This is a genomic window from uncultured Microbacterium sp. (assembly GCF_947632095.1).
In the GTDB taxonomy this organism is placed as follows: domain Bacteria; phylum Actinomycetota; class Actinomycetes; order Actinomycetales; family Microbacteriaceae; genus Microbacterium.
Genome location: NZ_CANROA010000001.1, coordinates 1 through 57,671, shown reverse-complemented (window position 1 = coordinate 57,671; position 57,671 = coordinate 1). Strand labels below are relative to the sequence as shown.

Here is a 57,671-nt window from a genome sequence, read left to right as displayed (position 1 = left end):
CGTTCCCGGACAACCGCGGTCTCGACTGGGAGAAGTTCGGCCGAGAGGCCGATTTCCTGTACATCTCCCACCGTCACCGCGACCACTTCGACACGAAGCTGCTCGAGCGCTATATCCGCAAGGACATCGAGGTCCTGCTGCCGGAGTACCCGACGGATGAGCTCGAGCAGGACATCCGTGCGCTCGGCTACACGAACATCACCTATGCCCCCGCGGGCGAGGTGATCATGCGCGGCGACACGAAGATCATGATCACGCCGCTGCGCGCGCCCAGCGACGGGCCGATCGGCGATTCGTCGCTCAGCGTCGACGACGGCACCGCCTCGGTTCTGAACCAGAACGACTCGCACCCGCTCGACCTCGAGGCGCTGCTGGGCTTCGGCAAGCCCGACGCCTACTTCACGCAGGTCTCCGGTGCGATCTGGTGGCCGATGGTCTACGACCTGCCGCAGGACGCGAAGCAGAACTTCGCCCGGCTCAAGCGCGAGGCCCAGAACAAGCGCGCCATGTTCTACATCGAGAAGGTCGACGCGCCGCACGTGTTCCCGATGGCGGGTCCGCCCATGTTCCTGCGCGACGAGCTTTTCCGCTACAACGGACTCGGCCAGGAGAACGACTCGATCTTCACGGATCAGAAGCAGTTCCTCGCCCACATGAAGGAGCTCGCCCCGCAGTACGACGGACAGCTCTTCATTCCAGGCACCGTCGTGACGCTCGCCGACAAGGACGTCGTCTCGATCGAGCAGACGCTGTACACGCAGGCCGAGATCGATCACATCTTCGATGAGAAGTGGGACTACCTCGAGTCGCAGCGCGCCAGCCGCCAGCAGGAGATCCGCGACGAGGAGGCCTCGCGCGCCGAGATCCTCCCGCCTGCGGAGATGCTCGCCGCCATCAAGGCATGGTGGGAGCCGCTGATGAAGAAGTCCCGGACGATCCGTCTCGGCGTCGGCGGATGCGTGCGCTTCCGCATCGGCGAGCTCGACATGGTCGTGGACTTCCCGAAGGCGAAGGTGCGCGAGTACGCGGGGGAGGAGTGCATCTACTGGTACACGATCCCCGCCGACCTCGTCTCGACCAATATCCGCGACCACGAAATCGACTGGTCGAACTCGATCTTCCTGTCGATGGAGTTCTCCGTCGGCCGCAGCGGCAAGTTCAACGAATTCCTGACGACGTTCCTCAAGTGCCTCTCGGTCGACCGCATCGAGTACGTCGAGAACTGGTACTCGGAGCAGACCGACCAGACCGAGGACGCCCAGATCGGCGACTGGGTCGTCCAGCGCCGCTGCCCGCACCTGCGCGCAGACCTCACGAAGACCGGCAAGGTCGACGAGGACGGCATCCTCACTTGCAGCATGCACGACTGGAAGTGGGATCTGAAGACCGGCAAGTGCCTGAGCACGTCCGGTCATGAGATCCGCGCCGAGCGCTGCCCCGTCACGGATGAGGCGCTGAAGCTCGGGTGACCCGGCGAGGCGCACGGGGACGCCGTGCGCCTGAGACGATAGAGTAGACGCATCAGCAACCTTTAACACCGTCCGAGAGGCGGAGAAGGGAGCGGCGGATGAGCACACGAACAGTGCTGCAGCAAGCCGACATTTCACGGGCGTTGACCCGTATCGCCCATGAGATCCTCGAATCGAACAAGGGCGCGGAGGGTCTGGTCCTCCTCGGCATTCCGACCCGCGGCGTCGCTCTCGCGCAACGACTGGCATCGCTGATCTCTGCGATCGCGCAGGTCCCCGTGTCCGTGGGATCGCTCGATGTCACGCTCTTCCGCGATGACCTCGCGCAGCATCCGACGCGTTCGCCGCAACCCACCGACATTCCCGCCGAGGGCATCGAGGGCAAGACCGTCGTCCTCGTCGACGACGTCCTGTTCTCCGGGCGTAGCATCCGCGCCGCGCTCGATGCGATCCAGTCCATCGGACGCCCCGCCGTCGTGCGCCTGGCGATCCTCGTCGACCGCGGACATCGGGAGCTCCCCATCCGTCCTGACTTCGTCGGCAAGAACATCCCCTCCGCCCGCTCCGAGCGCGTCAACGTCCGTCTCGTGGAGAACGACGGCGCCGATGAGGTGACGATCGAAGTATGAGGAATCTGCTCGACACGCAGACGCTGGATCGTGAGACCGCCCTGCGCATCCTCGACGTCGCAGAAGACATGTCCGACACCCAGTCGCGCGAGGTCAAGAAGCTGCCGACGCTTCGCGGCAAGACCGTCGTCAACCTCTTCTTCGAGGACTCCACCCGCACACGCATATCGTTCGAGGCCGCCGCGAAGCGGCTCTCGGCCGATGTGATCAACTTCGCGGCGAAGGGGTCGAGCGTCTCCAAGGGCGAGAGTCTGAAGGACACCGCGCAGACTCTGCAGGCGATGGGCGCGGATGCCGTCGTGATCCGGCACCCGGCCTCCGGCGCACCTCGCACCCTTGCGACGAGCGGTTGGATCTCCGCCGGCGTCGTCAACGCCGGCGACGGCACGCACGAGCACCCCACGCAGGCGCTGCTGGATGCCTTCACGATCCGCAAACGTCGCTTCGGCGCCGATAGCCGCGGCCGCGATCTCTCGGATGTGCATGTCGTGATCGTCGGAGACGTGCTCCATTCCCGCGTCGCCCGTTCGAACGTCTGGCTGCTGAACACGCTCGGCGCACAGGTCACGCTCGTGTCTCCGCCGACGCTCGTTCCGCAGAACGTCTCGACCTGGCCGGTGCGCGTGCTCTACGACCTCGATGAGGCTCTCTCACAGCGGCCCGACGCGGTCATGATGCTGCGGATTCAGCTGGAACGCATGAACGCCGCGTATTTCCCGAGTGAGCGGGAGTATTCCCGGCGCTGGGGACTGGACGCGGTACGCGCAGGGTCCCTTCCGAGCGGTAGCATTGTCTTGCACCCCGGACCGATGAACCGTGGCCTGGAAATCTCTTCCGAAGCCGCCGACTCTCCGCGCTCCACCGTATTGGAGCAGGTCACCAACGGGGTGTCCGTGCGCATGGCTGTGCTCTACCTGCTGCTCGCAGGTGAAAGAAACGACGAACGAGGGGAAGACCAGTGACCGAAACCCTCGTGATCACCGGTGCTGCGATGCTCGGAGCGGAACGCGCCGACATCGTGGTGGAGAACGGAATCATCGCTGAGATCGGCGACGGCCTCAGCCGCGCCGGAGCCCGCGTCATCGACGCCGACGGCCTCGTCGCACTGCCGGGTCTGGTCGACCTGCACACGCACCTGCGCGAGCCCGGATACGAAGCCTCCGAAACCATCCTCACCGGCACTCGTGCCGCAGCCGCCGGCGGCTTCACCGCTGTCTTCGCGATGCCCAACACGTCGCCGGTCGCCGATTCGGCCGGTGTGGTCGAGCAGGAGCTCGCCCTCGGCGAAGCCGCCGGCTACGCCACCGTGCAGCCGATCGGCGCCGTCACGGTCGGCCAGAAGGGTGAGCGCCTCGCAGAGCTCGGTGCGATGGCGACCTCCCGCGCCAAGGTGCGGGTCTTCAGCGATGACGGCTTCTGCGTCTTCGATCCGCTGATCATGCGCCGAGCGCTCGAATACGTGAAGTCCTTCGGCGGAGTCATCGCGCAGCACGCGCAGGATCCCCGACTCACGGAGGGCGCCCAGATGAACGAGGGCGTCGTCTCCGCCGAGCTCGGCCTCGCCGGATGGCCCGCGGTCGCTGAAGAGTCGATCATCGCCCGCGATGTGCTGCTGGCCGAGCACGTCGGCTCGCGTCTGCACGTGTGCCACCTGTCGACAGCTGGCTCGGTCGACATCATCCGCTGGGCGAAGAAGCGGGGGATCAACGTCACCGCCGAAGTCACCCCGCACCACCTGCTCCTCACGGATGAGCTCGTGCGCGGCTATGACGCCCGTTACAAGGTCAACCCCCCGCTGCGCCGCGAAGAAGACGTGCTGGCCGTTCGTGAAGGCCTCGCCGATGGGACCATCGACATCGTCGCCACCGACCACGCCCCGCACCCCAGCGAGGCGAAGGCCTGCGAGTGGCAGGCCGCCGCCAATGGCATGGTCGGCCTCGAGAGTGCTCTGCGCGTCGTGCACCAGTCGATGGTGCAGACCGGCCTGCTCGAGTGGCAGGACGTGGCACGCGTCATGAGCGCCGCGCCCGCGCGCATCGGCATGCTCGATGGTCACGGCACGCCGCTCGAGGCTGGCATGCCCGCACAGATCACTCTCTACGACCCGAACGTCGCCGGCACCTTCACGACGGCCGACCTGCGCGGACGCAGCGAGAACTCGCCCTATCTGGGTCGCGACCTCCCCGGACGCGTCGAATGGACGATCCACCACGGCCGCGTCACCCTCGCAGCCGGCACCGTCGTAGAGGAGCTGAACGCGTGAGCACGCGCGAAATCGCCATTGCCATCACCATCGCAGTAGCCGTCGTGATCCTCATCACGATGCTCCTGTCCTGGCGACGACGACTCCGACGCGACGGGGTGCACACGGCACCCCTCGGCGTGCCGGAGCATGCCGAGGTGCTCTCCCGTCACGAGGTGCTGTACGTCTCGACCACGCGTCACGGCGAGCCGCTCGAGCGCCTGGCCATCCGCCCCTTGGCCTACCGGGCACGGGGCGAGCTGGCGGTCACCGATCGCGGAGCGGCTCTCGCCCTCGATGGATCGCCGACCGTTTTCATCGCCACGGCGAAGATCACCGAGGTCGCGCAGGCGACGGTCACGATCGACCGCGTGGTCGAGCCGGGAGGCCTCGTCCGCCTCTCCTGGAACATCGACGACGACACGATCGTCGATTCCTACCTGCGCGCCGCATCCGGCACGCCCCTCGAACTCATCTCAGATTTGCAGCGGCTCACCCCCGCGAAAGACACAGGAGCACAGTCATGACCACTACGACAGGCTCGACGAACGCCTCCGCCGTTCTCGTCCTCGAGGACGGCACCCGCTACCCCGGCCGCGCATACGGCGCTGAGGGCACCACGCTCGGCGAGGTCGTCTTCACCACCGGTATGAGCGGGTACCAGGAGACGATCACGGATCCCTCCTACGCCGGACAGATCGTCCTGCAGACCGCACCCCACATCGGCAACACCGGTGTCAACGATGAAGACACCGAGTCGGACCGCATCTGGGTCGCCGGCTACATCGTGCGCGACCCTTCGCGCGTCGTGTCGAACTGGCGCGCGCAGTCCTCGCTCGACGAGGTCCTCGTCAGCGACGGCATCGTCGGCATCAGCGGGATCGATACCCGTGCCGTGACCCGCCGGATCCGCTCCGAGGGCTCCATGCGCGGGGGCATCTTCTCCGGCGCGGCGGCCGGCCTCGATGCCGAAGAGCAGCTCCGCCTCGTGCAGGAGGCTCCGCAGATGAGCGGACAGAACCTGTCCGCAGCCGTCTCGGCCGACGTCGCCACCGTGATCACCGCGATCGGCGAACGCCTCGGCAACCTCGCCGTGCTCGACCTCGGCGTCAAGCAGGCGACGCTCGACAACCTCGCCGCACGCGGCTTCGAGGTGCACGTGCTGCCGCAGTCCTCGACGATCGACGACATCCGTGCGATCGACCCTGTCGCGGTCTTCTACTCGAACGGCCCCGGCGACCCCGCGGCGTCCGGCGATCATGTCGCTCTGCTGCGCGAGGTGCTCGACGACGGCCTGCCGTTCTTCGGGATCTGCTTCGGCAACCAGCTGCTCGGCCGTGCTCTCGGATTGGGCACCTACAAGCTGCCCTTCGGCCACCGCGGCATCAACCAGCCGGTTCTCGACAAATCCACGGGCAAGGTCGAGATCACCGCGCACAACCACGGCTTCGCCGTCGAGGCGCCCCTGGAGGGAACCTTCGACAGCCCCAACGGCTACGGCAAGGTCGAGGTCAGCCACATCGGGCTCAACGACAACGTGGTCGAGGGCCTTCGCGCCCTCGACATCCCGGCGTTCTCCGTGCAGTACCACCCCGAGGCCGCTGCCGGCCCGCACGACGCCAACTACCTCTTCGACCGCTTCCGCGATCTCGTCATCGCCACCCAGGGAGACAAGAACTGATGCCCAAGCGCGACGACATCAAGTCCGTCCTCGTCATCGGCTCCGGCCCGATCGTCATCGGTCAGGCCTGCGAGTTCGACTACTCCGGAACGCAGGCGTGCCGCGTTCTGCGCGAGGAGGGCGTGCGCGTCATCCTCGTCAACTCGAACCCGGCGACGATCATGACCGACCCGGACTTCGCCGATGCGACCTACATCGAGCCGATCACCCCCGAGGTCATCGAGACGATCATCGCCAAGGAGAAGCCGGATGCCATCCTGCCGACCCTCGGCGGACAGACCGCTCTCAACGCCGCGATGGCGCTGGACGAGCAGGGCATCCTCGCCAAGTACGACGTGGAGCTCATCGGCGCCAAGGTCGACGCCATCAAGAAGGGCGAGGACCGCCAGATCTTCAAGGAGCTGGTCATCGAGGCCGGCGCCGACGTCGCGGCATCCGTCATCTGCCACTCGATGGACGACCTGATCGCCGGTGCCGAGAAGCTCGGCTACCCGCTCGTCGTGCGTCCCTCGTTCACGATGGGCGGCCTGGGCTCGGGCTTCGCGTACAACGAGCAGGACCTCCGCCGAATCGGCGGCGCAGGACTCCACGACTCGCCCACCAACGAGGTGCTCCTGGAGGAGTCCATCCTCGGTTGGAAGGAGTACGAGCTCGAGCTGATGCGCGACACCGCCGACAACACGGTCGTCGTCTGCTCGATCGAGAACGTCGACCCCGTCGGCGTGCACACCGGCGACTCGATCACGGTCGCACCGGCTCTGACGCTGACCGACCGCGAGTACCAGAAGATGCGCGACATCGGCATCGACATCATCCGCGCCGTGGGCGTGGACACCGGTGGATGCAACATCCAGTTCGCCGTCGACCCGAGCAACGGCCGCATCATCGTCATCGAGATGAACCCGCGCGTCTCGCGCTCGAGCGCCCTGGCTTCGAAGGCCACCGGCTTCCCGATCGCCAAGCTCGCGGCCAAGCTCGCCCTCGGCTACCGCCTCGACGAGATCCCCAACGACATCACGGGTGTGACGCCCGCGAGCTTCGAACCGACGCTCGACTACGTCGTCGTCAAGGTGCCCCGCTTCGCCTTCGAGAAGTTCCCGGCCGCCGACGCCACGCTGACCACGACCATGAAGTCAGTGGGCGAGGCCATGGCCATCGGCCGCAACTACGCCACCGCGCTGCAGAAGGCCCTCCGCTCGCTCGAGAAGCGCGGTTCCAGCTTCCACTGGGGAGAGGAGACGCGTTCGGTCGAGGAGCTGCTCGAGATCTCGAAGACTCCGACCGACGGTCGCATCGTCACCCTGCAGCAGGCGCTGCGCAAGGGCGCGACGGTCGAGCAGGCTTTCGAGGCCACGGCGATGGACCCCTGGTTCCTCGACCAGATCGTGCTGATCAACGAGGTCGCAGAGACCGTCCGCACCGCGGCCGAGCTCGATGCCGACACGATCCGTCACGCCAAGGAGCACGGCTTCTCAGACGCGCAGATCGCCCAGCTCCGCGGCATCACCGAGCCCGAGGTGCGCGGCATCCGTCACGGTCTGGGCCTGCGCCCCGTCTACAAGACCGTCGACACCTGCGCCGGCGAGTTCCCCGCTCTGACGCCGTACCACTACTCGAGCTACGATTTCGAGAGCGAGGTCGCCCCCTCCGACCGCACGAAGGTGGTCATCATCGGATCCGGTCCGAACCGCATCGGTCAAGGTGTCGAGTTCGACTACTCCTGCGTGCACGCGTCGTTCGCGCTGTCGGATGCCGGGTACGAGACCGTCATGGTCAACTGCAACCCGGAGACGGTCTCGACCGACTACGACACCAGCGACCGCCTGTACTTCGAGCCGCTGACGCTCGAGGACGTCCTCGAGGTCCTCGACGCGGAAGCCGCGAGCGGCACGATCCTCGGTGTCGTCTGCCAGCTGGGCGGCCAGACGCCGCTGGGCCTGGCCAAGGGCATCCAGGCTGCCGGTTACACGGTGCTCGGCACGAGCCCCGAGGCGATCGACATCGCCGAGGAGCGAGAGCTCTTCTCGCAGCTGCTCAACAAGGCGGGCCTCGTGGCCCCGCGCCACGGCACCGCGATCGACGCGGATGGCGCGGTCGCGATCGCCGAAGACATCGGGTACCCGGTTCTCGTGCGCCCGAGCTTCGTCCTCGGCGGACGCGGCATGGAGATCGTGTACGACACCCCGAGCCTGCGCGACTACTTCGTGCGCACGGCGGGCGAGGTTATCGTCGGCGAGGGCACCCCGCTGCTCGTCGACCGCTTCCTCGATGACGCGATCGAACTGGACGTCGACGCGCTGTACGACGGCGAGGAGCTCTATATCGGCGGCGTGATGGAGCACCTCGAGGAGGCCGGCATCCACTCCGGCGACTCGAGCTGCACCCTGCCTCCGGTCTCCCTCGGCCGCAGCGACGTCGACCGCGTCCGCGAGGCGACGCTGGCGATCGCCGAGGGCGTGGGCGTTCGGGGTCTGCTGAACGTGCAGTTCGCGGTCAGCGCGGGCGTCCTCTACGTCATCGAGGCAAACCCGCGCGCGAGCCGCACGGTTCCGTTCGTCTCCAAGGCCCTCGGCATTCCGATGGCCAAGGCCGCCAGCCGCATCATGGCCGGCAGCACGATCGCCGAGCTCAAGGCCGAGGGCATGCTTCCGGCATCCGATGGCTCCCGCGTTCCTCTGAACGCGCCCGTCGCCGTCAAGGAGGCCGTGCTCCCGTTCAAGCGCTTCCGCACCGCGGATGGCAAGACCGTCGACTCCGTGCTCGGCCCGGAGATGCGCTCGACCGGTGAGGTCATGGGCATCGACAAGGACTTCCCGACGGCGTTCGCGAAGAGCCAGGCCGCAGCCTATGGCGGGATGCCCACGTCGGGGACCGTGTTCATCTCGGTCGCCGATGCCGACAAGCGCGCTGTGATCCTGCCCGCGCACCGTCTGCAGCAGCACGGATTCGCACTCGTGGCCACTGAGGGCACGGCGGAGATCCTTTCGCGCAACGGCATCGCCGTGACGACAGTCGCGAAGTTCAGCGAGACGCAGGACAGCAACGAGCGCAACATCGTCGACCTCATCAACGCGGGAGAGATCGACATCATCGTCAACACTCCCTCCGGTGGCGCTGCGCGTGCCGATGGCTATGAGATCCGCGCGGCGGCCGTGGCCGCCGACAAGGCCCTGTTCACGACGATCGCCGTTCTCGGCGCTGCCGTGAGCGGTATGGATGCCGCGGATCAGGGCTTCTCGGTCAAGAGCCTGCAGGAGTATGCCCTCGACCGTCAGTCGGCCCTGTGACGGTTCGTTTCGGCGAGCGGGTTCGGTCGGCGCTCGGCGCACAGGGTCCCCTGTGCGTCGGCGTCGACCCGCATGGCGCGCTGCTGGATGCGTGGAATCTTCCGCGCAGCGCGGCGGGTGTTCGGGAGTTCGGTCTGCGGACCGTGGATGCGGCCGCGGGCCGCGTCGGCGTCATCAAGCCGCAGGTGTCGTTCTTCGAGTGCTTCGGCTCGGCCGGCATGGCATCTCTGGAAGACGTGATGCGCGCCGGGCGCGAGGCCGGTCTCATCGTCATCGCGGATGCCAAGCGCGGCGACATCGGCACGACGATGGACGCTTATGCCGAGGCCTGGCTCGCCCCAGGTTCGCCGTTCGAGGCTGATGCTCTGACGGTGAACCCGTATCTCGGCGTCGGTGCTCTCACCGGAGCCTTCGCAGCGGCCGAGGCTCACGGCAAGGGAGTCTTCGTGCTCGCGGCGACGAGCAACCCCGAGGCGCCGACGCTGCAGACGGCGAAGACCGCCACCGGTGAGACCGTCTCGGCATCCGTCATGACGACGGTGTCCGCGTTCAACGCTTCGCACACGCCCGCAGGGGAGTGGGGCAGCCTCGGTTTCGTGATCGGTGCGACGGTCGATGCGGATGCTGCGGGCATCACGTCCGCGAATCCGCCGGCGCCGATCCTCGCTCCCGGCTTCGGCGCGCAGGGTGCCGGACCCGCAGATCTCGTCGCCCGCTTCGGTGCGACCGCACCCACCGTCATCGCTTCGGAGAGCCGCAGCATCCTGTCCGCCGGTCCCGACGGCCTCGCCGTCGCGATCGACACCCGAATCCGTACCTACCGGGAGATCCTCGATGCCTGACCGCAGTGTTCCCGACGTCGACCGCGCCGCGGCCGCTCGTCGTGCCGTCGAACGGCGGCGCGCCCGCGCGTCGCTGAAGCGCGACTTGACGATGCGCGTCGTGTCACCGCAGTCCGTAGCGGAGAAGGCCTTCGCGGATGCGGATTCAGTGGCCGGTTCCATGCGGATCACCGATTTCCTCCTCGCGCTTCCGGCCATCGGCATCGGCAAGCGCGACCGGATCCTGCAGGAGCTGGACATCTCCCCGGTCAAGCGGCTCGGCGGGCTCGGCGTGCGGCAGCGTGCGAGCCTCAGCCAGTGGCTGGATGCCCGCTTCCCGCTCAACGAAGCCCGCGCCGGCCGCAGCCGCCTGCTCGTCCTCGCCGGCCCCACGGCCGTCGGCAAGGGCACCGTGGCGGCGCACATCCGCGCGACCCACCCCGAGATCCACCTCTCGGTGTCGGCGACGACCCGCGCGGCTCGCCCGGGCGAGATCGATGGTGTGCACTACTACTTCGTCGACGATGCGGAATTCGATCGGCTCATCGCCGACGGCGAGCTGCTGGAGTACGCGGTCGTCCACAACCGGGCGCGCTACGGCACACCGAGAGCACCCATCGATGCCGCTCTCGCAGAGGGCAAGACGGTGCTGCTGGAGATCGACCTGCAGGGTTCCCGCCAGGTCCGCGCCTCCGAGCCGTCCGCCACGCTCATCTTCCTGCTTCCGCCGTCCTGGGATGAGTTGGTCGATCGGCTGGTGGGCCGGGGCACGGAGGATGCCGAGGAACGCGCCCGTCGTCTGCGCACCGCGAAGGTCGAACTCGCCGCGCAGAACGAGTTCGATTTCCATATTGTCAACGAGGACGTCGCCGCAGCTGCGCGCGAGGTCGTAGAATTGTCTGAGGCCACTGCGCGCTGAACGCTTTCGCGCGCGTGCCGCATCGACTTAGCGACGAACCCGTCGCCAGATCTGGAGGTCCCATCATGGCCGGTCACCACAACAAGGGCATCATCGATCCCCCCATCGACAACCTGCTCGACCGTGTCGAGTCGAAGTATGAACTGGTCATCTACGCGTCCAAGCGTGCCCGCCAGATCAACGACTACTACGCCGACCTGCACGAGGGCAACCTCTTCGACAACGTCGGACCGCTGGTCGACTCGTCCGTCGAGGACAAGCCGCTGACCATCGCGCTCCACGAGATCAACGAGGACAAGCTCCGCCTTCGTCACGCCGAGTGAGGGCTGAGTCCTCGATGAGCGCACTGCGCCTTTTCACCTCTGAGTCCGTCACCGAGGGGCACCCCGACAAGATCTGCGACCAGATCTCGGACAGCATCCTCGACGGTCTGATCGCCAAGGACCCGGCTTCGCGGGTCGCGGTCGAGACCCTCGTGACGACGGGGCTCGTCCATGTCGCCGGAGAGATCCGCACCGAGGCGTACGTCGACATCCCGACGATCGTCCGCGATGTCGTGAACTCGATCGGCTACACCTCCAGCGAGACGGGCTTCGACGGCTCGTCCTGCGGCGTGAGCGTCTCGGTGGGCGAGCAGTCCAGCGACATCGCCCACGGCGTCGATCTCGCCCAGGAGCACCGCGACGGTAGCTCCAGCGATGCGCTCGACGGCCTCGGCGCGGGCGACCAGGGCATCATGTTCGGTTTCGCGACCGTCGAGACCCCCGAGCTCATGCCGATGGCCGGCCACACGGCCCACCGCATCGCCGAGCGTCTGACCGAGGTGCGCCGCTCCGGTGAGCTGGCGTTCCTGCGCCCCGACGGCAAGACCCAGGTCACCCTCGGTTATGAGGGCTTCATCCCGAAGACCATCGATGCGGTCGTCCTCTCCACCCAGCACCACCCCGACATCTCCCAGGAGGAGATCCGTCACGAGGTGCGCCGTCTGGTGATCGACCCGGTGCTCGAGCAGACCGGACTCGAGATGCCCTCTGACGAGCGCTATTTCATCAACCCCGCAGGTCCGTTCGTCACGGGCGGCCCGAAGGGCGATGCGGGTCTGACCGGTCGCAAGATCATCATCGACACCTACGGCGGCGCCGCCCGCCATGGCGGTGGCGCTTTCAGCGGCAAGGACCCCTCCAAGGTCGACCGCTCCGGCGCGTACGCCATGCGCTGGGTCGCGAAGAACGCCGTCGCCGCAGGTCTCGCCGACCGGCTCGAGGTGCAGGTTGCGTATGCCATCGGCGTCGCACGTCCCGTGGGGCTCTACGTCGAGACGTTCGGCACCGGCAAGGTCTCCGATGAGATCATCACCGATGCGATCCGTCAGGTCTTCGACCTGCGACCGCAGGCTATCATCGAGGAGCTCGAGCTGCTGCGTCCGATCTACCGCCAGACCGCTGCCTACGGGCACTTCGGCCGCGAACTGCCCGACTTCACGTGGGAGCGCACGGACCGCGCCGACGAACTGCGCCGCGCCGCAGGGCTGTGACGCGCGGGCGCGGGGCGCGGCGATGAGCCGGCGCATCGCGCGAGTGCTTCTGGAGTCCCCGCTCCCGCAGCTCGATCGCCTCTTCGATTACGCGCTCCCCGAGGAACTCGGTGAAGTTCCTCGGGGAGTGCGCGTGCGTGTTCCGCTGCGCACCGCCGGCCGTCTCGTCGACGCGTACGTCGTCGAGATCGCCGAGGAGGATGACGCCGAGCGCCCACTATCTTCGGTCGAGACGGTCGTCTCGACGGTCCCGGTGCTGCCCGACGCGCTGTACAGACTCGCCCGCCGGGCAGCGGAGCGGGCGGCAGGCTCCGCCTCCGACATCCTTCGGCTCGTCATCCCCAAGCGGCAGGTGCGCGTCGAGAAGGCCTGGAAGGCGGATGCCGCGACCCCGGTGCCGACGCCGGAGATGCTCACGCGCTCCGAACGTGTGCTGGGGGAGTACACCCGGTTGAACGAGATTCTCGACGGCTCCGGACGCGCTGCTGTGGAGGCCATTCCGGGCATGAGCGAGGGCCGAGTGCGCTGGAGCGATGTGCTCGCCGCGTCAGCAGCACAGGTGCTGCATTCCGGGGCGTCCGGAATCCTGGTGGTCCCCGACCATCGGGATCTCGACCGTCTGCTCGCAACCCTGGCCGAGTTCGTCCCCGATGAAGCGATCGTCCGCTTCGACTCGCGCCAGACAAACCCCGATCGCTATCGGGCTTTCCTGCGCAGTCTCGAAGACGCACCGTGCATCGTCGTCGGCAATCGTTCGGCTGTTTATGCCCCCGTCCGCGCCGGTCTCATCGCGATCTGGGATGACGGCGATCCTCTTCTCGGCGAGCCCCTCGCCCCCTACGTGCATGCGCGCGATGCGGCGCTGCTTCGCCAGGAGCAGGAGGATTCCGCCCTGCTGCTGGTGGGGCACACCCGCACGACGGATGCGGAGCGCCTCGTCGCGCACGGCTGGTTGGACGATGTACGCGCCGCCCGGCGCGTGCTTCCAAAAGTACTCTTGAGCACCCAGCAGGAGCTGGAGCAGCCGACGCAGCGCGTGCACTCGAGTGCCTTCGCCGCTGCACGGCGTGCTGTGGAAGAGGGGCCGGTGCTCGTCCAAGTCGCCCGCCCCGGGTTCTCGCCGACGCTGGTGTGCGCGGATTGTCGCGCCCCCGCGCGGTGCCTCCCCTGCGGGGGGCCTCTCGGTGCCCGGCATCGCGGGGCGGTGCCGATCTGCGGATGGTGCGGCCGCTCGGCTCGTGCATGGCACTGCCCCTCCTGCTCATCGGCACAACTGCGCCTGGCGGCATCGGGCAGCGAGCGCACCGCGGATGAGCTCGGACGAGCTTTTCCGGGCGTGCGCGTGATCATCGCCGATGGCACGCATCCGGTGGAGTCCGTCTCCGACAAGCCCGCCCTCGTCATCGCGACGCGGGGCGCTGAGCCGCTCGCGGAGAACGGATACAGCGCCGTGATCCTGCTCGATGGCTCGCGCATGCTGCAGGCACCCGATCTGCGGATCGGGGAGTCGTGCCTGCGCTGGTGGTCGAACGCCGCGGCCCTCGCGGCGCCCGGCGCACCGATCCACCTCGTGGGCGTCGAGGGTCGAGTGGGACGCGCGCTCGCGACGTGGAACCATTCCGGGTTCGCGCGCGATGAGTTGTCCGACCGCGCACCTCTGCATTTGCCGCCCGTCAATCGGGTGGCCCTCCTCGAAGGGCTCCCCGCCTCCGTCGAGCGCGGGCTGGCCTCACTGCGCGAGATTCCGCTGCCCCCCGATGCGGTTCTCGGACCGGTGCCGATCGACGGCGATGACGAGCGGGTGCGTGCGCTCGTGCGCTTCGAATACGGAGCGGGTTCCGTCGTCGCCACCACTCTGCGCGCAGCGGTCGTCGCTGAAGCCGTCAAGCGACGTCGCGGCCGCGGCCAGGTGCGCATCCCGTTGTCCGTTCGACTCGATATCCTCGATCCAGAGCTGTAACCCTTCCTTCCGGAGTACCTTCATGAGAATCGTCTTCGCCGGCACGCCGGCGGCAGCCATCCCCACCCTGCGTCTGCTCGCCGCCGAGCATGAGATCGTCGGCGTCGTCACCCGGCCGGATGCCCCGCTCGGGCGTAAGCGCGTCCTGACGCCGTCCGCCGTCGCGCAGGCCGCCGAAGAGCTCGGTCTGCCCGTGATCAAGGCTGCGCGGCTCGATGAGGAGGCGACGGGGAAGATCGCGGCGTTGCGACCCCAGCTGGGCGTCATCGTCGCCTACGGCGGTCTCGTCCGGGAGCCGCTGCTGTCCACTCCCGATGCGGGGTGGATCAACCTCCACTTCTCCACTCTTCCGGCGTGGCGCGGCGCGGCCCCGGTTCAGCGCGCGCTGATCGCGGGGGAGACGAGCCTCGGCGCGAGCGTCTTCCAGCTCGTTGCAGCGCTGGACGCCGGAGACGTCTACGCGACGCGCACGGTCGATATTCCGGCGGATGCCACGGCCGATGCCGCCCTGGAGATCCTCGCCGAGGACGGCGCCGGCCTGACGTTGCAGGTCGTCACGGAGATCGCTGCCGGCACGGCCGTCGGCGTCCCGCAGCAGGGCGAGGTCACGCTCGCTCCGAAACTCGCCCTCGACGACGGCGCTCTCGACTGGACGGAGCCGGCGGTAAGCATCATCGCCCGCTACCGGGGCGTGACGCCGGAGCCCGGAGCCCACACGATGTTCGGCGATCTGCGGGTCAAGGTCCTCGCGCTCTCCGAGGCCACCGACGCCGACCCGCTCGAGCCGGGTGAGGTCGCCGCGACCCGCACCGCGCTTCACATCGGCACGGGCAGCCGTCCTCTCGCCATCACGCGCGTGCAGCCTGCGGGCAAGGGCGCGATGAACGCCGTCGACTGGTGGCGCGGCCGCCGCGATGACGACACGAAGCAGGCCGGCGCATGACCGGCGAGCAGCGACGCGACCGCTCCGGCGGACGAGGGCGCTCTTCCGAACGGACTCGACGTCCGGTCCGCGCGCAGGTCGGGCGAGGCCCGCAGCCCCGCACCGTGCAGCCCGCCCGCCGCGTGGCCTATGACGTGATCCGCGCGGTGGGGGAGTCCGACGCCTATGCGAATCTTCTGCTCCCGTCCGCGATCGCCCAGGCGCAGCTCAGCACGCAGGACGCCGCTCTCGCGACCGAGCTCACCTATGGCACGCTCCGCCGGTGCGGCACGTACGACGCGATCATCTCGTCGGCCGCCGGCCGTGCGGCCGAAGACATCGACCCGCCCGTCCTCGATGCGCTCCGACTCGCGACCCACCAGATCCTCTCGACCCGCGTCGCCTCGCACGCCGCGGTGAACGAGGCCGTCAACATCGTCGCCACAGAGGCCGGGCGCGGTGCGGCCAGCTTCACGAACGCCGTGCTGCGCCGCATCTCGCGCGATACGCCAGGGCAATGGCAGGAGCGCATCGAGGCCGAGGCGCGATCGGATGACGAGCGTCTCGGGCTGCGCACTGCGCATCCTGTCTGGATCATCCGCGCGCTACGGAGGGCTCTGGCCGCCGAGGGCCGCGTCGATGAGCTGGAAGAGCTTCTCGAAGCCGACAACATCTCGCCCGAAGTGACGCTCGTCGCCCTGCCGGGGCTCGCAGATCCCGGCCAGCCCGCACGCCCCTACGCGCCAACCGCGTTCGGATCTCCGGGCGGTAACCCGCAGGCCGTGATCGAAGCGGCCGGCGGAACGATCCGTGTTCAGGACGAGGGCTCGCAGCTGGTCGCCCTGGCCCTGTCCGCAGCGCGTCCGATCGCCGCCGGCGAGCGATGGCTCGATCTGTGCGCCGGTCCCGGCGGCAAGACGGCGCTGCTCGCGGCCATCGCACACCAGCACGACATCGCCCTCGAGGCCAACGAGGTCGTCCCCGCCCGTGCGGGCCTCGTTCGCAAGGCCCTCGAGGCGGTCCCCGGCGACGTCACGGTGCACGAGTCGGATGGGCGGGCGCTCACCTCCGCACATCCCGACCGCTTCGACCGGATCCTCGTAGATGCGCCGTGCACGGGTCTCGGCGCCCTGCGCCGTCGTCCCGAAGCGCGCTGGCGCAAGTCGCCCGCTGATGTCGCGGATCTCACGCCGTTGCAGACCGAGTTGCTCGGCGGCGCGATCGATGCACTCGTGCCGGGCGGCATCGTCGCCTACGTGACGTGCTCGCCGCACCTGGCGGAGACATCGGGCGTGGTCGCCGAGGTGCTGCGCACTCGCGACGATGTGGTCGAGCTGGATGCCGCGGCCGTCCTCTCCTCGGTCACGAACTCGCCGATCGATCTGGGCGACGATGGTTCCGGGCACGTGCAGCTATGGCCCCATCGGCACGGCACGGATGCGATGTTCCTCGCGCTGCTGCAGCGCACGAGCCCTGAAACCGGAGAATGATCCCATGAGCCTGCCCGCGGCGCCGCGCATCAATCCCAGCATCCTGTCGGCCGACTTCGTCAACATGCAGGCCGATCTCGCCCGGATCGCGACCGCAGACTTCGCCCATGTCGACGTCATGGACAACCACTTCGTCCCGAATCTGACCTTCGGACCGCAGATGGTCGAGCGCATTCAGCAGACGAGCCCCGTCCCGCTCGATGTGCATCTGATGATCGAGGATCCCGATCGCTGGGCACCGGGGTATGCCGAGATCGGCGCTGCGAGCGTGACCTTCCACCTGGAAGCAGCCGCAGATCCTGTTGCGCTCGCGCGCAGACTGCGCGGCATCGGCGCTCGCGCCGGCGTCGCGATCAAACCGGGAACACCGGGGGAGAGCCTGTACGACATCCTCGACGAGTTCGATCAGATCCTCGTCATGACCGTCGAGCCGGGCTTCGGCGGGCAGGGCTTCATGCCGGCGACCATGCCGAAGCTCCGATCTCTCGTCCGCGAGGCCCGTCGTCGCGGGTCCACCGTGTGGTTCCAGGTCGACGGCGGCGTCTCCGATGCCACGATCGCGCAGGCCGCCGAGGCGGGCGCCGATACGTTCGTCGCCGGTTCCGCCGTCTACGGCTCCGATAACGTCGAAGCGGCGATCCGTGGACTTCGGGAGCGTGCTCGAGCCGGTAGCCTGGACTCGTGAAGACTTTCGACGAGCTGTTCGCTGAGCTCCGTGCCAAGGCCGAGACCCGCCCCGCGGGTTCCGGCACCGTCGCCGAGCTCGACGCCGGCGTGCACACGATCGGGAAGAAGATCGTCGAGGAGGCCGCCGAAGTGTGGATGGCCGCCGAGTACGAATCGGATGCCGAGGCCGCTGAGGAGATCTCCCAGCTGCTCTACCACCTGCAGGTCATGATGATCGCGAAGGGGCTCAGCCTCGAGGACGTGTACCGACATCTCTGATGCGCTCCGCCCTTTCTCTCTGATCTGAAGGTTCCCCATGCTGCGCATTGCTGTTCCCAACAAGGGCTCGCTCGCCGAGACCGCCGCTGAGATGCTCGCGGAGGCCGGTTACACCGGTCGCCGCGATTCCAAGACGCTCCACGTCATCGACGCTCAGAACGATGTCGAGTTCTTCTTCCTCCGTCCTCGTGACATCGCCACCTACGTCGCCTCCGGTGCTCTGGATGTCGGCATCACGGGACGCGACCTGCTGCGCGACGTGCCTCAGCCGGCTCGCGAGATCCAGGCTCTCGGTTTCGCCCGTTCGACGTTCCGGTTCGCCGGCCCTGTCGGCAAGTTCTCATCGCTGGATGACCTCTCGGGGCTGCGTGTGGCCTCCGCCTACCCGGGGCTCGTCGATGCGTTCCTGCGCGAGCACGGCATCGAGGCGACTCTCGTGCCTCTGGATGGCGCCGTGGAATCGGCCGTCCAGCTGGGCGTCGCCGATGCGATCGCCGACGTCGTCGAGACCGGCACGACGCTTCGTCAGGCGGGCCTGGAGATCTTCGGTCCCGTCATCATCGAGTCCGAAGCGGTCCTCATCAGCCGCCCGGGTGATGCCGAGGGCACCGAGAAGCTGCTGCGCCGTCTGCGGGGCGTGATCGTCGCCCGTCAGTACGTGCTGCTCGATTACGACCTGCCCGCGGCGAAGATCGAGGCGGCGGCGGCGATCGCCTCCGGACGCGAGTCGCCGACCATCTCCCCGCTGCAGGACCCGGAGTGGGTCGCCGTCCGTGTGATGCTGCCCCGCAAGGGCATCAACAAGGTGATGGACGACCTCTACGCCCTGGGCGCACGTGCGCTCCTGGTCACCGCGATCGAAGCCGCGCGCCTGTAATGGCCGTCACGAGTCGCGTCATCCCGTGCCTCGATGTGGCCGCAGGCCGCGTCGTCAAGGGTGTGAACTTCGAGAACCTGCGCGATATGGGCGATCCGGTCGAGCTCGCCGCGCATTACGCCGCTCAGGGAGCCGATGAGATCACTTTCCTCGATGTGACCGCCACGGTCGATGAGCGCGCCACGACGTACGACGTCGTCCAGCGCACAGCCGAACAGGTCTTCGTGCCTCTGACGGTCGGCGGCGGCATTCGCAGCGTCGAGGACGTCGCCCGGCTCCAGGGAGTCGGCGCCGACAAGATCGGCGTGAACTCGGCAGCGATCGCCCGTCCCGATCTGATCGGCGAGATCGCGGATCGCTTCGGTGCTCAGGTGCTCGTCCTCTCGCTCGACGTCAAGCGCGCTCCTGGCACGTCTTCCGGTTTCGTCGTCACGACCCACGGCGGTCGGACGGAGACGACTCTCGATGCGCTCGTCTGGGCGCGCGAGGCGATCGAGCGCGGCGCCGGTGAGCTGCTCGTCAACTCGATCGATGCGGATGGCACCCGTGACGGCTTCGACCTTGAGCTCGTCGGCCTGATGCGCGAGGTCTCCTCGGTTCCCGTCATCGCCTCCGGCGGTGCCGGCGCGGCGTCCCACTTCGCACCGGCCATCCACGCGGGTGCGGATGCTGTGCTAGCGGCCAGTGTCTTCCACTCGGGGCTGCTCAGCATCAGCGACGTCAAGGATGCGATGCGCGCCGAAGGAGTGCTGGTTCGATGACCGATGATATCGAGGCCCGCATCGCCCGCGTCGCCTTCAACGACGTGGGGCTCGTTCCCGCCATCGTTCAGCAGTGGGATACCCACGAGGTGCTGATGCTCGCGTGGCTCGACGCCGAGGCGCTGCGCCGAACCCTCACCAGCGGTCGAGTCACATACTGGTCGCGCTCCCGCTCGGAGTACTGGCGCAAGGGCGACACATCCGGCCACATCCAGCAGGTCCGCGAAGCGCGCCTCGACTGCGATGGCGACGCGATCCTCCTCCTCGTCGAACAGACCGGTGCCGCGTGCCACACGGGGACCCGTTCCTGCTTCGACACCGAGGATCTGCATGCGGTGGACGCTCTGGCACCCGCTGAGACGAAGGCCGGCGACGGGGCGTGAGCATCCTTCGACGCGCACGCAGCATCACCGTCGCGGGGTTCCTCCTCGCCGGCGGCATCGGGATCATCTCCTCCACCCAGACCTGGCTGACCGTTGTCCGTGCAGACGCGGGCGAGGCGATCCTCGTGCCCGGAGCGGATGCGATCGTACTCCTGGCGCCGCTGAGCCTCGCCGTCCTCGCGCTCGGCGCCGCGATGTCGCTCGTGGGGACCGTGCTCCGTTTGATCTTCGCGGCCCTCGCCCTGGCAACCGGCGGACTCCTGGGCGTGTGGACGGTCCAGTTACTCATTGACGTCCCGTTGAGCGCGGTGGCCTCCGTCGTCACCGAGACCACGGGGCTCGCCGGAACCACGGCCCTCGAGATGATGATCGCCGAGATCACCGCATCCGCGTGGCCGATGATCGCTCTCGCCGGCTGGATCGTGCTCATCATCGCCGCGTTGTTCGCTCTCATCACGGGGGCGCACTGGAAGCGGGGAGGACGCCGATTCCGCACGGATGCCGCGCCCCCCGCGACCACCACCGGCCCGGTCGACGCCGTCGACTCCTGGGACGACCTGACCCGAGGAACCGACCCCACTCGGTGACCCGGATAGACTGAACACAACACCCCACGACCGCTCCGGAGGAGAACATGACCAACCCGATCGCTGACCCCGGCCACGGACACTCGCCTGCGGCATGGACCGCTGTCGTGATCATGCTCCTCGGCTTCACCGCAGGAACCGTCTTCTTCTGCGCAGGCATGCCGACCCTCGTCTGGGCTTCCGTGGGCGTCATGGCCGTGGGCCTGATCATCGGCTGGATCATGGCCAAGGCCGGCTACGGCGTCAACGGACCCAAGTACTCGCCGAAGGGCCACTAATGGTCCTCGCCGACCTGACGGCCGGCGCAGTCGAGGACGCCGAGCGCCGCGCGCTCACGCGTCCCCTCGCCGAGGTCGAACGGGCCGCTCTGGCTCGCCCCGCTGCTCGCGACGCGCGTGCGGCGCTGGCTCCGGCGGACCGGGTCAAGATCATCGCCGAGGTCAAGCGCGCAAGTCCTTCGCGCGGTGCCCTCGCCGAGATCCCCGACCCGGCTCACCAGGCATCCCTCTATGAGACGGGCGGCGCCTCTGCGATCAGCGTGCTGACCGAGGAGCGCCGATTCGGCGGGAGCCTGGCCGATCTCGAAGCCGTGACCTCCACGGTCTCGCTGCCCGTGCTCCGCAAGGATTTCATCGCGACGCCCTATCAGGTGTTCGAGGCTCGCGCCGCAGGCGCCGACCTCGCACTGTTGATCGTGGCCGGACTCGAGATCCCGGTGCTCCACGAGCTGCATGCGCTCATCCTGGAGCTGGGCATGATGCCGCTCGTCGAGACGCATTCCGCTGAGGAGCTCGAGGTCGCGATCGACCTCGGAGCGCACCTCATCGGCGTCAACGCCCGCAACCTCAAGACCCTCGAACTCGATAAGAACCTCTTCAGCACGTTGGCCGACCGCATCCCCGCGGATGCGGTCAAGATCGCCGAGTCGGCGGTGCTCGCGCCCGAGGACGTCGCGCGCTACCGCTCGGCCGGTGCCGATGTCGTGCTGATCGGCGAAGCCCTCGTTACCGGCGACCCGGTCTCGACGCTGCAGAGCTTCCTCGCGGCAGGAGACGCCGCCGACCGTGAAGGAGCTCGTTGATGAGCCTGCGCGAGCAGCCCGGACCGTTCTTCGGAGAATTCGGCGGACGCTACATGCCCGAGTCGCTCATCGCGGCGATCGACGAGCTGACCGACGCCTATCACGACGCGATCGCCGACCCGGAGTTCCGCGCCGAGCTCGCGTCATTGCTCAGCTCCTACGCGGGCCGCCCCTCGGCACTGACCGAGGCCGCCCGCTTCGCCGAAAACGCCGGGGGAGCACGGATCTTCCTCAAGCGCGAAGATCTCAACCACACCGGCAGCCACAAGATCAACAACGTGCTCGGGCAGGCGCTGCTGACCAAGCGCCTGGGCAAGACACGGGTCATCGCCGAAACGGGCGCCGGCCAGCACGGGGTCGCGACCGCGACGGCGGCAGCCCTGTTCGGTCTGGATTGCACGATCTACATGGGTGAGGTCGATACCGAGCGGCAGGCGCTCAACGTCGCCCGCATGCGTCTCCTGGGTGCGGAGGTCGTCCCCGTGACGACCGGCTCGCGCACGCTGAAAGACGCGATCAACGATGCCTACCGCGACTGGGTGGCCACGGTCGAGACGACCAACTACATCTTCGGAACGGCCGCGGGTCCTCACCCGTTCCCGGCGATGGTCCGCGACTTCCAGAAGATCATCAGCGAAGAGGCGCGCCAGCAGCTTCTCGACGAGGTAGGACGCCTGCCCGATGCCGTCGTGGCCTGCGTCGGCGGCGGTTCCAACGCGATCGGCATGTTCGACGCGTTCCTCGATGATGCGGACGTGAAGCTCTACGGCGTCGAGGCGGCCGGTGATGGCGTCGACACCGAGCGGCACGCCGCATCGATCGAACGCGGTCGCCCGGGAGTGCTGCACGGCGCCCGCACCTATCTTCTGCAGGACGACGACGGGCAGACGATCGAGTCGCACTCGATCTCGGCGGGTCTCGACTATCCGGGCGTCGGCCCCGAGCACTCCTGGCTCGCCGACATCGGCCGCGCGGAGTACATCCCCGCGACCGACGACGAGGCCATGCAGGCGCTGCGCCTGCTCAGCCGCACCGAGGGCATCATCCCGGCGATCGAGTCGGCGCACGCGCTGGCCGGTGCGCTCCGCCTGGGCAACGAGATGGGACCGGATGCCGTGATCGCCGTGTGCCTGTCCGGCCGCGGAGACAAGGACATGGACACAGCCGCGCGCTACTTCGACCTGTACGATGCCGACGCAGACGAGGAGGGCGCGCGATGAGCCGCGTCGAAGCCGCCATCAAGAAGGCCGAGGACGCTGGTCGCGGCGCCCTCATCGGCTACCTGCCGGTTGGATTCCCCGACCTTCAGACGAGCATCCAGGCAGCGATCACGCTCGCCGAGAACGGCGCCGACATCATCGAGCTGGGTCCGCCCTACAGCGATCCGGTGATGGACGGACTGGTCATCCAGGAGGCGACCCAGGCGGCGCTGGCCGCCGGCTTCAAGATGCGCGACCTGTTCACGGCCGTGCGCGCGATCACCGAAGCGACCGATGTACCGGTCGTCGTGATGACCTACTGGAACCCCGTCGTGCAGTACGGCGTCGACCGCTTCGCCGATGACCTGCTCGCGGCCGGCGGTGCGGGGCTCATCACCCCTGACATCACGCCCGAGTCCGCGGAGGAGTGGATCGCCGCGAGCGAGCGGACGGGGCTCGATCGTATCTTCCTCGCGGCCCCCACCTCCAGCGACGAGCGCCTCGACCGCATCATCGCGGCGTCCACCGGATTCATCTACACCGTATCGACCATGGGCATCACGGGGGAGCGGACCGAGCTCGACAAGGCCGCACGCACCCTCGTCACCCGTCTGCGGGAGCGCGGCGCCGACCGCGCCTGCGTCGGAATCGGCATCTCGACCGCCGATCAGATCGCGGGCGTCGTCGACTACGCCGATGGGGCGATCGTCGGAACGGCCCTCGTCCGCGCGCTGCGCGACGGCGGACTGCCGGCCCTCGCCGATGTCACCCGATCCCTCGCCGCGGGCACCCCGTCGGCTCCGACCTCACACGAGAACTAGAATCGCACTCATGTCCCTCGCGCTTCCCACGGCCCTCAGCGGCGTGCTCACCAGCATCCCGAGCCCGGATATCCAGTCCTTCCACATCGGGCCCCTGCAGATCCACATCTACGCGCTGTGCATCATCGCGGGAATCATCGTCGCCGGTCTCCTGACGAACCGCCGCCTCACACAGCGTGGTGCGGAGCCGTGGGTCGTGGTCGACATCGCGATCCCGACGGTGCTGCTCGCCTTCGTGGGCGCGCGCGCCTACCATGTCCTCACGCACCCGTCGTTCTACTTCGGCGAGGGCAAGAACACGTGGAACCCCTTCGAGTACGGATCGGTCTGGGCCATCTGGGAGGGCGGCATCGCGATCTTCGGCGCGCTCATCGGCGGTGCTGTCGGCGTCTGGCTCGGCTGCAAGTGGACGGGCATCCGGTTCTGGACCTTCGCCGATGCCCTCGCGCCGGGCCTCCTCCTCGCCCAGGCGATGGGGCGCTTCGGCAACTGGTTCAACCACGAGCTCTTCGGCCAGCCGACGGACCTGCCCTGGGGCCTGGAGATCTCCTCCGACAACTCGGCTTTCCCTCCCGGACTCGCTGAAGGAACGCTCTTCCACCCGACGTTCCTCTACGAGGTCATCTGGAATCTGCTCGGCGTGTTCTTCATCCTGTGGATCGGGCGCCGTCTGCAGTTGCAGTGGGGCAAGCAGCTCGCGATCTACCTGATCTGGTACGGCGCCGGCCGCATCGTGTGGGAGTCGATCCGCATCGACCCGAGCGAGATCATCCTGGGTCTGCGCAGCAACGTATGGACCGCAATCATCGGTGTGCTGCTCGGCATCATCATCCTCACCGTCCAGAGCCGCCGCCACACCGGCGCGGAGCCGTCGGCGTACGTCAACGGGCGCACGCGGCCGGATGCTGACGCGGGTGTACAATCGCAGAACGCCCTCGACGAGTTCGTCGACGTGAGTGAGCCTCCCGTCAACGCGACCGACTGAATCCACTGCCACAAGCCTGGATCTCGCGGGCGAGGACAACTCTTTCGAGTCGTCCTCGCCGAGTGCGTTAACCCCCCTGTAGATGAACGAGCGGGCCGACGACGTCCCCAGTGTCGCATTGAGTACCTGAGGACGGTATCGATGTACTTCCAGCCTCCCTATGGCGCCTCCGGCGCTTACCCCCCGAAGCAGGGCCTGTACGACCCGGCATTCGAAAAGGATGCCTGTGGCCTGGCCATGGTCACGACTCTGCGGGGAACCGCAGGACACAACATCATCGCGCTGGCGCTTGAAGCGCTGCGCAACCTCGAGCACCGAGGTGCCATCGGCTCTGACGCCGGCACCGGAGATGGTGCAGGCATCCTCACCCAGATGCCAGACGCATTCTTGCGTGAAGTCACGGACTTCGAACTGCCCGATGCCGGCGAATACGCCGCCGGGCTCGCCTTTCTCCCGCTGCAGGCGGGGGAGCGCCGCGCTCAGAAGGCGGGGATCGAGAAGATCGCCCGCGAAGAGGGCCTGGAGGTCCTCGGATGGCGCACGGTTCCCACGGCGAACCAGCATCTCGGCAAGCTAGCCGATGAGGCCCGCCCCGCGTTCGAGCAGCTCTTCATCGCTGCTCCCGCGGTCGAGCCCATCCGTCCGTCCGGAATCGCTCTCGACCGCATCGCCTACCGGCTGCGCAAACGCGCCGGCCACGAACTCGGCGCCTATTTCGTCTCCCTCTCCAGCCGCACGCTCGGCTACAAGGGCATGGTGACGACGCTCCAGCTCGAGCCGTTCTACCCCGACCTGCAGGATGAGCGCTTCGCCTCGGAACTCGCAGTCGTGCACTCTCGCTACTCGACCAACACATTCCCGTCCTGGCCGCTCGCGCAGCCGCTGCGCATGCTCGCCCACAACGGCGAGATCAACACGGTGGGCGGCAACCGCAACTGGATGCGCGCGCGCCAGTCGCAGCTCGAGTCCGAGCTGCTCGGCGATGTGCAGCCACTCCTGCCGATCTGCACGCCCGGCGCGAGCGACTCCGCTTCCTTCGACGAGGTCCTCGAGCTGCTCACGCTCACCGGCCGCAGCCTGCCGCACGCCGTCATGATGATGGTGCCGGAGGCCTATGAGAAGCAGGCCGACATCGCACCGGACCTGCGCGCCTTCTACGAGTACCACGCCGCGCAGATGGAGCCCTGGGACGGCCCGGCCGCCCTCATCTTCACCGATGGCACGGTCGTCGGCGCAACCCTCGACCGCAATGGTCTGCGCCCCGGGCGCTGGACCGAGACGACCGACGGACTCGTCGTGATCGGTTCCGAGACCGGTGTGCTCGAGTTCGAACCGGAACGCATCAAGCGCCGCGGACGCCTGCAGCCGGGCAAGATGTTCCTCGTCGACACGGCCTCGGGCCGCATCGTCGAGGACGAGGAGATCAAGAGCGACCTCGCCTCACTGCACCCGTGGCAGGAGTGGCTCGACGCCGGAGCCGTACGCCTGGCGGATCTGCCCGAGCGCGAGCACATCGTGCATCCGCCGGCATCCATCACCCGCCGTCAGCGCACCTTCGGCTACACCGAGGAAGAGGTGCGCCTGCTGCTGACTCCGATGGGGCAGAACGGCGTCGAGCCGCTCGGCGCGATGGGATCTGATACCCCGATCGCCGTGCTCAGCGAGCGGCCGCGCCTGATCTTCGACTACTTCACCCAGCAATTCGCGCAGGTCACGAACCCGCCGCTGGACTCGATTCGCGAAGAGGTCGTGACGAGCCTGCGTCTGGGGCTGGGACCACAGGGCAACCTGCTCACGTGGGGCCCCGATCACGCCCGCCTGGTCACGCTGGACTTCCCGGTCATCGACAACGACGAGCTCGCGAAGATCCGGCACATCGACAGGGCCCTGCCGGGCCGGAAGTCCGCGACGATCAGCGGCCTGTACCACTTCGACGCGGGCAGCCACACGATGCAGGAGCGCCTCGACGAGATGTGCGCCGAGGTCGATGCGGCGATCGCCGACGGCGCCGAGTTCATCATCCTGTCGGACCGCGACTCGAACAAGGATCTCGTCCCGATCCCGTCGCTGCTCATGGTCTCGGCCGTCCACCACCATCTGATCCGCCGCGAGAACCGCATGAAGGTCGGACTGATCGTGGAAGCAGGCGATGTCCGCGAGGTCCACCATGTCGCGACGTTGATCGGTTACGGCGCATCCGCCGTGAACCCGTACCTCGCCATGGAATCGGTCGAGCACCTCGTGCGCACCGGATTCATCACGGGCATCAGCCCGGAGAAGGCCGTGCGCAATCTCATCTACGCCCTCGGCAAGGGCGTGCTGAAGATCATGTCGAAGATGGGCATCTCGACCGTCTCGTCCTATGCGGGAGCGCAGGTCTTCGAGGCCGTGGGCCTCAGCCAGGAGCTCGTCGACGCGTACTTCACCGGCACCGAGACGAAGCTCGGCGGCATCGGACTCGATGACGTCTTCGCCGAGAATCAGGCCCGTCACGATCACGCTTACCCCGAGGATGCTGCGGCCCGCGCCCATGAGCGGCTGTGGACCGGCGGGGAATACCAGTGGCGGCGGGACGGCTCACCGCACCTGTTCAGCCCCGAGACGGTGTTCCGCCTGCAGCATTCGACCCGTAACCGGCGATACGACATCTTCCGCGAGTACACGAGACTCGTCGACGATCAGGCGGCCGAGTTGAAGACGCTGCGCGGCATGTTCCGCCTGAAGACGGGGGAGCGCCCGGCCGTGCCGCTCGATGAGGTCGAGCCGGTCAGCGCCATCGTGAAGCGGTTCTCGACCGGAGCGATGAGCTACGGCTCGATCTCCCGCGAAGCGCACGAGACGCTCGCGATCGCGATGAACCGGATCGGCGGCAAGTCGAACACCGGCGAGGGCGGAGAGGACGTCGACCGTCTTCTGGACCCGGAGCGCCGGAGCGCCATCAAGCAGGTCGCTTCGGGACGCTTCGGCGTCACCAGCCTTTACCTCACCGAGGCGGATGACATCCAGATCAAGCTCGCGCAGGGCGCCAAGCCCGGCGAGGGCGGCCAGCTGCCCCCGGGCAAGGTCTACCCGTGGGTGGCGCGCACGCGTCACGCGACGGCGGGTGTGGGCCTCATCTCCCCGCCGCCGCACCACGACATCTATTCGATCGAAGACCTCAAACAGCTCATCTTCGATCTGAAGCGGGCGAACCCGAAGGCGCGCATCCACACGAAGCTCGTCAGCCAGTCGGGAATCGGCGCGGTCTCGGCGGGTGTCGCCAAGGCGCTCAGCGACGTCATCCTCGTCTCCGGGCACGATGGTGGAACCGGCGCCAGTCCGATGAACTCGCTCAAGCACGCCGGAACCCCGTGGGAGCTGGGCCTCGCCGAGACCCAGCAGACGCTGATGCTCAACAGCATGCGCGACCGTGTCGTGGTGCAGGTGGACGGCCAGCTGAAGACCGGGCGCGATGTCATCATCGGAGCGCTGCTCGGTGCGGAAGAATTCGGTTTCGCCACGGCTCCGCTCGTGGTGAGCGGATGCATCATGATGCGCGTCTGCCATCTCGACACCTGCCCGGTGGGCGTCGCGACGCAGAACCCGGTGCTTCGGGAGCGCTTCACCGGCAAGCCGGAGTTCGTCGTGAACTTCATGGAGTTCATCGCCGAGGAGGTGCGGGAGCTGCTCGCCGAGCTCGGCTTCCGCTCCGTGGACGAGATCGTCGGTCGTGCGGATCTCCTCGAGACGGATGCGGCGATCGCGCACTGGAAGTCGGCGGGCCTCGACCTGTCGCCGATCCTCGAAGGGCCCGAGTTCCCGGCATCCGAACCGCGCCGTCACGGTCGCGACCAGGACCACGAGCTCGATGAGCACTTCGATGTGCAGCTGATCGAGATGGCGCGCGATTCCCTCGACAACGGCAATCCGACCATCATCGACCTGCCGATCCGCAACACGGAGCGCGCCGTCGGGACCATGCTCGGCCACGAGGTCACCGCGTGCTTCGGTGCCGAGGGCCTCGCTCCGGAGACGATCGACATCACGCTGCGGGGCACCGCGGGGCAATCGCTCGGCGCGTTCCTACCGCCCGGCATTCTGCTGCGTCTGGAGGGAGATGCCAACGACTACGTCGGCAAGGGCCTCTCCGGCGGCGACATCGTCGTGCGTCCCGCACGCGAGTCGCACATCGCCCCGCATGAGAACGTCATCGCCGGAAACGTGATCGGCTACGGCGCCACCTCGGGCTCGATATATGTCTCGGGCGTCGTGGGCGAGCGATTCCTCGTTCGCAACTCCGGTGCGACCGCCGTCGTGGAGGGTGTGGGCGACCACGCTCTGGAATACATGACCGGAGGACTCGCCGTGATCATCGGCGCGACCGGACGCAACCTCGGAGCCGGAATGTCCGGCGGCGTCGCCTATGTGCACGCGCTGTCGAGCGACAAGGTCAACCAGCAGTCCCGCGACAGCGGAGAACTGCGGCTGGAGGCGCTGGACCGCGCAGACCTCGAGGTGCTGCGCGGACTGCTCGTCGAGCACGCAGAGCGCACCGGATCCCCCCGGGCGAGCGAGATGCTCGCCGATTTCGACAACACCGCGAACGAGTTCGTGAAGGTGCTGCCGCGTGACTACGCGGCCGTGCAGAGCATGAGACTGGAGGCCGAGCAGTCCGGGATCGACCCCGACGGCGACGTCCTCTGGAACCGGATCCTGGAGGTGACCGGTGGCTGATCCCAAGGGTTTTCTGACTGTGACGAATCGCGAGCTGCCCGCTCGCCGTCCCGTCCCCGTGCGCATCATGGACTGGAAAGAGGTCTACGAGCCCGGCGACAAGACCGTGCTGCGTCGCCAGGCGAGCCGCTGCATGGACTGCGGTGTTCCGTTCTGCCATGCTGCCTGCCCGCTGGGCAACCTCATCCCGGAATGGAACGATCTGACCTGGCGCGGCGAGGATCGCAGTGCCATCGAGCGTCTGCACGCGACCAACAACTTCCCGGAGTTCACGGGACGCCTGTGCCCGGCGCCCTGCGAGAGCGCCTGCGTGCTGGGGATCAACCAGCCCGCGGTGACGATCAAGCAGGTCGAGGTCTCGATCATCGATGAGGCCTTCGAGAACGGGTGGGTTCGCCCCCAACCACCCGAGCGCCTCACCGGCAAGACGGTCGCCGTGGTCGGGTCGGGACCGGCCGGTCTCGCCGCAGCCCAGCAGCTGACCCGCGCCGGTCACACGGTCGCGGTGTTCGAACGCGACGACCGCATCGGCGGACTGCTGCGCTACGGCATCCCGGACTTCAAAATGGAGAAGTCGCACATCGACGCGCGCCTGCGTCAGATGCAGGAGGAGGGCACCCGATTCCGTGCCGGTGTCGAGATCGGCCGCGACATCAGCTGGGAGGATCTGCGCGCCCGTTACGACGCCGTCGTGATCGCGACCGGTGCAACGGTTCCGCGAGATCTGCCGATCCCGGGCCGCGACCTCAAGGGCGTCCATTTCGCGATGGAGTATCTCGTCGAGTCGAACCTCGTCGTCGCCGGAGATACGGTGCCCGACCAGATCACCGCGGCGGGCAAGCACGTCGTCGTCATCGGCGGCGGCGATACCGGCGCCGACTGCATCGGAACCGCGCACCGTCAGGGCGCGCTCAGCGTCACGAACCTCGCGATCGGCAAGCAGCCGTCCGAGACGCGTCCGGACCACCAGCCCTGGCCGATGATGCCGACCGTCTTCGAAGTGCAGTCCGCGCACGAGGAAGGCGGCGAGCGCATGTTCCTGGCATCGACTGTCGAGTTCCTCTCGAACGATGACGGACAGGTGCGCGCCCTGCGCGTCGCCGAGACCGAGTACTTCGAGGGACGCCGCGTGCCGAAAGCGGGCTCGGAACGGGAGATCCCGGCCGACATCGTTCTGATCGCCATGGGATTCACCGGGCCGGAGCAGGTCAGATTCACGGATGCTCTCCGCCCTGCCCTGACCGATCGCGGCGCCTTCCAACGCGATAGCGCCTATCAGACCAGCGAATCCGGCGTCTTCGTCGCCGGCGATGCGGGTCGCGGCCAGTCGTTGATCGTCTGGGCCATCGCCGAAGGCCGCGCGGCTGCCGCGAACGTCGACCGTTTCCTCATGGGGGAGACGGTGCTGCCGGCGCCTGTTACGCCTTCCGATGTCGCGCTGGGCCTGTCGTCCGCGTAGGCTGGGCTCGGCACTGTCGCCAGTTTTGTTCCCTCTCTCACTCTGGAGAATTAGTTGAGACGCGCGAAAATCGTCGCCACCCTGGGGCCGGCAACCTCGAGTTATGAGAACGTCCGAGCCATCATCGAAGCAGGTGTGGACGTCGCCCGGCTGAACCTCAGCCACGGCGACTACTCCGTCCATGACGCCAACTACGCGAATGTTCGTCGTGCGGCGGATGACGCGGGCAAGGCGGTCGCCGTTCTCGTCGACCTGCAGGGCCCGAAGATCCGTCTCGGCAAGTTCGAGGGCGGCCCCTACGAGCTCGCCGCCGGTGACATCTTCAAGATCACCACAGAAGACATCATCGGCAACCGCGAGATCTGCGGCACGACGTTCAAGGGCCTGCCCCAGGACGTCAAGCCCGGAGACTTCCTGCTGATCGACGATGGCAAGGTCCGCGTCGAGGTCGTCTCCACCGACGGCGTGGTGGTGACCACCAAGGTCATCGTCGCCGGCGCTGTCTCGAACAACAAGGGCATCAACCTGCCCGGCGTTGCCGTGAACGTGCCCGCTCTGAGCGAGAAGGACGAGGCCGACCTCCGCTGGGGTCTGCGCATCGGCGCCGACGTCATCGCGCTGTCGTTCGTGCGTAACGCCGAAGACGTCACCCGCGTGCACGAGATCATGGCGGAAGAAGGCGTCAAGGTCCCCGTCATCGCCAAGATCGAGAAGCCGCAGGCCGTCGACGCGCTCGAAGAGATCGTCGCGGCCTTCGACGGCATCATGGTCGCCCGCGGCGACCTGGGCGTCGAGCTTCCGCTCGAGGCCGTGCCGATCGTCCAGAAGCGCGCCGTCGAGCTGGCTCGTCGCAACGCGAAGCCGGTCATCGTCGCCACGCAGATGCTCGAGTCGATGATCTCCAGCCCGGTTCCGACCCGCGCCGAGACCTCCGATGTCGCCAACGCCGTCCTCGACGGTGCCGACGCGGTCATGCTCTCGGGCGAGACGAGCGTGGGCGAGTACCCCGTGGTCGTCGTCGAGACGATGGCTCGCATCATCGAGTCGACCGAGGAGCACGGCCTGGAGCGCATCGCGCCGCTGACCACGAAGCCGCGCACCCAGGGCGGGGCGATCACGCTCGCGGCCCTCGAGGTCGCCGACTTCGTCGAGGCGAAGTTCCTCTGCGTGTTCACGCAGTCGGGAGACTCGGCACGTCGTCTGTCGCGTCTGCGCTCGCGCATCCCGATGCTCGCGTTCACGCCGGAGCCCGGCATCCGCCGTCGCATGGCTCTCTCGTGGGGCATGCGCTCGACCCTGGTCGAGCCGGTCGAGCACACCGACCTGATGTTCCTGCAGGTGGATGACTACCTGCTGAAGAACGGTCTGGCCGTCGAGGGGGACAAGGTCGTCGTGATCTCCGGTTCCCCTCCCGGAATCGTTGGTTCCACGAACGACATCCGCGTCCACAAGGTCGGGGATGCTGTCAACGGAGCCGCACCGATCTACAAGGCAGGTCTCTGACACCTGTTGCAGACGAGGGGGACGGAGCGAACTGCTCCGTCCCCCTCGTCGTGCGCGGAACAGGAATGAACTGTTCTCTCAGGGACTGAGCTTTGGGCTGAAACAGCGAAACCCACCGGATGATCGCCATCCGGTGGGTTTCACTGTTTTTATGTGCCGGCGGTGGGACTCGAACCCACACGTCCTTTCGGACAAAGCATTTTGAGTGCTCCGCGTCTACCATTCCGCCACGCCGGCTGGAATATCGCCGTATCGACTTTAGCGCAGAGCGGGCCCCGTTCCCGCCAACACCCGCCCGGGTGCGGCGACTCCCAGGGTGCGTCCCCTAGAATGGATGCTGTGACCGAGCAAGAATTGTCTGAGCAGCCCACGGCATCCGCCCCTCGACGCGTCGTCGTCGCCGAAGACGAATCGCTGATCCGACTCGACATCGTCGAGATCCTCCGCGACAACGGCTTCGATGTCGTCGGTGAGGCGGGCGATGGCGAGACCGCCGTTGCTCTGGCCACCGAACTGCGCCCCGACCTCGTCATCATGGACGTGAAGATGCCGCAGCTCGACGGCATCAGCGCCGCGGAGCGCCTGCACAAGGCGAACATCGCTCCTGTCGTGCTGCTGACCGCCTTCAGCCAGAAGGAGCTCGTCGAGCGTGCGAGCGAGGCCGGCGCTCTGGCCTACGTCGTGAAGCCCTTCACGCCCAACGACCTTCTTCCTGCGATCGAGATCGCGCTGGCCCGCCACGAGCAGATCATCACGCTCGAGGCCGAGGTCGCCGACATGGTCGAGCGCTTCGAGACCCGCAAGCTCGTCGACCGGGCCAAGGGCCTGCTCAACGAGAAGATGGGCCTGAGCGAGCCCGAGGCTTTCCGCTGGATCCAGAAGGCATCCATGGATCGTCGTCTGACGATGCAGGATGTCGCCAAGGCGATCATCGAGCAGCTCGCACCCAAGAAGGCGTGATTCGAGTCGGAGCCGGTTCACCGGCTCCGACTTCTTTTTTCTCAGGCCGGACGGTCCTTGATCATGTTCGTGATCCGGATCGTCGAGCAGCGTCGCCCCTGATCGTCGGTCACAGCGATCTCGTGGACCGTCACGCTGCGGCCGAGATGAACGGGCGTGCAGACGCCGGTGACGATTCCCGATGTCGCCGATCGCGTGTGCGTGGCGTTGATGTCGACGCCGACCGCGAGGCGCCCGGGACCGGCGTGCAGGTTTGCGGCCATCGAACCGAGCGATTCGCCGAGCACGACGTAGGCGCCGCCGTGGAGAAGACCGACCGGCTGGGTGTTGCCCTCGACGGGCATCGTGGCGACGGCGCGCTCCACCGTGAATTCGGTGAACTGCATGCCCATCTTCTCTGCCAGGGCCCCGATGCCGCGGTGGAGAACCCACTCCAGACCGGTCATCTCGTCACTCGTGCTCACGGATCCTCCTCAGCGGTTGTCTGCCGTCCTCGTTAGGCTGGGGGAGTGACGGACTCCGCAAAGCCTACCCTCATGGTCGTCGACGGCCATTCGCTCGCCTACCGCGCCTTCTTCGCGCTCCCGGTCGAGAATTTCACGACCAAGGACAACCAGCACACGAACGCCATCTACGGGTTCCTGTCGATGCTGGTGAACCTCATCAAGGCTGAGAAGCCGACGCACCTGGCGATCGCCTTCGATACCTCCCGGCACTCGTTCCGCACGGATGAGTACCCCGAGTACAAGGCCACCCGCTCGGCATCGCCCGAGGAGTTCCGCGGGCAGGTGCCGCTGCTGCAGGAGGTGCTCGGAGCGATGTCGATCCCGGTGCTGACGAAGGAGGGCTTCGAGGCCGACGACATCCTCGCCACCCTCTCCAAGCAGGGATCGGAGCTCGGTTATGACGTGCTCGTCGTCTCGGGCGATCGCGACACGATCCAGCTCGTGAACGACGAGGTGACCCTGCTCTACCCGTCGGTGCAGGGGGTTTCGCAGCTGAAGCGCTACGACCCCGCCACGGTGCAGGAGCGCTACGGTGTGCGGCCTGAGCAGTACCCCGACATCGCAGCTCTCGTGGGTGAGACGAGCGACAACCTGCCCGGTGTGCCGAAGGTGGGGGAGAAGACTGCCGTCAAGTGGCTGACCCAGTTCGGCACCCTCGACGAGCTCCTCGAGCGCGCCGAAGAGATCAAGGGCGTCGTCGGAGGCAATCTGCGCGAGCACCTCGAGGACGTCCGTCGCAACCGCCGCCTGAACCGTCTGCTCACGGATGTCGAGCTGCCGCTCGCGCCCGCTGACCTCGCGGTCGCGCCGATCGATGCGCGGGCTGTGCGCGATATCTTCGCCCGCCTGGAGTTCCGCACGCTGTTGCCCCGCGTCTTCGACGCGGTGGGCGCCGGGGAGGATCCCGCGGCGGAAGAGCCTGCCGTGGAGATGCCGTCCGCGGTCGATGCGACGGTCACCGATCTCGTCACGTGGCTCGACTCCCAAAAGGATGAAGTCGCGGTGACGCTCGCCACCGCCGGCGGTCTCGGCACACGTATCGGATTCGCCAGTCCGACCGAGCTCCGCGAGTCGGACTGGACGGATGCCGCTGCCGATGCTCTGCGCACCTGGCTCGAGTCCGATGCACCGAAGGTGCTCAACGATGCCAAGCCGCAGGTGAAGGCACTTCTCCGTGCCGGCGTCCGTCTCGGCGGACTCTCGTACGACACTCTGCTCGCGGGCTGGCTCATGCGGCCGAGCTTCCCCGACAAGACGCTCTCGCACCTGGTCGATCGCTATCTGGGCGAGAAGATGCCGGTCGCCGACCCGTCGCAGCTCGTTCCCGAGACCGACGGTGCGACCCCCGCGCAGGAGGCGTGGTTCACGCTGCGCGCCGCCGCAGCGCTGCGCGGTGACCTGCCCGCTCCGGTGGCAACCGTGCTCACGGACATCGAGCTGCCCAGCGTGCTCGCCCTGGCCGATATGGAGATCGCGGGCGTCGCCGTCTCGCACGAGGTTCTCTCGACGTTCTCCGCCGAACTCGCCGGCCGTGCCGAGGCGATCGCCCAGGAGTCGTTCGCGACGATCGGCCGTGAGTTCAACATGGGCTCTCCCAAGCAGCTCCAGGAAGTCCTCTTCGAAGACCTGCAGCTGCCGAAGACCCGCAAGACGAAGACCGGCTATTCCACGGATGCTGCTTCCCTCGCCGATCTGCAGGAGAAGTCGCCGCACCCGTTCCTCGAGCTGCTCGGCCAGCATCGCGAGGCGACGAAGCTGCGTCAGATCATCGAGTCGCTCGACACGGCGATCAAGGACGACGGGCGCATCCGCACCACGTACGTGCAGACCGGCAGCCAGACGGGTCGCTTGTCGAGCACCGATCCGAATTTGCAGAACATTCCTGTTCGCACGGAGGAATCGCGCCGCATCCGCAGCGCTTTCCATGTGGGCGAGGGGTACGAGACGCTCCTGACCGCGGACTACTCGCAGATCGAGATGCGCATCATGGCGCACCTGTCGGGCGATGAAGGCCTCATCGAGGCGTTCAACACCGGTGAAGACCTCCACCGCTTCGTCGGCGCCCGGGTCTTCGGCGTCGAACCGGCCGAAGTGACGCCCGCGATGCGCACGAAGGTCAAGGCGATGTCGTATGGCCTGGTCTACGGTCTCAGCGCCTTCGGCCTCGCGAAGCAGCTGCGCATCGAGCAGTCCGAGGCGAAGAAGCTCATGCTCGAGTACTTCAACCGCTTCGGCGCGGTGCGCGATTACCTGCGCGCCTCGGTCATGCAGGCGAAGGAAGACGGATATACCGAAACGATCTTCGGTCGACGCCGCCCGTTCCCCGACCTCACGAGCCCGAACCGGGTGCTGCGCGAGAACGCCGAGCGCGCGGCGCTGAATGCTCCGATCCAGGGGAGTGCGGCCGACATCATGAAGCTCGCCCTGTTCCACGTGCACTCCGAACTGCGCGAGAAGGAGCTGCGCTCGCGCGTGCTGCTGCAGATCCATGACGAACTCGTGGTCGAGGTCGCCCCGGGCGAACGCGATGTCGTCGAGGAGATCGTGCGCACCCGAATGGCGGATGCCGCATCCCTGACGGTTCCGCTGGACGTCAGCGTCGGCTGGGGAGCGAACTGGGACGAAGCCGCGCACTGACCTGCCCGACTCCGCGCGCGGGGCGGCGCTACGCTGAGAAGCATGACGCTGACCCCGCGCACCCCTACCCCCATCGATGCCGTCGCCGAGGAGTGGGTCGACACCCTCTCCATCCTCAACCCGACGTTGGGCACCTATATCGGCCGCGACGAGGCCGATGACCGCTATGGCGATCTCAGCCCGGCCGGCCACGACGATTATGCGGCCGAGGTGCGCAAGACCCGCGTGGCCCTTGCCGCGTTGACGCCGACTGATGCCATCGATGAGGTCACGAAGACCGATCTGCTGAGCGAGCTGGATCTCGAACTCGAGTTCCATGACGCGCAGTGGCATCTGCGAGACATCAACGTCATCGCATCCGCGGCGCAGGACATCCGTCAGGTCTACGACCTCATGCCGACGGCGACCGCGGGCGATTGGGAGACGATTGCGAAGCGGCTGTCGGCTGTGCCGGAGACGCTGCGCGGCTACACGCAGACCCTTCAGGAGGGCATCGCCCGGGGCGTCGTCCCCGCGCGGCGCCAGGTGACCGAGGTCGCTGCGCAGATCGCGCGCTACACGGCCGCCGATGGTTTCTTCGCCGAGTTCACGGGCTCGGCCGCTCTCGCCGACGGCGAGATGCCGGCGTCGCTCGCGAAGGATCTGACGCAGGGTTCCGATGCGGCCCGCGCGGCCTACGAGGAGCTGCGCACCTTCCTCAGCGAGGAGCTCGCCCCCGCGGCATCCGATATCGACGCCGTCGGACGCGACCTCTACGCCCTGCACTCGCGCCGTTTCCTCGGCGCCGTCATCGACCTCGATGAGACGTACGAGTGGGGTCGCGAAGAGCTCGCACGCATGGTCGCCGAGCAGACCGCAATCGCGAATGAGATCCTGCCCGGGGCGACCGTCGAAGAGGCCGTGGCGCATCTGGAGGCCGACCCCGCTCACAAGCTCTACGGCACCGATGAGTTGCAGCGGTGGATGCAGGAGACGAGCGACCGTGCGATCGCCGAGCTCGGCGCCACGCACTTCGAAATCCCGGAGGAGATCCGCAGCCTCGAGTGCATGATCGCCCCCACGCAGGAGGGCGGCATCTACTACACGGGCCCGACGGATGACTTCTCCCGTCCCGGCCGCATGTGGTGGTCGGTTCCCGAGGGCGTCACCGAGTTCGACACGTGGCGTGAGCTCACCACGGTGTACCACGAGGGCGTTCCGGGGCACCACCTGCAGATCGCGCAAGCGGTGTACAACCGGGCGGAGCTGAACTCCTGGCGTCGTCTGCTCGCCGGCACCTCGGGCCACGCCGAGGGCTGGGCGCTGTATGCCGAGCGCCTCATGCAGCAGCTGGGATACCTCGATGACCCGGCCGATCGCCTGGGCATGCTCGACGGACAGCGCATGCGCGCAGCACGCGTCGTGCTCGACATCAGCGTGCACCTCGGCAAGGAGCGCCTCGACGGCCAGGGCATCTGGGACGCCGACTACGCGCTCGACTTCATGCGTCAGAACGTGAACATGTCGGATGAGTTCGTGCAGTTCGAGGTGAACCGGTACCTCGGTTGGCCCGGCCAGGCGCCGTCATACAAGGTCGGCCAGCGGATCTGGGAACAGGTTCGCGATGACTACCGCGCCCAGCAGGGCGATGCCTACGACGTGAAGCAGTTCCACAAGCGCGCCCTCGACATGGGTGGTGTCGGGCTCGACACTCTGCGCACCGCGCTGCTGCGCTGAGAATCGCCCGGCGGGGTGCGCGGGAATGCCGCGCACCCCGCTGCGGTTCATTCAGTCACATACGAAAGGGCTGACATGACCATCGAGTTCGGGCTGGACACCTTCGGCGACATCACGCGGGGCGCGGACGGCGAGCTGCTGACCGCCGCGCAGACGATTCGGAACGTGGTCGATCAGGCGGCGCTCGCCGATCGCTTCGGCATCGACTTCTTCGGGGTGGGGGAGCACCACCGCCCCGACTTCGCCGTCTCCGCGCCCGAGATGGTGCTGGCCGCGATCGCCTCTCGCACCGAGCGTATCCGCCTGGGCACCGCCGTCACGGTGCTCTCCTCCGACGATCCCGTGCGGGTCTTCGAACGCTTCGCGACGCTGGATGCTCTCTCCCACGGCCGCGCGGAGGTCGTGCTCGGCCGTGGATCGTTCATCGAGTCGTTCCCGCTGTTCGGATACGACCTGCGCGACTACGAGGCGCTGTTCGAACAGAAGCTCGAGCTGTTCGTCCAGCTGCTCGAGGAGAAGCCGGTCACGTGGTCGGGCACCATGCGTCCGCCCCTCGAGAACGCGGATGTGTTCCCGAAGACGGAGAACGGCCTGCGCACCTGGGTCGGTGTCGGCGGAAGCCCCGAATCGGTTCTGCGCGTCGCGCGGCACGGGCTGGGCCTCATGCTCGCGATCATCGGCGGCCCGGCGGAGCGTTTCCGTCAGTTCGTCGATCTCTACCACCGCTCGACGGCGGCCATGGGCACACCGGTGCTTCCGATCGCCGTTCATTCTCCGGGTCACATCGCGCGCACGGACGAAGAAGCCTGGGACGCGGCATACGCCGGGTTCGAGGCCATGAACAACACGATCGGCGCGGAGCGCGGCTGGCCCGCCTACAGCCGTGCCCGCTTCCAGAACGATGTGGGGCCGGCCGGCGCGATCTATTCCGGGTCGCCCGAGCGGGTGGCGCAGAAGATCGCCGCAACGATCCGCACTCTCGGACTCGGTCGCTTCGATCTGAAGTACTCCACAGGAACTCTCGGCCACGAGCAGATGATGCAGAGCATCGAGCTGTACGGCACCGAGGTCATCCCGCGGGTGCGCGAGATCCTCGCCGCCGACGATTGAGAGCGTTCGGCGCCCGGAGGGACGGCTCTACGATGAACGTATGACCGATAAGACTCCGGGCGCCTCGCTCTCCACACGCCTGGACGGCCTGCCGTTCACCCGTCGTCACGGACGGCTCCTCGCCGGTTCCGGCCTGGGCTGGGCGCTGGATGCGATGGATGTCGGCCTCATCTCGTTCATCCTCGCCGCGCTCACGGTCCAATGGGACCTGACGAAGACGGAGAGCGGTTGGATCGCGTCGGTCGGTTTCATCGGCATGGCGCTGGGCGCGAGCCTGGGTGGGCTTCTCGCCGACCGCTTCGGGCGGCGGCAGATCTTCGCCCTCACCCTGCTCGTCTACGGCATCGCCACCGGAGCGAGCGCTCTCGTCGGCGGGCTCGCCATGCTGCTGGTGCTCCGCTTCCTCGTGGGTCTCGGCCTCGGCGCCGAGCTTCCGGTCGCCTCGACCTATGTGAGCGAATTCGCCCCGGCGCGCATCCGCGGCCGGTTGATCGTCTTCCTCGAGGCGTTCTGGGCCGTGGGCTGGACGGCCGCGGCCCTGATCGGATACTTCATCGTGCCGGCATCCGATTCAGGCTGGCGCTGGGCCTTCGCGATCGGTGCGATACCCGCCGTCTACGCGTTGATCGTGCGCTGGGGCCTGCCGGAGTCGCCGCGCTGGCTCGCCTCGCGCGGACGCACCGCGGAGGCGGAGCGCATCGTCGAGCAGTTCGAGGCCTCGGCCGGAACCATCGCCCCCGCAGCAGAAGCGATCGCTGTCGCTGATGAACCGATCGCCGCGCCCACCGGATCGCGCCTGTCTCGCCTGTGGGGCCGGGAGTTCCGCACGCGCACGCTGTGCATCTGGCTCGTGTGGTTCTGCGTGAACTTCTCCTACTACGGCGCCTTCATCTGGATCCCCAGCATCCTCGTCGACGCCGGTTACGACCTGGTCCGCTCCTTCGGGTTCACCCTCATCATCACCCTCGCGCAGCTTCCCGGTTACGCCGTCGCCGCCTGGCTGATCGAGGTGTGGGGACGCCGACTGACGCTGTCGGTCTTCCTCATCGGCTCCGCCGCATCGGCGATCGCCTTCGGCACAGCGAGCGGCGATACGGCCGTGATCGCCTCCGGGATGGCACTGTCGTTCTTCAACCTCGGAGCCTGGGGTGCGCTCTACGCCGTCACGCCCGAGATCTATCCCACTTCGATGCGCGCCACCGGTTCGGGATGGGCCGCGGGAGTCGGGCGCATCGCGTCGATCATCGCGCCGCTCGCCGTTCCCGTTCTGCTCGTCAAGGGCGGAGCATCCTTGCTGTTCGTCGTGTTCAGCGCGTTCTTCGTCATCGCGGCCATCGCAGCCTGGGGTCTCGTCGACCGTCGGGGCCTCGCTCTCGACGACCGATGACGCGCGGTCGGCTCGGCGGGAATAGGCTGGATGCGTGAGTGCTGTCAGATTCGTCGCCATCGGAGATTCATTCAGCGAGGGCGTCGGTGATGAATTGCCCGACGGCCGCGTGCGCGGCTGGGCGGACATCGCGGCGCAGGGATGGGCGGATGCTGCGGGGCACAGCATCCAGTACGCCAATCTCGCCATCCGTGGCAAGCTCGCCTGGCCGATCATCGAGCAGCAGCTCGAGCCCGCTCTCGCCCTGAAGCCCACGCACCTGTCGTTCAACGGCGGCGGAAACGACATGCTGCGCCCGCGCGCCGATCTCGAGCACATCGCCGACACGTTCTCCCGCGTGCTGCGCCGCTGCGATGAGCAGGGTGTCACCCTCATTCTCCTCTCCGGGGCGAACCCCGCAGGGCAGCTGCCCATGGGCTCCCTCATCCAACGTCGGGGTGATGAACTCTCGGCCGCGGTGCTGCGCCGCGTCGCCGGCCGTGACGACGTCATCCGCGCACTGAACTGGCCCGACCAGGAGCTCGCCCGCGGCGCCTACTGGTCGGAAGACCGTCTGCACATGAACGCCGCCGGCCACCATCGGGTGGCAGCGCGCGTGCTGCATGCACTGGGCTACGAACCGCCCGCCGAATGGTGGGCGCGGTCGGCTACCGCTTCCGCGGGTCCCAGCGGATTCGCCTATTACCGCGAGCATGTCGGCCCGTGGATGAAGCGCCGCATCACACGCACTTCGTCCGGCGACGGACGTACCGCGAAGTACCCCTCCTGGGTGGAACGGGTTCCCCGGTGACGTCGTCGCGGGGGCGTCGGCTTCCGCGCCGCATCACACAACTCCTCGTCGGGCTGTTCCTCTACGGGATCGGCATCGCGTTCATGATCCGCGGCGCGATCGGCGCCGCTCCCTGGGATGTCCTCTCGCAGGGCGTCGCACGCCATGTGCCGTTGACGTTCGGCACGATCACGATCCTCATCAGCATAGTCGTGCTGCTGCTGTGGCTGCCTCTGCGGCAGCGTTTCGGCATCGGCACGGTGCTCAACGCACTGCTCGTGGGACCGTCGGCCGATGTGGGCCTTCTCCTCATACCCGTGAACCAGTCGCTGTGGCTGCGCATCGGTTTCTTCATCTTCGGACTGCTCGTGCTCTCGGCTGCCACCGGCCTCTACATCGGCGCGCACTTCGGCCCCGGCCCGCGCGACGGACTGATGACGGGATTGCATGCGCGCACCGGTTGGCCCATCTGGGTGGTGCGCACCGGCCTCGAGGTCACGGTCGTCGCGGTCGGCTGGTCGCTCGGCGGCAACGTCGGCATCGGAACCCTCGCCTTCGCCCTGCTCGTCGGTCCGCTGTGCCAATATTTCATGCGCATCTTCGCGGTGCGGCTGGATGGGGGAGAGAAAGCGGCGCCGGTATGAGCGACATCGAGATGGCTCGCATCCCCGCGGGTTCCGTGACCCTGCACGATGCCCGGAGGAAGATCCATCGCACGGTGCACCTCGAAGCTTTCGAGATCGGCGTGTATGCCGTGACCGAGGAGCAGTTCGCCGAGGTCCTCGGCATCGAGGCTCGGCATCCGCGACGTCCTGCCGCTGATCTCAGCTGGTTGCGCGCCGTCCGCTTCTGCAACGCGGCCTCCGAGTGGGAGGGCCTCGACCCTGCCTACTCCTTCGACGGCGAGGACGTCACCTGGCATGTCGACAGCGACGGCTACCGCCTGCCGACGGAGGCGGAGTGGGAGTACGCCTGCCGCGCCGGGTCGACGACGCCGACGTACGGACTGCTCGGGGACATCGCGTGGACCGCCGCGGACGGCGTCCGCGCACCGCAGGACGTCGGCGGACGGATGCCTAACCTGAACGGCCTGTTCGACACGCTCGGCAACGTCTGGGAGTGGTGCTGGGATCTGCTGGATCCGGCCCGCTACGACGAATACCGGGTCTTCCGCGGCGGCGGCTATGCCGACGATGCGTGGAATGTACGCGCATCGGTGCGTCGCGGGGGAGCGCCCCGTATGCATCATGAGGATGTCGGCATGCGCATCGCGCGGGGAGGGTTCGACGCGCTCGACGCGGCTCAGGGATGGTCGGCGAAGGCCGACCGGGAGCGAGCGATCGACGATGGCGCTCTCCCGTCGGGCTGGACTCCGCGCCGGCGCTGAGCCGTTTTCAGAAGCCCATGCGAATGCGGGTCTTGCGGCGTTCGATGAGGATGAACGTCACCCCCAGCGCCCAGAGGGGCACCTGCATGAAGAACGCCAGGCGGAAAGCATCCAGTGAATAGGTGTCCGGAGTACCGGCGCCCTGCAGGTCGAGCGTCACGCCGATGAGGAACACTGCGAGGAGAGCAGCCACGAAGCCGCCCGCATTCGTGAGTCCGGTCGCCGTGCTCAACCGATGAGCGGGGTTGTGCGTGCGGGCATGATCGAATGCGATCATCGATGCGGGTCCGCCGAAGGCCAGAGCTACGGCGAGCACATACAGCAGCCAATCGGGAGCCGAACCGGGGTAGAAGATCACGGCGAGCCAGGCGATGCACTGAATGGCCGTCGCCGGCAGTACGAGTGCCAGCGAGCGCTGATTCGGCATCCGACGGGAGAGATCCCCGATGACCGGCCCGAGGATCATTCCCGCCACGACATATACCGATATGAGCCCCGCCGCGCGTGCAGCGGAGAGACCCTCGCCGGCGGTCAGGAAGGGCATGCCCCACAGGAGCACGAACGCCGTACCCGCGAAGGGCGTCGTGAAGTGCGACCAGAACGCGAGGCGCGTGCCGGGGTGACGCCAGGCCGCACGAATACCGACCTCCGTATCGACCGATGAGGTCACGATGCGCACCACACCCGTCTCGGTATCGACGGTGACGTCGGCGGGGGACTCCGGCGGATGGTTGCGGATGAGCGCGAAGACCAGGATGCCGAAGAGCACCCCGAGTCCGGCGAAGCTGCCGAAGGCGATCGACCACGACGTCGAGTGAAGCAGCGCTGCGAGCGGGACGAGGGCGATGAGCTGACCGGCCTGACCGATCACGCCCGTGAGCTGCACCATCACCGGTCCACGCTGCGAGGGGAACCAGGTGGCGACCAGCCGCAGGACCGCCGGGAACACCGCGGCATCACCGGCGCCCAGCAGTACGCGCGCGAGGATCGCGATGCCGATGCTGGGGGAGAGGGCCATCGTCAGCTGCCCCAGCGCCATGAGGAACATGCCCGCCGTGATGATGGGGCGCGCGCCGTATCGGTCCAGCAGCACGCCGATCGGGATCTGCATACCGCCGTAGACCGCGAGTTGCACGACCGCGAAGAGCGAGAGGGTCGCAGCATCCGCGTGGAAGCGCTCGGCGGCGTCGACGCCGACGGCTCCGAGAGATGTGCGGTTCGCTATCGCGAGCATGTACGCGGCGACGCCGACGGCCCAGATCAGCCAGCCTCTCCACCCGGGTATCTGACGGGGAGCGGGGGAGGCGATCGGCACGCTCTCTACGCTACCCCTCGACGGGAGAGGACTCCGGCGACGGGGCCCCGAGACGCGTCTTCTGCTCCTGCCACTCTCGCCAGGTGAGCCAGATCACGACGAGGTCGAAAACAGTGAGGAGCACCATCATCCAGGTGAAGTGGAAAATGATCTCATACGACTGGTAGACGATGAATCCCGCGATCACGACGAGCGTCCACGGGTACGCCCACAGCTTCTGCTTGAGCAGTGCCCACACCATCGCGATCTTGATCGCCCCGTGCAGCATGAGGTACCAGCCCGCGAAATCCGCCGAGTCCGCCCCGAGCCTATCGGCGAAGGCGTTCATCCACTGGGCGATCGCCGAATCCGGATGCGAGACGAAAGCGTGGACGCTGACCCAGCGCAGCATGCCGCGCAGATGTTCGATATCGATGATCAGGAGAGCGAGCCCGCCGAGCAGCTCCAGAACGCCATTCAGGCCTTTAAGGCCGATCATCGCGTCGAAAACACGATCGAGCAGGCTTCGTCCCCCGGGTGCCGTCATGCGGCGAGCCTATCGGCTGAGGGATCGCTGGTCGTGCATCGAGCGCAACACCCCGTACCGAGTAAGGAGAGAGAGAAAGTCCGGTGCGTCACACACGGATAGCCTGAAGGCGTGGCTAGAGCAGAGAATCGATACCGCGGACGACATGTATCGGGTCAGAGCTCGCTCAGAGCTACCCTCGCCGTCGTCTCTTATGCGGGCATCCTCCTCATCGGATCCGGATGTTCGATGCTCGGGTTCGGGGGACCGGGGCTCCACGGTGATATCGAGCCGGGAGCGGGCGCGTACTCCGTCTATTACACCGATATGGATACGCGTCGCGGTAACGCGACTACCGTCGACGATGACGGAGCCGTCATCGCGACCGCAGAACTCACCGCGGTCAATCTGTCCACCCGCATCGACGCGCCGACGACCGTGGGGTTGCTCGGTGCACGCTCCGCAGATCTTGCCTTCGTGAACGACGACGGATCGGTGGACACCGGACACCTCGACTACCCCGAGGGGACCGGCGTCACGGCCGCAGCCTGGTTGGGAGATGACGAGATCGCTTCGCTCGTCAATGTCGGCCAGGATGGGCAGGGCTACTCGAACCCTCTCGTCGTCCATGACCGCACCGGCAAGACGCTGCGCAGCCTCGAACTGCACGGGTACCTGGAGAGTGCGATCCTCCACGGCGATGAGCTGTACTTGGCCGGCCAGATCGAGGCATCTGAACCGGAAGGCGATGGATCACGGATCATCGTGGTCGATCCCAACGAGATGACGGTGCTGGCCCAGCACGACTGGCCCGGCACAGGCGGAATCCAGTCATGTGCGATGACTGGTGAGACGCTCTATTGCCTCGAGTCCGATTCATTCCACGATATTGATGACTACCCCGAATTCGCCTGGAACAAATTGGTTCGGATAGACACGGTGACCTGGGATAAAACGCTCATCACCGAGTTCTCGGACACGGGAGTCCGAATCGAGAACCTGGGGGAGCGGATCTACGTGCTGCTGGAGCATGGCGTCGCGTTGCTCTCGCCCGATGGCGCTTCCGTCGTCCTCGAACGCGAGTTCGGGGACGGGGAGGATGCGAAGGCCGAACGACTGGTGGCGTCACCCGGCGGGCAGCTCGACCTGTACGTCCGGGACTTCTCATTCGCAGATCGAAGCGGCGGCCGAACCTACGTCGGCGATGTGCTCCGTCTGGATGCCGCCACGTTGAAGACGACGCGGAGCACACCCATGGAACTGCCCGGCGCTCAGTTCGTCGATCTGCACGCGATTCCTGCGGAGCTCTTCACGCTCAGCGACTGACGGGGCAGTGTGAACGCACGGCTTTCGAAACCCGATCTGACATAATGTGCATTATCGGCTTATCCATTGCAACCGATACAGCCCTCGAACCGATCAACGCATCACGCCGCTTACTGGTGAAAGACCTCCGCATGCTCCGCGCACAATGAGAGCATAAGTACGAACCAGAGCGAGTCGACAAAGTTCAGGAGTCACCCAGCTCGCTGCACGACACCGATGCCAAGTAGGTGTCCGCTGAAGTCCCGGATACCGGGCGTCGAGCTCGATGCCCGAGCAATCGTGCGGGCCGCCATCGCAGCATCCGGGCCGGCGTCGGCCGGGACCTGTTCGAGGAAGAGCCCCGCAGGGCCCTCGATGCCGTGGACCTCGACATCCGCGATACCGTCCCGCGACAGCTCATCGCTGAGCTCTTCCGAGGTATGGAAGTGTCCTACTGGAAAGCGGATGCGCGGAGAAGGCTTGCCGTCTCGGAGCAGGCGGATCCATTCATCCGTATCTCCTGTCGCCGGATCGGTGGTCAGGTAGAGCTGACCGAAGGCGATGAAGCGCGAGATGGCCCCGGCGAAGATGTGACCGCCCTGACGGGTGACCCGCACGGCCTCCGCGATCGCGAGATCGCGAGCCTCCGGTTCGGCCAGGTGATACAACGGCCCGAGCATGATCGCCGCCTCGAACTCCGCGTCCGAGAAGGGCAGGTCCCGCGCATCATCCACCTGTGCGTCGAGGCCCGACCTGCGGGCCGCATCGACGTGGTTCTGCACCGGGTCAATGAGCATGACCTCATATCCCGCGTCGCGGAGGGCGACGGCATGAGCACCTGCTCCCCCGCCGATATCGATGATCCGAGAGCCCGCAGGAACGTGCGAACGGACCAGCTCCTGCACACGGTCGAACTCGAGCGGCCCCTGCGCAGAGCGCGTCGTAAGGCGCGCCCGCTCGTCGAACACACCGCCGTAGTACTCCTGAATGCGTCGGTCGATATCAGCCTGCAGCGTCATGCGCGCTCTCGTCTGTCGATATCCCCGCAAGCAGTGCGGCGACGATATCTGACTTGCCCGCGGTGTACGCGCCCCAGCCGGTCGCGGTGGCGGCAGACTGCCGCTTCACCTCAAGATAGCGATGCCGCGCCGCGGCGTCGCTTCGCAGCAAGTCGCGGAAGGCCAACCGACGCCGCCATTGCTCACCTCCGGCTTCAACGACGTGCACCACTGCCTCACGAGCGCCCCGAGACGGCACGCTCAACCACGCGTGGCGATCACGACACCCTTCCTCATCGAATCCCGCGTTCTTATGAACCCTCGATACGACGGCGATCTGTTCTCTTGGCACACCCACGAGCACATCCACGACATCCTTTGCCTCGTATGCCGGGACTGCCGTCGAGCCAATATGGGCGATTCGAGCGCCAGGAGCGAGACTGTGGATTCTCGCCGCGAGCGATTCGAATCGCGCATGCCACTCCGCGTCTTTTCCGCTCACCAAGATCACAGCGGTACCGTCGTCGTTCACCGCACCCCCACGTACTCCGCGAGGTACTCGCCCGTCAGCGTCGATTTCGCCGCCACAAGATCCGCCGGCGTGCCCTCGAACACGATCCGTCCGCCGTCATGCCCCGCTCCGGGACCGAGGTCGATGATCCAGTCCGCGTGGGCCATCACCGCCTGATGGTGTTCGATGACGATGACGGTCTTGCCAGTATCCACGAGACGGTCCAGCACGCCGAGGATCGTGTCCACATCTGCGAGATGAAGCCCCGTCGTCGGCTCGTCGAGCACGTAGACGTCGCCTTTCTCCCCCATCTGGATCGCCAGCTTCACACGCTGGCGCTCACCGCCCGACAGAGTCGACAGGGGTTGGCCGAGCGAAAGATATCCGAGACCGACATCGGCAAGGCACTGGAGGATCTTCACCGCCGCAGGCAGCTTCGCTTCCCCCTCGGAGAAGAACTCCAATGCCTCCGCGACGGGCATATCGAGCACCTCGGTGATGTCCTTGCCTGCGAGCCGGTATTCGAGCACCGATGCCTGGAACCGTTTCCCGCCGCAGTCCTCGCAGGGCGTGGAGATGGTGTCCATGAAGCCCAGCTCGGTGACGATGACACCCGCGCCCTTGCACGACGGGCACGCACCCTCGGAATTGGCGCTGAACAGCGCCGGTTTCACCCCGTTCGCCTTCGCGAAGGCCTTCCGGATCGGGTCCAGCAGGCCCGTGTACGTCGCGGGATTACTGCGCCGGGACCCCTTGATCGCACTCTGATCGATCGCGATGACGCCATCGCGAGGTGCCACCGAGCCGTGGATCAGCGAGCTCTTGCCGGAACCTGCGACACCCGTTACGACGGTCAGCACCCCGGTCGGGATGTCCACATTCACGTCCTGCAGGTTGTTCGCATCCGCACCGCGGACCTCGATCATTCCGGTCGCTTCGCGCACAGCATCCTTCAGCGAAGCCCGATCCCCCAGGTGCTTTCCCGTGAGCGTCCCACTGGCACGAAGATCATCGACGGAACCTTCGAAGCAGATCTCTCCGCCTCTGGATCCGGCTCCTGGTCCGAGATCGACGACACGGTCGGCGATCGCGATCGTCTCCGGCTTGTGCTCGACGACGAGGACGGTGTTGCCCTTGTCGCGCAACTGCAGCAGCAGCGCGTTCATCCGCTGGATGTCGTGCGGGTGCAGGCCGATGGTCGGCTCGTCGAACACATAGGTCACGTCGGTGAGCGCCGATCCCAGATGCCGGAGCATCTTGATGCGCTGCGCCTCTCCCCCGCTCAGCGTCCCCGACGGCCGCTCCAGGCTGAGATACCCCAATCCCAGGGTGACGAATGCATCGAGATTTGCACGCAGGGAACCCAGCAGCGGGCCGGCTCCGGGGAGCGAGAGACCGCGGACCCACGCTGCGAGATCCGTCACCTGCATCCGACAGGCATCCGCAATGCTGATGCCCCCGATCTTCGACGAGCGCGCACCCTCGGTGAGTCGGGTGCCATCGCATTCGGGACAGGTCGTGAAGGATGCCACGCGCTCCACGAACGCGCGGATATGCGGTTGCAGCGCATCGAGGTCCTTCGACAGCATCGACTTGGTGATCTTCGGGATCAGCCCCTCGTAGGTCATGTTGATGCCGCTGATCTTCACCTTCGTCACCTCGCCATAGAGGAAGAGGTGGCGCTGCTTCTCGCTGAAGTCCTTCACCGGTTTATCGGCCGGGTAGAACCCGGATTCGGAGAAGCCCTTCACCATCCATCCGTCAGCGGTGTAACCGGGAACCATGATGGCGCCCTCGTCGAGCGACTTGGACTCGTCGACGATCTGCGCCAGGTCGAGATCGGAGACCGCTCCCCTGCCCTCGCACCGCGGACACATGCCGCCCAGGTAGACGGCATCCTTCACGATCTTGCGCTCGCCGTTCGGCCCGGTCATCACACCGCTGGCCTTCTGCGTCGGAATGTTGAAGGAGAACGCCGTGGGGCCCCCGATATGCGGCTCCCCCAGCTTGCTGCACAGGATGCGCAGCATCGCATTGGCATCCGTGACCGTGCCGACCGTCGAACGAGGGTTCGCCCCGAGCCGCTCTTGATCCACCAGGATCGCCGTCGTCAACCCTTCGAGGACGTCGACGTCGGGACGCGGGACCGAGGGCATGAACCCCTGCACGAACGCGCTGTAGGTCTCATCGATCAACCGGCGGGATTCGGCGGCGATCGTATCGAAGACGAGCGAGCTCTTCCCCGACCCCGAGACACCCGTGAAGACCGTCAGCCTCCGCTTGGGAATATCGACGTCGATGCCCCGAAGGTTATTCTCCCGGGCACCCCTCACCCGGATGAAATCATGCGCATCCGGCGTAGCCCGATCGCTCATAGAACCTCCTCGTTCACCGGGTTTTGTCCGGGTGCGACAATCTTTTCACGTCGCCGCACCCGCCGGTACCGGACTTAGCACTAATGTGTGGCGTATCCGCCAGGTTCTTCGAGAGAGGCCCCGCATGTCTGACACCGCCCCCACAGCAACGCCGCTGTTCCGATCCGCACGGATCGCCCTCGCCGTCTTCGGCGTCCTCGCACTCATCGCAGGCATCGCCATCCTCGTCTGGCCGCTGAAGTCGGCGTTCCTCGTCACCGGAATCATCGCCGCGTTCTTCATCCTCGCCGGCGTCACCTACATCGGACTCGGCATCTTCTCGAAGGCCAAGGGCTGGTGGGCACGAGTCGGACACATCGTGCTCGGGCTTCTCTACATCGTCGCCGGTGCCTTCGCTTTCGTGAACCCGGTGGATGCCGCGCTGGGCCTGGCGATCTTCACCGCGGTGTTCATCGGTGTCAGCTGGATCGTCGACGGCATCGTCTCCCTGACCCTGCTCCACCAGGACGGCTCCAAAGTCTGGACGATCCTCTACGCACTGCTGAGCATCATCGCCGGCGTGATCGTCCTGTTCTCCCCCATGCTCGCCGCCGTCGCACTGTGGTGGGTCCTCGGCATTTCGCTCGTGGTTCTCGGCATCATCCAGATCATCCGTGCGATCACGCTCGGCAAGGACGAGCCGACGATCGCCGCGGAGACGGCACCGGATGCCGTATTCGCGCCGTCGGCGGCGCCCCCGGCGAACGGCTGACCGCGCACGAGAACGACGAAGGATCCGCCGGAGCATCCGGCGGATCCTTCGTCGTACAGGGTGCTGTTACTCAGCGATGAAGCCGCTCGTATCCCCGACGAGACGCGTGTTGTCGGCCGGAACGGGGTCGACAGCTGCGCGCGCGACCTCGGCCGCGAACTCGGAGACGTTGTAGAGCTTGCCCGCCGACTCGCGACGACCGGCGATGGCACCGGGGTTGGCGCGCTCGAGCAGGGTCGCGGTGATCGTGCCCTCGATCATGTCGCCGGAGACGACTGTGAAGCCGATGCCACGAGCTTCAAGCGTCGGGATCATCTCGCGCAGGGCATCTTCACCTGCGCGCTTCGACAGGGCGACGGGCTCGTACTCGGGCATGGTCGGCGTCGTGCGGATGAAGTGCGCCTGGTGGCTGGTGACGAAGACCACTCGGGATCCCTCGCCGAGCAGCGGGAGCGCGGCGTTAAGCACGTTGAGCTGGGCGTCGCGGTTGAGAGTGAGCGCGTAGTCCTCGGCCATGCCGGCTTCCATACCGCCCGACGCGTTGAGCACCAGCACATCGAGCGTGCCGTACTCCTCGACGATCTGCGCGAACATCGCGGCGACCGAGTCGGCATCGGTGAGGTCGGCACCCACCGTGATCGCCCGACGGCCGAGCTCGCGCAGCTGCGTCGCGAGCTTCTCGGCGCGCGGTGCCTTGTTGCGGAAGTTGATGACGACATCGGCTCCCGCTTCGGCGAAATAGCGGACGGTGTCCGCACCGATTCCGCGTGACGACCCCGTGACGAGGGCGACCTTTCCGTCGAGAGAACCTGCGGGCAGAACGTCGGTCACGGTGACTCCTTGAAGTGCGGGGAAAGCCGCGGAACACGCGACCTCAACACCTTACCAATGCCCCTTCTCCCACCCCGAAACGGAGAATTGCCGCGTGGTAGGTTGACGGCAGAGGAGGACACATGAACGATGCTTCGGTATTCGTGGAACTGGTCACCGAGTGGTCGTGGATCGGCTGGCTCGTCCTGATCGCCTTATTCCTCGTTATCGAGATGCTCACGCTCGATTTCACCTTCCTCATGCTCGCGCTCGGCAGCGGTATCGGTCTCATCACCGGGCTCATCGGCACTCCCCTCTGGGCGCAGCTGCTCATCGCCGCTGTGGCGGCCGCGCTGTTCATCCTCTTCCTGCGCCCACCGCTGCTGAAAAGGCTTCATCGCAACGAAGACCCGACGAAGTCGAACATCGACGCGCTCATCGGTCTGCACGGCATCGCCCTGTCCGACATCACGACGCTCACCGGACAGGTGAAGGTCAGCAACGGCGACACCTGGACCGCGCGCAGCGAAGGCGCGCAGATCCCTCGGGGAGCCCCGGTAGAGATCGCTGCGATCAACGGCGCGACCGCTATCGTCCATCACCTCAACGACTAGGAGAACCTCGTGAACGATTCCTCGTTCATGCCCGCAACGATCGGGTGGATCCTCGCGATCGCCGTCATCATCTTCGTGGTCGTCACGGTCGCGCGCGCGATCCGCATCATCCCGCAGGCGACGGCCGGCGTGGTCGAGCGACTCGGCCGGTACCATAAGACCCTCTCCCCCGGTCTGAACATCCTGATGCCGTTCATCGACCGGCTGCGACCCCTCATCGACATGCGGGAGCAGGTGGTCTCCTTCCCGCCGCAGCCGGTGATCACCGAGGACAACCTCGTCGTATCCATCGATACCGTCGTCTACTTCCAGGTGACGGATGCCCGCGCCGCCACCTATGAGATCGCGAACTACCTCGGCGCCGTCGAGCAGCTCACGACGACGACGCTGCGAAACGTCGTCGGAGGTCTGAACCTCGAGGAGGCCCTGACCAGCCGCGATGAGATCAATGGTCAGCTGCGCGTCGTGCTCGACGAGGCCACCGGCAAGTGGGGCATCCGCGTCGGTCGCGTCGAGCTCAAGGCGATCGATCCGCCCGCATCGATCCAGGATTCGATGGAGAAGCAGATGCGCGCCGAGCGCGACCGTCGCGCGGCGATCCTCACCGCCGAGGGCACCAAGCAGTCCGCGATCCTGGAGGCCGAGGGGGCGCGCCAGGCCGAGATCCTGCGCGCCGAGGGAGACAAGCAGGCCGCGGTTCTGCGCGCTCAGGGCGAGGCCGAGGCGATCCAGAGCGTCTTCGCCTCGATCCACCAGGGCGCCCCGGACGACAAGCTGCTCGCCTACCAGTACCTCCAGATGCTCCCGAAGATCGCCGACAGCCAGTCCAGCAAGCTCTGGATCGTGCCCAGCGAGCTGACAGAGGCGCTGAAGGGCATCGGAGGGGCATTCGCCCCGCGCGCCGGCTCGCAGCCGCCCACAGGAATGCCGGGAGCGTGAGCCACCCGTATTTCGAAAGGGCCCGATACCCTCGTGTGCTCGCTCATCGAGGACTCATAACGGGTGCTGGCGCCGACTCCGGCATCTGGGAGAACACCGCAGCGGCCTTCGCCGCAGCGCACGCAGCCGGCGCCGAGTACGTGGAGACGGACTGCCGAGTCACGGCGGATGGCGATGTCGTCCTCTTCCACGATGAACGCTTGACGCGGATGCTGAAGGATCACCGAGCCGTTTCTCAGGTGCGCACGCGGGAGCTGCGCGAGCGCTTCGCGGCCCACGGAGGACTCCTCACGGTCGGCGAGATGCTCGAGATGTTCCCGGAGACGCGTTTCAACATCGATGTGAAGACGGATGCCGCGGCACAGGTCCTCGGGCCGATCATCGCACCGCACGCCCACCGAGTGTTGGTCACGAGTTTCGTCGATTCCCGTCGCGAACGAGCCGTTTCCGCAGTCCTCGCGGCCGGCGCGAAGATCAGGCCGGCGACGTCCGCCGGCCAGCGCACCACGATGCGCGTTCGTGCTGCCAGCGCCGTGGGCCTGTCCGCTGCAGGAGCGTTACGGGGCATCGACGCGCTGCAGATCCCTGAACGTTTCGGAGCACTCCGGGTTCTCACGCCGTCGCTTCTGCGCGCTGCTCGCCGCTCGGGCGTCGAGGTGCACGTCTGGACCGTGAACGAGCCCGCCGAGATGCGACGTCTCATCGGGCTCGGCGCAGATGGCGTCGTCACCGACCGTGCAGATCTCGCGCTGAAGGCGCTCCCCGCCGCTTTCTGATCGCGGGCCTGGGATTCCACTGTGAAACGCCCGGGTATCGTGCCTGCGTTGAGCCGCTCCACAGGCGCGTTCGATATACCTGAGAGCGACGAGAGGACCACAAAATGGCAGACCGCAGCTTGCGCGGCATCCGACTCGGCGCCCAGAGCCTACAGAGCGAAGAAGGCGTCGTTTTCATGGAGCGCCGTGAGACCACGTACCTGTGCGAGACGTGCAACCACGTGACCAACCTGATGTTCGCCGCCGACGCTGAGCCGCCGCAGACCTGGGAGTGCCGCGCATGCGGCGCCGAGGCTGTGCTCCGTGTCGATGGGAAGACCATCACCCCTGATGCCGTCGACGAGAAGGCAGCCCGCACGCCGTGGGACATGCTTCTCGAGCGTCGTACGCGCGCTGAGCTCGAGGAGCTCCTCGAAGAGCGTCTCGCGTTCGTGCGCGCCCGCCGTGGCGACACCGCTCAGGAGAAGATCGGCGCCTAAGACCGCCGACGACGGGCGCGCCACCACCCGAAAAGGAGCGCGCCCAGTCCTCCCCAGAGCAGAACCCGCTGCACAACTGGGCCGAGGACGACACCCGCTGTGAGGCCGGTGCGAAGTTCGACATCGTCGAGCATCGCACCGGCCTCATCGGCGTTCAAGGAAGCGATCGTCGTCCCGTCTGCGCTGATGATCTGGCTGGCGCCTACCGTCGAGATGTTGACGACGCTGCGGCCCGTCTCGATCGCACGCATACGGGCGAACGCCAGCTGCTGCTGGTTCTCATCCGTTCCCCGGAAGTCGGCGTTGTTCGTCTGGAAGACGAGTACCTCCGCTCCCCCGAGCACGCCCTCACGGATCACATCGTCGTAGATCACATCGAAGCAGATGGCGAGGCCGACGAGGATGCCGTCGACGTCGACGAGCGGCGGATTCGTTCCGTGCGTGTACTCCCGGCCGATGAGCCCGATCAGATCGGGCACGATCGCGTTGTAGAACTCCCGATCGGGGACGTATTCGCCGAAGGGAACCGGGTAGCGCTTGTCATGGATCTGATCGGCGGTGCCGTCCGCCGTCCACAGCATCGACGTGTTGTAGTAGAGCCCGTCTCGCCCCGTCGCGGTGTTCACCAAGAGCGGTGCGTCGATCCGATTCGCGAGTCTCGTGAGGCGGCGGGCGGTCGACGCATCCTGGAAAGGATCGTAATCGACCCCGCCCTCGGGCCAGACGAGAAGATCGATGTCTTCTCCGATGAGCGGGCGGGTCGCCTCGGTCTGCGCATCGATCACGGAATACGGCTCCCGCTCATCGAAATAACCCGTGGGGCCGTTTCCCTGCACCGCGGCGACGCGGATGCTGCCGGAGGGCGTCGTCGGAAAGGCCGGAGTCAGCAGGAGGACGAGTCCGAGCACCACCGGCACGGCAAGGCGGACCGGACGCCGCCAGGCGCGCAGGCGCACCACCTCGAGCACCATGGCGACGAAGAACACGATGAGGAAGCTCAGCCCGGTGACACCGCCCCAGGAGGCGACGGTGGCCAACGGGCTCTCCGACTGGGTCATCCCCAGACGCGCCCAGGGGAAGCCCGTGTACGGCCAGGAACCGAGAACGAGCTCGCGCCCGGCCCAGAGCGCCGCCACGACGGCGGGCAAGAGAACCAGACGTGCGCTCGACGAGGGGAAGGCCCGCGGAAGCCAGCGGTAGGCCAGAGAGATCGCGACGAGACCGACGCCCGTGAGCACGCCCTCGAGCGTTGCCAGGGCTGCCCAGGGGAGCACGCCGAGATATCTGGACGTCCATTCGACGAGCAGGAAGAAGAACACGCATCCGTAAACGAGTCCGACCAGCAGCGCTCCGCCGATACGGCGCCCGATGAGAGCGGGCAGCACCAGGGCAACCGAGAGGAACGCCGACAACCACAGCCCGACCGATGGATAGCTCAGGTCCATGAGGACGCCGGCGAGGGCCGCCGAGATCACGGCCAGCCACAGCGGCATCAGCGCGCGCTCCGTCGCACCGCCCTCTCGGTCTCCGGTCACGTCGACGTATATGCCACGATGCCGCGCCGCACGCCTTCGAGCGCCTGCCGCGCCGTCCGGGCAAGCGTCGCGTCCTCGGCGACGATCGAGAGCTGGTCGAGAAGATCGATGGTCTGCTTGCTCCAGCGCACGAAGTCCCCCGCGGCCATGTCGGCCTCGATGAGCACGCGGTCGAGCACGGCACCGCGTGCCCAGGCGTGCATCGCGCCGGAAAGCCCGGCGGCGAGCGGCTCGGAACCGGGCAGATGGTGGCTCTGCTCGAGGTCGTCGAGCTCCGCCCAGAGCTGCTCGGTCTTCTCGAAGGCGACGCGGAACGCTCCGCGGGGAAGGCCGCGCCCTCCCGAGGTCGCCTCATCGCGCCGCGGCTCGTACACGAGGCTGCAGGCCATCGCCGCGAGCGACGGCGCATCCAGCCCCTTCCATAGCCCCTGGCGCAGGGACTCGGCGACGAGCAGGTCGCGCTCGCCGTAGATCCGCCGCATGGTGCGCCCGGCATCGGTCAGAGCCGTCTCCTCGCCTTCGCCGGTGACGTAGTCCAGTGTCGTGAGCACATCGACGACGCGGTCGAAGACCCGTGCGACCGTCCCGGTGCGTGCCTCGATCTGCGAGCGTGTGCGGTCGGTCTGCCGCTTGAGCTTCCAGTAGCGCTCCGCCCAGCGCGCGTGCGCCTCACGGTCGGGACAGCCGTGGCATCCGTGCCTCTGCATCACCGTGCGCAGCTTCTGGATGCGTTTCATGCGCTTATCGCGCGCCGCGCGCGCACCGTGAGCATCTTGACGGTTCTTCTTCTCGAGATCGCTGAGCTCGCGTCGGATGCCGGCGTACTCCAGGAAATCCCCGTGCTCGCACTGCATGGCGGTGCGGTAGCCCGTCAGAGACTCCTCGGCCTCGCGCACCTGGCGCGCCAGCCCCACGACGGCACGATCAGCCTGGAACTGCGCGAACGATGACTCGAGCACCTCGCGCGCCCGGGGGCGTCCGAAAAGGTCGATGAGGTTGACGGCCATGTTGTATGTGGGCCGGAAGCTGGAGTTCAGCGGATACGTGCGCCGTGAGGCGAGAGCGCCCACCGCCTGCGGATCCATGCCCTCGGTCCACTGCACCACCGCATGACCTTCGACATCGATACCGCGGCGTCCGGCACGGCCCGTGAGCTGGGTGTACTCGCCCGACGTTATCGCGACACGCGCCTCGCCGTTGAACTTCTCCATCTTCTCGAGCACGACCGTGCGCGCCGGCATGTTGATGCCCAGCGCCAGAGTCTCGGTCGCGAAGACGGCCTTGACGAGTTTGCGTCGGAACAGCTCTTCGACGACCTCCTTGAATGCCGGGAGGAGGCCGGCATGGTGCGCCGCGACGCCCCGCTCGAGGTTGTCGACCCACTCGAAGTAGCCGAGAACCCCGAGATCCTCGTCCTTCAGTGATCGGGTGCGCTCCTCGACGATCTCGCGGATCTCGGCACGCTCTTCCGCGGTCGTCAAGCGCAAGCCGGAACGGCGCACCTGCTGGACCGCGGCATCGCATCCGACCCGGCTGAAGATGAAGAAGATCGCCGGCAGCAGGTTCGCCCCGTCCAGCAGGCACACGACCTCCGGTCGATCCATGCGTTCGATGCGACGCGGGTTCCCCCCGCGAATGGCGCGCTTGCCGCCGCGCTGCGGACGCTGCTCGCTATGCCCGCCTCGGCGACCATGGCGCGCGCCGTATCCGCGCGAGGATTCATTGCGCGATCCCGAGGACCCGCGCAGGCGCATGAGCTCCTGGTTCACGGTCGCCGTCGCGACACCGGCACGGTCATCGAAGAGCGGGAGCAGATCATCCCGCACGAGAACATGCTGCTCGAGAGGAACCGGCCGGATCTCCGAGACGATCACCTCGGTGTCGCCACGGACCGTGTCGAGCCAATCGCCGAACTCCTCGGCGTTCGATACCGTCGCGCTCAGGGAGACGAGACGCACGCGCGTGGGCAGGTGGATGATGACCTCTTCCCACACCGCCCCGCGGAAACGATCGGCCAG

At 67.0% G+C, this 57,671-nt stretch carries 50 protein-coding genes, 1 tRNA gene and 1 pseudogene (1 of these 52 running past the window's edge); 42 read left to right on the top strand and 10 right to left on the bottom strand.

Features of this window, described 5'->3' with window-relative positions:
* From Q0Z66_RS00260 to pyk, 28 genes and pseudogenes are all read left to right on the top strand, one after another.
* Positions 1–1,469 carry the 3' portion of a Rieske 2Fe-2S domain-containing protein gene (locus Q0Z66_RS00260; RefSeq protein WP_298036246.1) on the top strand. The gene continues 106 nt to the left of window position 1, outside the view, so the window shows 1,469 of its 1,575 coding nt (coding positions 107–1,575); its start codon lies beyond the left edge, outside the window; the stop codon is at positions 1,467–1,469.
* A gap of 92 nt (positions 1,470–1,561) precedes the next feature.
* Positions 1,562–2,098, top strand: a pseudogene (gene pyrR / locus Q0Z66_RS00255) (bifunctional pyr operon transcriptional regulator/uracil phosphoribosyltransferase PyrR); the annotation flags it as partial.
* Complete coding sequence (locus Q0Z66_RS00250) at positions 2,095–3,060, top strand: aspartate carbamoyltransferase catalytic subunit (protein WP_298036243.1); 966 nt, start codon at positions 2,095–2,097, stop codon at positions 3,058–3,060. The pseudogene pyrR and the gene Q0Z66_RS00250, both read left to right, overlap by 4 nt.
* Positions 3,057–4,361, top strand: a complete 1,305-nt coding sequence (locus Q0Z66_RS00245; protein WP_298036240.1) for a dihydroorotase — start codon at positions 3,057–3,059, stop codon at positions 4,359–4,361. The genes Q0Z66_RS00250 and Q0Z66_RS00245 overlap by 4 nt, the downstream gene beginning before the upstream one ends.
* Positions 4,358–4,867, top strand: coding sequence for a hypothetical protein (locus Q0Z66_RS00240; RefSeq protein WP_298036237.1), 510 nt, complete (start codon positions 4,358–4,360; stop codon positions 4,865–4,867). Before Q0Z66_RS00245 ends, Q0Z66_RS00240 begins: the two co-directional genes overlap by 4 nt.
* On the top strand, positions 4,864–6,021 hold the full coding sequence (gene carA / locus Q0Z66_RS00235) for a glutamine-hydrolyzing carbamoyl-phosphate synthase small subunit (RefSeq protein WP_298036235.1): 1,158 nt from the start codon (positions 4,864–4,866) through the stop codon (positions 6,019–6,021). Before Q0Z66_RS00240 ends, carA begins: the two co-directional genes overlap by 4 nt.
* Positions 6,021–9,308 (top strand): carbamoyl-phosphate synthase large subunit, encoded by a 3,288-nt coding sequence (gene carB / locus Q0Z66_RS00230; RefSeq protein WP_298036233.1) that lies wholly within the window; start codon positions 6,021–6,023, stop codon positions 9,306–9,308. Before carA ends, carB begins: the two co-directional genes overlap by 1 nt.
* Positions 9,305–10,150, top strand: a complete 846-nt coding sequence (pyrF, locus tag Q0Z66_RS00225; protein ID WP_298036230.1) for an orotidine-5'-phosphate decarboxylase — start codon at positions 9,305–9,307, stop codon at positions 10,148–10,150. Before carB ends, pyrF begins: the two co-directional genes overlap by 4 nt.
* Positions 10,143–11,048: a guanylate kinase gene (gmk, locus tag Q0Z66_RS00220; RefSeq protein WP_298036228.1), complete on the top strand. Its 906-nt coding sequence runs from the start codon at positions 10,143–10,145 to the stop codon at positions 11,046–11,048. Before pyrF ends, gmk begins: the two co-directional genes overlap by 8 nt.
* A gap of 65 nt (positions 11,049–11,113) precedes the next feature.
* Positions 11,114–11,371, top strand: coding sequence for a DNA-directed RNA polymerase subunit omega (gene rpoZ, locus Q0Z66_RS00215; RefSeq protein WP_298036227.1), 258 nt, complete (start codon positions 11,114–11,116; stop codon positions 11,369–11,371).
* A gap of 14 nt (positions 11,372–11,385) precedes the next feature.
* Positions 11,386–12,582 carry a methionine adenosyltransferase gene (gene metK, locus Q0Z66_RS00210; protein ID WP_298036225.1) on the top strand — a complete coding sequence of 399 codons (1,197 nt, stop codon included), beginning with the start codon at positions 11,386–11,388 and terminating at the stop codon, positions 12,580–12,582.
* A gap of 22 nt (positions 12,583–12,604) precedes the next feature.
* Entirely contained in the window at positions 12,605–14,542 is a 1,938-nt protein-coding gene (locus Q0Z66_RS00205) for a primosomal protein N' (RefSeq protein ID WP_298036224.1), read from the top strand.
* A gap of 22 nt (positions 14,543–14,564) precedes the next feature.
* Positions 14,565–15,485, top strand: a complete 921-nt coding sequence (locus tag Q0Z66_RS00200) for a methionyl-tRNA formyltransferase (protein WP_298036222.1) — start codon at positions 14,565–14,567, stop codon at positions 15,483–15,485.
* Entirely contained in the window at positions 15,482–16,954 is a 1,473-nt protein-coding gene (locus Q0Z66_RS00195; protein WP_298036220.1) for a transcription antitermination factor NusB, read from the top strand. Before Q0Z66_RS00200 ends, Q0Z66_RS00195 begins: the two co-directional genes overlap by 4 nt.
* 4 nt (positions 16,955–16,958) lie before the next feature.
* Positions 16,959–17,639, top strand: a complete 681-nt coding sequence (rpe, locus tag Q0Z66_RS00190; RefSeq protein ID WP_298036218.1) for a ribulose-phosphate 3-epimerase — start codon at positions 16,959–16,961, stop codon at positions 17,637–17,639.
* The gene (locus tag Q0Z66_RS00185; protein WP_298036216.1) at positions 17,636–17,899 is read left to right on the top strand and encodes a phosphoribosyl-ATP diphosphatase; all 264 of its coding nucleotides are present in this window, start codon (positions 17,636–17,638) and stop codon (positions 17,897–17,899) included. Before rpe ends, Q0Z66_RS00185 begins: the two co-directional genes overlap by 4 nt.
* A 37-nt stretch (positions 17,900–17,936) precedes the next feature.
* Entirely contained in the window at positions 17,937–18,776 is an 840-nt protein-coding gene (gene hisG, locus Q0Z66_RS00180) for an ATP phosphoribosyltransferase (RefSeq protein WP_298036214.1), read from the top strand.
* Positions 18,776–19,537, top strand: a complete 762-nt coding sequence (gene hisF, locus Q0Z66_RS00175; protein WP_298036211.1) for an imidazole glycerol phosphate synthase subunit HisF — start codon at positions 18,776–18,778, stop codon at positions 19,535–19,537. The genes hisG and hisF overlap by 1 nt, the downstream gene beginning before the upstream one ends.
* Entirely contained in the window at positions 19,534–19,920 is a 387-nt protein-coding gene (gene hisI / locus Q0Z66_RS00170; RefSeq protein ID WP_298036209.1) for a phosphoribosyl-AMP cyclohydrolase, read from the top strand. The genes hisF and hisI overlap by 4 nt, the downstream gene beginning before the upstream one ends.
* On the top strand, positions 19,917–20,507 hold the full coding sequence (locus tag Q0Z66_RS00165) for a Trp biosynthesis-associated membrane protein (protein ID WP_298036207.1): 591 nt from the start codon (positions 19,917–19,919) through the stop codon (positions 20,505–20,507). The genes hisI and Q0Z66_RS00165 overlap by 4 nt, the downstream gene beginning before the upstream one ends.
* A gap of 47 nt (positions 20,508–20,554) precedes the next feature.
* Positions 20,555–20,785 carry an HGxxPAAW family protein gene (locus Q0Z66_RS00160; protein WP_298036204.1) on the top strand — a complete coding sequence of 77 codons (231 nt, stop codon included), beginning with the start codon at positions 20,555–20,557 and terminating at the stop codon, positions 20,783–20,785.
* The gene (gene trpC / locus Q0Z66_RS00155) at positions 20,785–21,588 is read left to right on the top strand and encodes an indole-3-glycerol phosphate synthase TrpC (RefSeq protein WP_298036201.1); all 804 of its coding nucleotides are present in this window, start codon (positions 20,785–20,787) and stop codon (positions 21,586–21,588) included. The genes Q0Z66_RS00160 and trpC overlap by 1 nt, the downstream gene beginning before the upstream one ends.
* A complete protein-coding gene (gene trpB, locus Q0Z66_RS00150; protein ID WP_298036198.1) occupies positions 21,588–22,808 on the top strand; it encodes a tryptophan synthase subunit beta in 1,221 nt (406 codons plus the stop codon). Before trpC ends, trpB begins: the two co-directional genes overlap by 1 nt.
* A complete protein-coding gene (trpA, locus tag Q0Z66_RS00145) occupies positions 22,805–23,608 on the top strand; it encodes a tryptophan synthase subunit alpha (RefSeq protein ID WP_298036196.1) in 804 nt (267 codons plus the stop codon). Before trpB ends, trpA begins: the two co-directional genes overlap by 4 nt.
* A 10-nt stretch (positions 23,609–23,618) precedes the next feature.
* Positions 23,619–24,593, top strand: a complete 975-nt coding sequence (gene lgt, locus Q0Z66_RS00140; protein ID WP_298036194.1) for a prolipoprotein diacylglyceryl transferase — start codon at positions 23,619–23,621, stop codon at positions 24,591–24,593.
* A gap of 141 nt (positions 24,594–24,734) precedes the next feature.
* The gene (gene gltB, locus Q0Z66_RS00135; RefSeq protein ID WP_298036192.1) at positions 24,735–29,306 is read left to right on the top strand and encodes a glutamate synthase large subunit; all 4,572 of its coding nucleotides are present in this window, start codon (positions 24,735–24,737) and stop codon (positions 29,304–29,306) included.
* Positions 29,299–30,765, top strand: coding sequence for a glutamate synthase subunit beta (locus tag Q0Z66_RS00130; RefSeq protein ID WP_298036189.1), 1,467 nt, complete (start codon positions 29,299–29,301; stop codon positions 30,763–30,765). Before gltB ends, Q0Z66_RS00130 begins: the two co-directional genes overlap by 8 nt.
* A 54-nt stretch (positions 30,766–30,819) precedes the next feature.
* Positions 30,820–32,268, top strand: coding sequence for a pyruvate kinase (gene pyk / locus Q0Z66_RS00125; RefSeq protein ID WP_298036187.1), 1,449 nt, complete (start codon positions 30,820–30,822; stop codon positions 32,266–32,268).
* 154 nt (positions 32,269–32,422) lie between these two features.
* On the opposite strand, the gene Q0Z66_RS00120 is transcribed toward pyk, so the two are convergent.
* A tRNA-Leu gene (locus tag Q0Z66_RS00120) sits at positions 32,423–32,505 on the bottom strand.
* Between the two features lie 102 nt (positions 32,506–32,607).
* On the opposite strand from Q0Z66_RS00120, the gene Q0Z66_RS00115 reads away from it, so the two are divergent.
* Positions 32,608–33,228, top strand: a complete 621-nt coding sequence (locus Q0Z66_RS00115; RefSeq protein ID WP_298036184.1) for a response regulator — start codon at positions 32,608–32,610, stop codon at positions 33,226–33,228.
* Positions 33,229–33,269: 41 nt separating this feature from the next.
* On the opposite strand, the gene Q0Z66_RS00110 is transcribed toward Q0Z66_RS00115, so the two are convergent.
* Positions 33,270–33,674 (bottom strand): hotdog fold thioesterase, encoded by a 405-nt coding sequence (locus Q0Z66_RS00110; protein ID WP_298036707.1) that lies wholly within the window; start codon positions 33,672–33,674, stop codon positions 33,270–33,272.
* A gap of 63 nt (positions 33,675–33,737) precedes the next feature.
* Here Q0Z66_RS00110 and polA point away from each other — a divergent pair, with 63 nt between their 5' ends.
* The 7 genes from polA to Q0Z66_RS00075 all read left to right on the top strand — a co-directional run bounded on the left by polA (position 33,738) and on the right by Q0Z66_RS00075 (position 42,740).
* On the top strand, positions 33,738–36,371 hold the full coding sequence (polA, locus tag Q0Z66_RS00105; protein WP_298036182.1) for a DNA polymerase I: 2,634 nt from the start codon (positions 33,738–33,740) through the stop codon (positions 36,369–36,371).
* 42 nt (positions 36,372–36,413) lie between these two features.
* Entirely contained in the window at positions 36,414–38,087 is a 1,674-nt protein-coding gene (locus Q0Z66_RS00100; RefSeq protein ID WP_298036179.1) for a DUF885 domain-containing protein, read from the top strand.
* A gap of 75 nt (positions 38,088–38,162) precedes the next feature.
* A complete protein-coding gene (locus Q0Z66_RS00095; RefSeq protein WP_298036176.1) occupies positions 38,163–39,197 on the top strand; it encodes an LLM class flavin-dependent oxidoreductase in 1,035 nt (344 codons plus the stop codon).
* Between the two features lie 40 nt (positions 39,198–39,237).
* Positions 39,238–40,584: an MFS transporter gene (locus Q0Z66_RS00090; protein WP_298036174.1), complete on the top strand. Its 1,347-nt coding sequence runs from the start codon at positions 39,238–39,240 to the stop codon at positions 40,582–40,584.
* Positions 40,585–40,618: 34 nt separating this feature from the next.
* On the top strand, positions 40,619–41,374 hold the full coding sequence (locus tag Q0Z66_RS00085) for an SGNH/GDSL hydrolase family protein (protein WP_298036172.1): 756 nt from the start codon (positions 40,619–40,621) through the stop codon (positions 41,372–41,374).
* Positions 41,371–41,997, top strand: a complete 627-nt coding sequence (locus Q0Z66_RS00080) for a hypothetical protein (protein ID WP_298036169.1) — start codon at positions 41,371–41,373, stop codon at positions 41,995–41,997. Before Q0Z66_RS00085 ends, Q0Z66_RS00080 begins: the two co-directional genes overlap by 4 nt.
* Positions 41,994–42,740 carry an SUMF1/EgtB/PvdO family nonheme iron enzyme gene (locus tag Q0Z66_RS00075; protein WP_298036166.1) on the top strand — a complete coding sequence of 249 codons (747 nt, stop codon included), beginning with the start codon at positions 41,994–41,996 and terminating at the stop codon, positions 42,738–42,740. Before Q0Z66_RS00080 ends, Q0Z66_RS00075 begins: the two co-directional genes overlap by 4 nt.
* A gap of 7 nt (positions 42,741–42,747) precedes the next feature.
* Here the strand turns inward: Q0Z66_RS00075 and Q0Z66_RS00070 are convergent, their stop codons facing one another.
* Both Q0Z66_RS00070 and Q0Z66_RS00065 read right to left on the bottom strand, forming a co-directional pair.
* Positions 42,748–43,974, bottom strand: coding sequence for a nitrate/nitrite transporter (locus Q0Z66_RS00070; protein WP_298036704.1), 1,227 nt, complete (start codon positions 43,972–43,974; stop codon positions 42,748–42,750).
* 91 nt (positions 43,975–44,065) lie between these two features.
* Positions 44,066–44,581 carry a DUF2127 domain-containing protein gene (locus Q0Z66_RS00065; protein ID WP_298036163.1) on the bottom strand — a complete coding sequence of 172 codons (516 nt, stop codon included), beginning with the start codon at positions 44,579–44,581 and terminating at the stop codon, positions 44,066–44,068.
* A 111-nt stretch (positions 44,582–44,692) separates the two neighbouring features.
* Here Q0Z66_RS00065 and Q0Z66_RS00060 point away from each other — a divergent pair, with 111 nt between their 5' ends.
* Positions 44,693–45,886: a hypothetical protein gene (locus tag Q0Z66_RS00060; protein WP_298036160.1), complete on the top strand. Its 1,194-nt coding sequence runs from the start codon at positions 44,693–44,695 to the stop codon at positions 45,884–45,886.
* Between the two features lie 191 nt (positions 45,887–46,077).
* Here Q0Z66_RS00060 and Q0Z66_RS00055 read toward each other — a convergent pair whose 3' ends face one another.
* Genes Q0Z66_RS00055 through Q0Z66_RS00045 form a run of 3 tightly spaced genes read right to left on the bottom strand, consistent with a single transcriptional unit; the run spans position 46,078 to position 49,749 of the window.
* A complete protein-coding gene (locus Q0Z66_RS00055; protein WP_298036157.1) occupies positions 46,078–46,884 on the bottom strand; it encodes a methyltransferase domain-containing protein in 807 nt (268 codons plus the stop codon).
* Positions 46,868–47,395 (bottom strand): GrpB family protein, encoded by a 528-nt coding sequence (locus tag Q0Z66_RS00050; protein WP_298036156.1) that lies wholly within the window; start codon positions 47,393–47,395, stop codon positions 46,868–46,870. The genes Q0Z66_RS00055 and Q0Z66_RS00050 overlap by 17 nt, the downstream gene beginning before the upstream one ends.
* Positions 47,392–49,749: an excinuclease ABC subunit UvrA gene (locus Q0Z66_RS00045; protein ID WP_298036154.1), complete on the bottom strand. Its 2,358-nt coding sequence runs from the start codon at positions 49,747–49,749 to the stop codon at positions 47,392–47,394. The genes Q0Z66_RS00050 and Q0Z66_RS00045 overlap by 4 nt, the downstream gene beginning before the upstream one ends.
* Before the next feature lie 124 nt (positions 49,750–49,873).
* Between Q0Z66_RS00045 and Q0Z66_RS00040 the strand changes: the two genes are divergently transcribed.
* Positions 49,874–50,500: an HdeD family acid-resistance protein gene (locus tag Q0Z66_RS00040; protein WP_298036151.1), complete on the top strand. Its 627-nt coding sequence runs from the start codon at positions 49,874–49,876 to the stop codon at positions 50,498–50,500.
* A 66-nt stretch (positions 50,501–50,566) separates the two neighbouring features.
* On the opposite strand, the gene Q0Z66_RS00035 is transcribed toward Q0Z66_RS00040, so the two are convergent.
* Entirely contained in the window at positions 50,567–51,331 is a 765-nt protein-coding gene (locus Q0Z66_RS00035) for an SDR family oxidoreductase (protein ID WP_298036148.1), read from the bottom strand.
* Positions 51,332–51,453: 122 nt separating this feature from the next.
* Between Q0Z66_RS00035 and Q0Z66_RS00030 the strand changes: the two genes are divergently transcribed.
* The 4 genes from Q0Z66_RS00030 to Q0Z66_RS00015 all read left to right on the top strand — a co-directional run bounded on the left by Q0Z66_RS00030 (position 51,454) and on the right by Q0Z66_RS00015 (position 54,118).
* Positions 51,454–51,924, top strand: a complete 471-nt coding sequence (locus tag Q0Z66_RS00030) for an NfeD family protein (RefSeq protein ID WP_298036145.1) — start codon at positions 51,454–51,456, stop codon at positions 51,922–51,924.
* Between the two features lie 27 nt (positions 51,925–51,951).
* Entirely contained in the window at positions 51,952–52,863 is a 912-nt protein-coding gene (locus tag Q0Z66_RS00025; protein WP_298036701.1) for an SPFH domain-containing protein, read from the top strand.
* On the top strand, positions 52,860–53,639 hold the full coding sequence (locus Q0Z66_RS00020; protein WP_298036141.1) for a glycerophosphodiester phosphodiesterase family protein: 780 nt from the start codon (positions 52,860–52,862) through the stop codon (positions 53,637–53,639). Before Q0Z66_RS00025 ends, Q0Z66_RS00020 begins: the two co-directional genes overlap by 4 nt.
* Positions 53,640–53,743: 104 nt before the next feature.
* Positions 53,744–54,118, top strand: a complete 375-nt coding sequence (locus tag Q0Z66_RS00015) for an RNA polymerase-binding protein RbpA (protein WP_298036140.1) — start codon at positions 53,744–53,746, stop codon at positions 54,116–54,118.
* On the opposite strand, the gene lnt is transcribed toward Q0Z66_RS00015, so the two are convergent.
* Positions 54,115–55,653 (bottom strand): apolipoprotein N-acyltransferase, encoded by a 1,539-nt coding sequence (gene lnt / locus Q0Z66_RS00010; RefSeq protein WP_298036137.1) that lies wholly within the window; start codon positions 55,651–55,653, stop codon positions 54,115–54,117. The two genes, Q0Z66_RS00015 and lnt, sit on opposite strands and share 4 nt — an antisense overlap.
* On the bottom strand, positions 55,650–57,671 hold a 2,022-nt coding region (locus Q0Z66_RS00005; protein ID WP_298036134.1), incomplete at its 5' end, for a helicase-related protein. The genes lnt and Q0Z66_RS00005, both read right to left, overlap by 4 nt.

What these genes read in the sequence shown, in the direction of transcription:
- rpoZ (WP_298036227.1), top strand. Translation starts at nt 11,114, where the DNA reads ATGGCCGGTCACCACAACAAGGGCATCATCGATCCCCCCATCGACAAC.
- Q0Z66_RS00070 (WP_298036704.1), bottom strand. Translation starts at nt 43,974, where the DNA reads ATGCTCGCGATAGCGAACCGCACATCTCTCGGAGCCGTCGGCGTCGAC.
- Q0Z66_RS00025 (WP_298036701.1), top strand. Translation starts at nt 51,952, where the DNA reads ATGCCCGCAACGATCGGGTGGATCCTCGCGATCGCCGTCATCATCTTC.
- Q0Z66_RS00195 (WP_298036220.1), top strand. Translation starts at nt 15,482, where the DNA reads ATGACCGGCGAGCAGCGACGCGACCGCTCCGGCGGACGAGGGCGCTCT.
- Q0Z66_RS00015 (WP_298036140.1), top strand. Translation starts at nt 53,744, where the DNA reads ATGGCAGACCGCAGCTTGCGCGGCATCCGACTCGGCGCCCAGAGCCTA.
- trpA (WP_298036196.1), top strand. Translation starts at nt 22,805, where the DNA reads ATGAGCCGCGTCGAAGCCGCCATCAAGAAGGCCGAGGACGCTGGTCGC.
- Q0Z66_RS00090 (WP_298036174.1), top strand. Translation starts at nt 39,238, where the DNA reads ATGACCGATAAGACTCCGGGCGCCTCGCTCTCCACACGCCTGGACGGC.
- Q0Z66_RS00095 (WP_298036176.1), top strand. Translation starts at nt 38,163, where the DNA reads ATGACCATCGAGTTCGGGCTGGACACCTTCGGCGACATCACGCGGGGC.
- Q0Z66_RS00110 (WP_298036707.1), bottom strand. Translation starts at nt 33,674, where the DNA reads ATGACCGGTCTGGAGTGGGTTCTCCACCGCGGCATCGGGGCCCTGGCA.
- Q0Z66_RS00055 (WP_298036157.1), bottom strand. Translation starts at nt 46,884, where the DNA reads ATGACGCTGCAGGCTGATATCGACCGACGCATTCAGGAGTACTACGGC.
- rpe (WP_298036218.1), top strand. Translation starts at nt 16,959, where the DNA reads ATGAGCCTGCCCGCGGCGCCGCGCATCAATCCCAGCATCCTGTCGGCC.
- trpB (WP_298036198.1), top strand. Translation starts at nt 21,588, where the DNA reads ATGAGCCTGCGCGAGCAGCCCGGACCGTTCTTCGGAGAATTCGGCGGA.
- gmk (WP_298036228.1), top strand. Translation starts at nt 10,143, where the DNA reads ATGCCTGACCGCAGTGTTCCCGACGTCGACCGCGCCGCGGCCGCTCGT.
- Q0Z66_RS00205 (WP_298036224.1), top strand. Translation starts at nt 12,605, where the DNA reads ATGAGCCGGCGCATCGCGCGAGTGCTTCTGGAGTCCCCGCTCCCGCAG.
- lgt (WP_298036194.1), top strand. Translation starts at nt 23,619, where the DNA reads ATGTCCCTCGCGCTTCCCACGGCCCTCAGCGGCGTGCTCACCAGCATC.
- trpC (WP_298036201.1), top strand. Translation starts at nt 20,785, where the DNA reads ATGGTCCTCGCCGACCTGACGGCCGGCGCAGTCGAGGACGCCGAGCGC.
- Q0Z66_RS00065 (WP_298036163.1), bottom strand. Translation starts at nt 44,581, where the DNA reads ATGACGGCACCCGGGGGACGAAGCCTGCTCGATCGTGTTTTCGACGCG.
- Q0Z66_RS00030 (WP_298036145.1), top strand. Translation starts at nt 51,454, where the DNA reads ATGAACGATGCTTCGGTATTCGTGGAACTGGTCACCGAGTGGTCGTGG.
- metK (WP_298036225.1), top strand. Translation starts at nt 11,386, where the DNA reads ATGAGCGCACTGCGCCTTTTCACCTCTGAGTCCGTCACCGAGGGGCAC.
- Q0Z66_RS00075 (WP_298036166.1), top strand. Translation starts at nt 41,994, where the DNA reads ATGAGCGACATCGAGATGGCTCGCATCCCCGCGGGTTCCGTGACCCTG.
- hisF (WP_298036211.1), top strand. Translation starts at nt 18,776, where the DNA reads ATGGCCGTCACGAGTCGCGTCATCCCGTGCCTCGATGTGGCCGCAGGC.
- carA (WP_298036235.1), top strand. Translation starts at nt 4,864, where the DNA reads ATGACCACTACGACAGGCTCGACGAACGCCTCCGCCGTTCTCGTCCTC.
- hisG (WP_298036214.1), top strand. Translation starts at nt 17,937, where the DNA reads ATGCTGCGCATTGCTGTTCCCAACAAGGGCTCGCTCGCCGAGACCGCC.
- Q0Z66_RS00100 (WP_298036179.1), top strand. Translation starts at nt 36,414, where the DNA reads ATGACGCTGACCCCGCGCACCCCTACCCCCATCGATGCCGTCGCCGAG.
- Q0Z66_RS00040 (WP_298036151.1), top strand. Translation starts at nt 49,874, where the DNA reads ATGTCTGACACCGCCCCCACAGCAACGCCGCTGTTCCGATCCGCACGG.
- hisI (WP_298036209.1), top strand. Translation starts at nt 19,534, where the DNA reads ATGACCGATGATATCGAGGCCCGCATCGCCCGCGTCGCCTTCAACGAC.
- carB (WP_298036233.1), top strand. Translation starts at nt 6,021, where the DNA reads ATGCCCAAGCGCGACGACATCAAGTCCGTCCTCGTCATCGGCTCCGGC.
- Q0Z66_RS00200 (WP_298036222.1), top strand. Translation starts at nt 14,565, where the DNA reads ATGAGAATCGTCTTCGCCGGCACGCCGGCGGCAGCCATCCCCACCCTG.
- Q0Z66_RS00045 (WP_298036154.1), bottom strand. Translation starts at nt 49,749, where the DNA reads ATGAGCGATCGGGCTACGCCGGATGCGCATGATTTCATCCGGGTGAGG.
- Q0Z66_RS00250 (WP_298036243.1), top strand. Translation starts at nt 2,095, where the DNA reads ATGAGGAATCTGCTCGACACGCAGACGCTGGATCGTGAGACCGCCCTG.
- Q0Z66_RS00160 (WP_298036204.1), top strand. Translation starts at nt 20,555, where the DNA reads ATGACCAACCCGATCGCTGACCCCGGCCACGGACACTCGCCTGCGGCA.
- gltB (WP_298036192.1), top strand. Translation starts at nt 24,735, where the DNA reads ATGTACTTCCAGCCTCCCTATGGCGCCTCCGGCGCTTACCCCCCGAAG.